At 36.2% G+C, this 57,671-nt stretch carries 54 protein-coding genes (1 of these 54 running past the window's edge); 29 read left to right on the top strand and 25 right to left on the bottom strand.

What is annotated here, in order from left to right; translation table 11 throughout:
- Positions 1-1,373, top strand: the 3' portion of a protein-coding gene (locus CDOM16190_RS10915) for an HD domain-containing protein (protein WP_349644389.1). Its footprint begins 1,114 nt before the window's first position; 1,373 of the gene's 2,487 nt are visible here — the last part of the coding sequence; its start codon lies beyond the left edge, outside the window; the stop codon is at positions 1,371-1,373.
- 2 nt (positions 1,374-1,375) lie between these two features.
- The gene (glmS, locus tag CDOM16190_RS09005; protein WP_170020279.1) at positions 1,376-3,187 is read left to right on the top strand and encodes a glutamine--fructose-6-phosphate transaminase (isomerizing); all 1,812 of its coding nucleotides are present in this window, start codon (positions 1,376-1,378) and stop codon (positions 3,185-3,187) included.
- Positions 3,188-3,227: 40 nt separating this feature from the next.
- Here the strand turns inward: glmS and CDOM16190_RS09000 are convergent, their stop codons facing one another.
- Entirely contained in the window at positions 3,228-3,713 is a 486-nt protein-coding gene (locus CDOM16190_RS09000) for a type 1 glutamine amidotransferase family protein (RefSeq protein WP_170020277.1), read from the bottom strand.
- 83 nt (positions 3,714-3,796) lie between these two features.
- Here CDOM16190_RS09000 and CDOM16190_RS08995 point away from each other — a divergent pair, with 83 nt between their 5' ends.
- Both CDOM16190_RS08995 and CDOM16190_RS08990 read left to right on the top strand, forming a co-directional pair.
- On the top strand, positions 3,797-4,162 hold the full coding sequence (locus CDOM16190_RS08995; RefSeq protein WP_170020275.1) for an HIT family protein: 366 nt from the start codon (positions 3,797-3,799) through the stop codon (positions 4,160-4,162).
- Complete coding sequence (locus CDOM16190_RS08990) at positions 4,155-5,018, top strand: cache domain-containing protein (RefSeq protein WP_170020273.1); 864 nt, start codon at positions 4,155-4,157, stop codon at positions 5,016-5,018. The genes CDOM16190_RS08995 and CDOM16190_RS08990 overlap by 8 nt, the downstream gene beginning before the upstream one ends.
- On the opposite strand, the gene CDOM16190_RS08985 is transcribed toward CDOM16190_RS08990, so the two are convergent.
- The 5 genes from CDOM16190_RS08985 to phsA are packed head-to-tail and all read right to left on the bottom strand — an operon-like array spanning position 5,019 to position 10,641.
- Complete coding sequence (locus CDOM16190_RS08985) at positions 5,019-6,143, bottom strand: sensor histidine kinase (RefSeq protein WP_170020271.1); 1,125 nt, start codon at positions 6,141-6,143, stop codon at positions 5,019-5,021.
- On the bottom strand, positions 6,133-6,795 hold the full coding sequence (locus CDOM16190_RS08980) for a response regulator transcription factor (RefSeq protein WP_170020269.1): 663 nt from the start codon (positions 6,793-6,795) through the stop codon (positions 6,133-6,135). The genes CDOM16190_RS08985 and CDOM16190_RS08980 overlap by 11 nt, the downstream gene beginning before the upstream one ends.
- Positions 6,796-6,799: 4 nt before the next feature.
- The gene (nrfD, locus tag CDOM16190_RS08975; protein WP_169973231.1) at positions 6,800-7,771 is read right to left on the bottom strand and encodes an NrfD/PsrC family molybdoenzyme membrane anchor subunit; all 972 of its coding nucleotides are present in this window, start codon (positions 7,769-7,771) and stop codon (positions 6,800-6,802) included.
- On the bottom strand, positions 7,764-8,330 hold the full coding sequence (locus CDOM16190_RS08970) for a 4Fe-4S dicluster domain-containing protein (RefSeq protein ID WP_169973229.1): 567 nt from the start codon (positions 8,328-8,330) through the stop codon (positions 7,764-7,766). The genes nrfD and CDOM16190_RS08970 overlap by 8 nt, the downstream gene beginning before the upstream one ends.
- A gap of 10 nt (positions 8,331-8,340) precedes the next feature.
- Entirely contained in the window at positions 8,341-10,641 is a 2,301-nt protein-coding gene (gene phsA / locus CDOM16190_RS08965) for a thiosulfate reductase PhsA (protein ID WP_170020267.1), read from the bottom strand.
- Positions 10,642-11,094: 453 nt separating this feature from the next.
- Between phsA and CDOM16190_RS08960 the strand changes: the two genes are divergently transcribed.
- Entirely contained in the window at positions 11,095-14,175 is a 3,081-nt protein-coding gene (locus CDOM16190_RS08960; RefSeq protein WP_170020265.1) for a cytochrome c biogenesis protein CcsA, read from the top strand.
- A gap of 1 nt (position 14,176) precedes the next feature.
- Complete coding sequence (locus CDOM16190_RS08955) at positions 14,177-14,614, top strand: fatty-acid--CoA ligase (protein ID WP_211437439.1); 438 nt, start codon at positions 14,177-14,179, stop codon at positions 14,612-14,614.
- 23 nt (positions 14,615-14,637) lie between these two features.
- Here CDOM16190_RS08955 and CDOM16190_RS08950 read toward each other — a convergent pair whose 3' ends face one another.
- From CDOM16190_RS08950 to CDOM16190_RS08935, 4 genes are read right to left on the bottom strand one after another with little or no spacing between them, the layout of a single operon-like run.
- Positions 14,638-15,123: a phosphatidylglycerophosphatase A family protein gene (locus tag CDOM16190_RS08950; RefSeq protein ID WP_170020263.1), complete on the bottom strand. Its 486-nt coding sequence runs from the start codon at positions 15,121-15,123 to the stop codon at positions 14,638-14,640.
- A gap of 13 nt (positions 15,124-15,136) precedes the next feature.
- Positions 15,137-16,318, bottom strand: a complete 1,182-nt coding sequence (locus tag CDOM16190_RS08945; protein ID WP_249934155.1) for a sulfate adenylyltransferase — start codon at positions 16,316-16,318, stop codon at positions 15,137-15,139.
- Positions 16,299-17,189: a response regulator gene (locus tag CDOM16190_RS08940; RefSeq protein WP_170020259.1), complete on the bottom strand. Its 891-nt coding sequence runs from the start codon at positions 17,187-17,189 to the stop codon at positions 16,299-16,301. Before CDOM16190_RS08940 ends, CDOM16190_RS08945 begins: the two co-directional genes overlap by 20 nt.
- Positions 17,186-18,304: a bifunctional 2-C-methyl-D-erythritol 4-phosphate cytidylyltransferase/2-C-methyl-D-erythritol 2,4-cyclodiphosphate synthase gene (locus CDOM16190_RS08935; RefSeq protein WP_249934154.1), complete on the bottom strand. Its 1,119-nt coding sequence runs from the start codon at positions 18,302-18,304 to the stop codon at positions 17,186-17,188. The genes CDOM16190_RS08940 and CDOM16190_RS08935 overlap by 4 nt, the downstream gene beginning before the upstream one ends.
- Positions 18,305-18,409: 105 nt before the next feature.
- Between CDOM16190_RS08935 and thiC the strand changes: the two genes are divergently transcribed.
- From thiC to CDOM16190_RS08920, 3 genes are all read left to right on the top strand, one after another.
- A complete protein-coding gene (gene thiC, locus CDOM16190_RS08930; protein ID WP_170020257.1) occupies positions 18,410-19,744 on the top strand; it encodes a phosphomethylpyrimidine synthase ThiC in 1,335 nt (444 codons plus the stop codon).
- A complete protein-coding gene (locus tag CDOM16190_RS08925; RefSeq protein WP_170020255.1) occupies positions 19,734-20,834 on the top strand; it encodes an Mrp/NBP35 family ATP-binding protein in 1,101 nt (366 codons plus the stop codon). The genes thiC and CDOM16190_RS08925 overlap by 11 nt, the downstream gene beginning before the upstream one ends.
- Positions 20,835-20,946: 112 nt before the next feature.
- Positions 20,947-22,146: a 2,3,4,5-tetrahydropyridine-2,6-carboxylate N-succinyltransferase gene (locus tag CDOM16190_RS08920; protein ID WP_170020253.1), complete on the top strand. Its 1,200-nt coding sequence runs from the start codon at positions 20,947-20,949 to the stop codon at positions 22,144-22,146.
- A gap of 41 nt (positions 22,147-22,187) precedes the next feature.
- On the opposite strand, the gene CDOM16190_RS08915 is transcribed toward CDOM16190_RS08920, so the two are convergent.
- The 3 genes from CDOM16190_RS08915 to CDOM16190_RS08905 are packed head-to-tail and all read right to left on the bottom strand — an operon-like array spanning position 22,188 to position 24,880.
- Complete coding sequence (locus CDOM16190_RS08915; RefSeq protein WP_170020251.1) at positions 22,188-22,985, bottom strand: alpha/beta hydrolase; 798 nt, start codon at positions 22,983-22,985, stop codon at positions 22,188-22,190.
- 1 nt (position 22,986) lies between these two features.
- Positions 22,987-23,745 (bottom strand): DUF5131 family protein, encoded by a 759-nt coding sequence (locus CDOM16190_RS08910; protein ID WP_349644390.1) that lies wholly within the window; start codon positions 23,743-23,745, stop codon positions 22,987-22,989.
- Positions 23,746-23,779: 34 nt separating this feature from the next.
- Positions 23,780-24,880 (bottom strand): GGDEF domain-containing protein, encoded by a 1,101-nt coding sequence (locus CDOM16190_RS08905; RefSeq protein WP_170020247.1) that lies wholly within the window; start codon positions 24,878-24,880, stop codon positions 23,780-23,782.
- 674 nt (positions 24,881-25,554) lie between these two features.
- On the opposite strand from CDOM16190_RS08905, the gene CDOM16190_RS08900 reads away from it, so the two are divergent.
- Entirely contained in the window at positions 25,555-27,141 is a 1,587-nt protein-coding gene (locus CDOM16190_RS08900) for an ABC-F family ATP-binding cassette domain-containing protein (protein ID WP_170020245.1), read from the top strand.
- Between the two features lie 4 nt (positions 27,142-27,145).
- On the top strand, positions 27,146-27,595 hold the full coding sequence (locus CDOM16190_RS08895) for a low molecular weight protein-tyrosine-phosphatase (RefSeq protein ID WP_170020243.1): 450 nt from the start codon (positions 27,146-27,148) through the stop codon (positions 27,593-27,595).
- Between the two features lie 66 nt (positions 27,596-27,661).
- On the opposite strand, the gene msrB is transcribed toward CDOM16190_RS08895, so the two are convergent.
- The 3 genes from msrB to tupA all read right to left on the bottom strand — a co-directional run bounded on the left by msrB (position 27,662) and on the right by tupA (position 30,347).
- On the bottom strand, positions 27,662-28,738 hold the full coding sequence (gene msrB / locus CDOM16190_RS08890) for a peptide-methionine (R)-S-oxide reductase MsrB (protein WP_170020241.1): 1,077 nt from the start codon (positions 28,736-28,738) through the stop codon (positions 27,662-27,664).
- 65 nt (positions 28,739-28,803) lie between these two features.
- A complete protein-coding gene (locus CDOM16190_RS08885) occupies positions 28,804-29,424 on the bottom strand; it encodes an IMPACT family protein (protein ID WP_170020239.1) in 621 nt (206 codons plus the stop codon).
- Between the two features lie 107 nt (positions 29,425-29,531).
- Positions 29,532-30,347 carry a tungstate ABC transporter substrate-binding protein TupA gene (gene tupA / locus CDOM16190_RS08880; protein ID WP_170020237.1) on the bottom strand — a complete coding sequence of 272 codons (816 nt, stop codon included), beginning with the start codon at positions 30,345-30,347 and terminating at the stop codon, positions 29,532-29,534.
- A gap of 82 nt (positions 30,348-30,429) precedes the next feature.
- Here tupA and tupB point away from each other — a divergent pair, with 82 nt between their 5' ends.
- The 18 genes from tupB (at position 30,430) to CDOM16190_RS08790 (ending at position 49,999) form a co-directional block, all read left to right on the top strand.
- A complete protein-coding gene (tupB, locus tag CDOM16190_RS08875) occupies positions 30,430-31,122 on the top strand; it encodes a tungstate ABC transporter permease TupB (protein ID WP_170020235.1) in 693 nt (230 codons plus the stop codon).
- The gene (tupC, locus tag CDOM16190_RS08870; RefSeq protein WP_170020233.1) at positions 31,119-32,084 is read left to right on the top strand and encodes a tungstate ABC transporter ATP-binding protein TupC; all 966 of its coding nucleotides are present in this window, start codon (positions 31,119-31,121) and stop codon (positions 32,082-32,084) included. The genes tupB and tupC overlap by 4 nt, the downstream gene beginning before the upstream one ends.
- A 66-nt stretch (positions 32,085-32,150) precedes the next feature.
- A complete protein-coding gene (locus CDOM16190_RS08865; protein ID WP_170020231.1) occupies positions 32,151-33,731 on the top strand; it encodes a cyclic peptide export ABC transporter in 1,581 nt (526 codons plus the stop codon).
- Between the two features lie 73 nt (positions 33,732-33,804).
- A complete protein-coding gene (locus CDOM16190_RS08860) occupies positions 33,805-34,578 on the top strand; it encodes a HugZ family heme oxygenase (protein WP_170020229.1) in 774 nt (257 codons plus the stop codon).
- A gap of 249 nt (positions 34,579-34,827) precedes the next feature.
- Complete coding sequence (locus CDOM16190_RS08855; protein WP_170020227.1) at positions 34,828-36,849, top strand: TonB-dependent receptor; 2,022 nt, start codon at positions 34,828-34,830, stop codon at positions 36,847-36,849.
- 234 nt (positions 36,850-37,083) lie between these two features.
- Positions 37,084-39,051, top strand: a complete 1,968-nt coding sequence (locus tag CDOM16190_RS08850) for a TonB-dependent receptor (RefSeq protein WP_349644388.1) — start codon at positions 37,084-37,086, stop codon at positions 39,049-39,051.
- Between the two features lie 137 nt (positions 39,052-39,188).
- On the top strand, positions 39,189-39,821 hold the full coding sequence (locus CDOM16190_RS08845; protein WP_170020225.1) for a MotA/TolQ/ExbB proton channel family protein: 633 nt from the start codon (positions 39,189-39,191) through the stop codon (positions 39,819-39,821).
- Positions 39,802-40,215, top strand: coding sequence for an ExbD/TolR family protein (locus CDOM16190_RS08840; RefSeq protein ID WP_170020223.1), 414 nt, complete (start codon positions 39,802-39,804; stop codon positions 40,213-40,215). The genes CDOM16190_RS08845 and CDOM16190_RS08840 overlap by 20 nt, the downstream gene beginning before the upstream one ends.
- Before the next feature lie 28 nt (positions 40,216-40,243).
- Positions 40,244-42,229, top strand: coding sequence for a TonB-dependent receptor (locus CDOM16190_RS08835; RefSeq protein WP_170020221.1), 1,986 nt, complete (start codon positions 40,244-40,246; stop codon positions 42,227-42,229).
- The gene (locus CDOM16190_RS08830; protein WP_169973185.1) at positions 42,219-43,202 is read left to right on the top strand and encodes a FecCD family ABC transporter permease; all 984 of its coding nucleotides are present in this window, start codon (positions 42,219-42,221) and stop codon (positions 43,200-43,202) included. Before CDOM16190_RS08835 ends, CDOM16190_RS08830 begins: the two co-directional genes overlap by 11 nt.
- Positions 43,202-43,975, top strand: coding sequence for an ABC transporter ATP-binding protein (locus CDOM16190_RS08825; RefSeq protein ID WP_170020219.1), 774 nt, complete (start codon positions 43,202-43,204; stop codon positions 43,973-43,975). Before CDOM16190_RS08830 ends, CDOM16190_RS08825 begins: the two co-directional genes overlap by 1 nt.
- Position 43,976: 1 nt before the next feature.
- Complete coding sequence (locus tag CDOM16190_RS08820; RefSeq protein ID WP_170020217.1) at positions 43,977-44,777, top strand: ABC transporter substrate-binding protein; 801 nt, start codon at positions 43,977-43,979, stop codon at positions 44,775-44,777.
- 19 nt (positions 44,778-44,796) lie between these two features.
- A complete protein-coding gene (locus tag CDOM16190_RS08815; RefSeq protein WP_170020215.1) occupies positions 44,797-45,495 on the top strand; it encodes an energy transducer TonB in 699 nt (232 codons plus the stop codon).
- 2 nt (positions 45,496-45,497) lie between these two features.
- Positions 45,498-46,718 (top strand): radical SAM protein, encoded by a 1,221-nt coding sequence (locus tag CDOM16190_RS08810; protein WP_170020213.1) that lies wholly within the window; start codon positions 45,498-45,500, stop codon positions 46,716-46,718.
- Complete coding sequence (locus tag CDOM16190_RS08805; protein WP_169973175.1) at positions 46,715-47,227, top strand: flavodoxin family protein; 513 nt, start codon at positions 46,715-46,717, stop codon at positions 47,225-47,227. Before CDOM16190_RS08810 ends, CDOM16190_RS08805 begins: the two co-directional genes overlap by 4 nt.
- Before the next feature lie 114 nt (positions 47,228-47,341).
- Positions 47,342-48,175 (top strand): UTP--glucose-1-phosphate uridylyltransferase GalU, encoded by an 834-nt coding sequence (gene galU, locus CDOM16190_RS08800; RefSeq protein ID WP_170000886.1) that lies wholly within the window; start codon positions 47,342-47,344, stop codon positions 48,173-48,175.
- On the top strand, positions 48,162-49,385 hold the full coding sequence (locus tag CDOM16190_RS08795) for a glucose-6-phosphate isomerase (RefSeq protein ID WP_170020211.1): 1,224 nt from the start codon (positions 48,162-48,164) through the stop codon (positions 49,383-49,385). Before galU ends, CDOM16190_RS08795 begins: the two co-directional genes overlap by 14 nt.
- Before the next feature lie 182 nt (positions 49,386-49,567).
- Positions 49,568-49,999: a Dps family protein gene (locus tag CDOM16190_RS08790; RefSeq protein ID WP_170020209.1), complete on the top strand. Its 432-nt coding sequence runs from the start codon at positions 49,568-49,570 to the stop codon at positions 49,997-49,999.
- Between the two features lie 134 nt (positions 50,000-50,133).
- Here CDOM16190_RS08790 and CDOM16190_RS08785 read toward each other — a convergent pair whose 3' ends face one another.
- The 9 genes from CDOM16190_RS08785 to CDOM16190_RS08745 form a co-directional block, all read right to left on the bottom strand.
- On the bottom strand, positions 50,134-51,291 hold the full coding sequence (locus tag CDOM16190_RS08785) for a major outer membrane protein (RefSeq protein ID WP_170020208.1): 1,158 nt from the start codon (positions 51,289-51,291) through the stop codon (positions 50,134-50,136).
- Positions 51,292-51,483: 192 nt separating this feature from the next.
- A complete protein-coding gene (locus CDOM16190_RS08780; RefSeq protein ID WP_249321612.1) occupies positions 51,484-52,047 on the bottom strand; it encodes a cytochrome c4 in 564 nt (187 codons plus the stop codon).
- Between the two features lie 85 nt (positions 52,048-52,132).
- Positions 52,133-53,320 (bottom strand): major outer membrane protein, encoded by a 1,188-nt coding sequence (locus CDOM16190_RS08775; protein ID WP_170020206.1) that lies wholly within the window; start codon positions 53,318-53,320, stop codon positions 52,133-52,135.
- A gap of 403 nt (positions 53,321-53,723) precedes the next feature.
- Positions 53,724-54,182: a hypothetical protein gene (locus tag CDOM16190_RS08770; protein ID WP_170020204.1), complete on the bottom strand. Its 459-nt coding sequence runs from the start codon at positions 54,180-54,182 to the stop codon at positions 53,724-53,726.
- Positions 54,169-54,744, bottom strand: a complete 576-nt coding sequence (locus CDOM16190_RS08765; RefSeq protein ID WP_170020202.1) for a hydrogenase-4 component G — start codon at positions 54,742-54,744, stop codon at positions 54,169-54,171. Before CDOM16190_RS08765 ends, CDOM16190_RS08770 begins: the two co-directional genes overlap by 14 nt.
- Before the next feature lie 50 nt (positions 54,745-54,794).
- Positions 54,795-56,033 (bottom strand): Zn-dependent hydrolase, encoded by a 1,239-nt coding sequence (locus CDOM16190_RS08760; protein ID WP_170020200.1) that lies wholly within the window; start codon positions 56,031-56,033, stop codon positions 54,795-54,797.
- A gap of 111 nt (positions 56,034-56,144) precedes the next feature.
- Complete coding sequence (locus CDOM16190_RS08755; RefSeq protein WP_170020198.1) at positions 56,145-56,492, bottom strand: chaperone NapD; 348 nt, start codon at positions 56,490-56,492, stop codon at positions 56,145-56,147.
- Positions 56,489-57,439 carry a WD40 repeat domain-containing protein gene (locus CDOM16190_RS08750; RefSeq protein ID WP_170020196.1) on the bottom strand — a complete coding sequence of 317 codons (951 nt, stop codon included), beginning with the start codon at positions 57,437-57,439 and terminating at the stop codon, positions 56,489-56,491. The genes CDOM16190_RS08755 and CDOM16190_RS08750 overlap by 4 nt, the downstream gene beginning before the upstream one ends.
- Positions 57,436-57,671 (bottom strand): 4Fe-4S binding protein (locus tag CDOM16190_RS08745; protein ID WP_170020194.1); only part of this gene is annotated, 236 nt, incomplete at its 5' end. The genes CDOM16190_RS08750 and CDOM16190_RS08745, both read right to left, overlap by 4 nt.

Raw genomic sequence — 57,671 nt, 5'->3', positions numbered from 1 at the left:
TTGACGTAGGGGCTATCTTTTATATAAAAAGAGCTGAAGTTTTAAAAAGCGAGCTTGAAATTTATCTAGCGAATTTCAAAAAAATTTTAGAAAGAAAAAATAGCTACTGCCTGCTTAAAGCTCTGCTTGATGCTGAAATTTTGCCAATTTTAGTTAAGCCTATGGAGCACACAAGCCATCTTGCGGTATTTGACGGATATCATAAATTTACGGTTGACGAGCATTGCTTGCTTACAGTAAAACATCTAGAAAACATCAAGGATAAATTTATAAAGAACCTATATGACGAGCTTTGCGGCGAAGGCAAAATAATGCTAAAGCTTGTGGCCTTGCTTCACGATGTTGGCAAAGGACTAACAGGCGATCACAGCGTAGTTGGCTCAAATATCTTTAGGGCTTATGCTGCCAAACTTGAGTTAAGCCAAAAAGCGGTAAATACAGGGGTTGTCTTGGTTAGATACCATACTCTTATGAGCGATGTTGCAAACCGCGAGGATATCTACTCTCAGCAGACTATTTTTAGCTTTATATCAAAGCTTGGCGATAAAAATGTCTTAAAACTTCTGTATATCATTACTTATTGCGTTATCAACGCAACTAACGATAAATTTTATACAGCTTATCTTGCTAAACTTTTACGCGAATTATATCTGATATCTCTTGAAAGCTTTGATGACGAAAATCTACTTGACGAAGCCACAAGAAGAGCAAAAAAAGAGCATAGTCTAAAGAGAAATAGTGAATTTATAGGATTGGACGAGAATTTAAAGGAAAAAATCTTTAAAATTCCGGCAAATTTATTATTTATAAAATATCAGCCCTTAGATATAGTAAATATCGCCTCTTTAGCGCAAAATACGCAAATTTTAGATATAAACACTAAAAATCATCCAAGCTTTATTATCCAAATAGTCTCAAAATTCTATCCGAATCTAGCTATACTTTTATCAAATTTAGCTCATCTTGACCTTGCTTATATGGAAATTTTTGAGCTATTTGACGATAAATTTTATATCAAACTTGATTTTAATAAAAATGTCAAAAATAGCGAGTTAGAGACCATTAGGAATCTAATAGAAATTTCGCTTAAAAGCATAGATAAAGTTAGCATTGATAAGCCACTGATTTTAAAAGATGAGCTAAATTTTGATACAAATCATTCAAAAGATTATGCTAAACTTTCGATAAACGCCAAAGATCAACGTGGACTAATGGCTTATGTGATGGGAGTTTTGGAAAACCTGGACATAAAGATCACTAGTGCGAGAATTCAAACCATAAAAAATCGCACACGCAATCTATTTTTGATAGAAAAAAGCCAAAAGCTATATGCAAACGAGAGTGAAATTTTAAATTTATTGATAAGCGAGTAAAAATGTGTGGAATAGTAGGCTACATAGGTAGCGGTGAAAAAAGAGATATTATTTTAAACGGACTAAAAGAGCTTGAATACCGCGGATACGACAGTGCCGGTATGGCGGTAATGAGCGAAAACGAGATTAATTATTTTAAAGCGGTTGGAAAACTTGAAAATTTGGCTCAAAAGACAAAGGACTTTAGCTCTATAGGCAAAGGCGTAGCCATAGGGCACACTCGCTGGGCTACCCATGGGAAACCAACAGAAATAAACGCTCATCCACATTTTGGCGAGCACTCTTTCGTAGTGCATAACGGAATTATAGAAAATTATAAAGAGATTAAAGATGAGCTTGAGGCTAAAGGCATAAAATTCTTAAGCCAAACAGATACCGAGGTCATAGTTCATCTATTTGAAGCCAATTTAAAAGAGCTTGATGACCTATTTAAGGCGTATGAAAAGACAATATCAAGACTTCAAGGAGCCTACGCGACTCTGCTTATCACAAAGCTTGCTCCTAATAAGATATTTTTTGCTAAAGACGCTGCGCCTATGGCTATAGCAAAAGGCGAAAATAACGAGCTATTTTTCGCATCTTCTGATGCCGCACTAATAGGAATAGCAAAAGAGGTGATGTATTTAGATGACAAAAACTACGGATTTATAAGCATTGATGAGATAAAAATATATAAGCATGCCCAAGCTATTTCACCTGCATTCGTACCACTTCCAAGAGACAAGAGCTATGCTCAAAAAGAGGGGTATAGATTCTTTATGGAAAAAGAAATTTACGAACAAAGCACCGTGGTTGCAGAGTGCATGATGGGGCGAATCAAAAACAAAAATATAGAGCTTGAAGGACTTAGTAACGAATATCTGGCAAATATCGATGATATAGTGCTTTGTGCATGCGGAACAAGCTATCATGCAGCACTTACAGCCAGCTATCTCTTTGAGAGATTAGTGGATTTAAGGGCTAAAGTAGAAATAGCTAGCGAATTTCGCTACCGTAAGCCAAAGCTAAATAAAAATTCTCTATTTATAGTAATAAGCCAAAGCGGAGAGACAGCAGATACCTTGGAGGCATTAAAAATCGCCAAAGACGCAGGATTAAAAACTCTAGCGATATGCAACGTCGATAACTCCTCTATAGTCCGCCTGGCTGATAATACACTACTTACTCGCGCAGGAATAGAAAAGGGTGTGGCTAGCACAAAAGCCTTTGCAACCCAACTGATACTTCTATGGATGCTTGCATTACAAAGCGCAAACGCTAGAAGAAGTATAGCAAAAGAAGATCTTGAAAGCGAAATAAACGCCCTGCTTCATGTACCTACAATACTAAATATCAGTACAAATTTACAGGAAAAAATCCGCCGCTTATCTAAACATTATCTTCATGGGCACGGATTTTTCTTTATTGGACGCGATATTTTCTATCCGCTTGCACTTGAGGGTGCTTTAAAACTAAAAGAAATTTCATATCTGCATGCAGAAGGCTATCCGTCAGGCGAAATGAAACACGGACCTATCGCGCTTGCGGACGAGAGATTATTCACTATAGCACTCATGCCAAAAAATAGCCTATACGAAAAGACAAAGAGTAATGTCGAAGAGCTTGCCGCAAGAGACGCCTACATCCTAGCAATTAGTCCGCAAGAATTTGAATTAAGCGATGATTTTATAAAAACAAGCGAACAATCTCATGTTATGAGCGAATTTTTTGAGATGATGATAATACTTCAAATTTTTGCTCTCGAAATCGCCGTTAGACTGGGCAATGATGTGGATATGCCAAGAAATCTTGCCAAAAGCGTTACCGTAGAATAAATTTAATAAAATTGAGAATTTTAGACCATAAAATTCTCAGCTAAATTAAAATTTCAGCCAACCTATCTTTTGTAACACTATTTAACTCGCAAATAGTTATAATATCGTTATCTTCGCACATATTTGCATTAACAAATTTAGCATACTCGCCAATAGCGTTTTTATACCCTGCTCTAAGGCAAGCCCCTCTGCCTTCCAAAAACCCTGCACCTCCAAAAATCAAAGCTCCTAAGTCAAGTGCTATTTTAAGTCTAGCCCTGCCTGCACTTCTAATCCAGCTTAGAAAAATTTCATCATGCCTTAAGCTAAGTACTCCTAAGCCATCAGGAATAATAATCGCATCATATCCATATAGACTCTCTCCATAAATTTGAGGAACTATCCTTAGTCCATGCTCATCTACTATTTCACTTTTAAAAGCACAGATTTTAACATCATGCTTTGTTTGTAAATTTGAAAGTAAGCTCCAAATTTCAGCCAAACTTACTAAATTTATCCTATCATACACAACTATTGCTATCTTCATGTTTATTCCTTATTACACATAGTATAGATTTAAATTGATTAAAATTCAAATTTAGATACAATCGCCTCAAAAAAGAGGTAAAAATGATATATCAAGATGAATTTATAAATATCGAGCGCGAAAATAGTGAAATACCTTGGATTAAAATTTTTACAAATACTCCTTACGTTGAACTTAGTGATTGTGATGAAGCTACTCAAAATAGACTTTTTGAAGCAATTTTAATAGCAGAAAAAACAATGATTAAATTTTATAAACCGAAAAAAATAAATATAGCAAGCTTTGCAAACTATCTTCCAAGAGTGCATTTTCATGTGATGGCAAGATTCGAAAACGATAGCTTCTTTCCAGAGTCTATGTGGGGTAAAAAACAGCGCGAAGGATCGGTTAAGCTGCCAGATTTTAATGAGTTTAAAGAAATTTTAGTAAAGAATTTAGAGAATGAATAAAAAACTAGCGATTACTTTTTCTCTAACAGGTCTAATACTATTAATATTTTTAATATTCTATTGGTTTGAATACACAAAAGAGCTAGAAACGGAGAATATAAAGAAATTTTTTGATTTTCAAACCAAAATACTAAACAAAAATATAGAAGAAGAGAAACTATCGGCAATGACAGTGGCGGTACTTTTATCAGAAAATGAGAATATCAAAAACTGCCTTTTGCAAAACGATAGGGATGGCTGTTTAAAGGCTCTGAATCAATTTACAAACATACTACAAAAAGTGCCTATATATAAAAATGTAAAATTTCATATTCATACGGCAGATATGAAAAGCTTTGTAAGAAGCTGGATACCGATGCACGATGACAATCTTTTGAGTTTTCGTTATATGCTAAAAGAGGTTAAAAAAGGAGCCGTGGCTGATATTGAGGTTGGAAGGGGAGGAGTCTTCATAAGAGCTGTTGCACCGATTATTTTATCATCTAAGAACAGTTTCTTAGGAAGCATAGAGGTTTTGCTTGATTTTGAACATCTAAGTGACTTTTTCAAAGATCAAGGAATAGATCTCTTTGTGCTATTAAAAAAGAGTCCCGGCTCCCCATACCAAAGCCAAGACAATGAAAATATGATAAATGATTTTTATCTTATAAATAAAGATTATGCGAATTTGAATATTTTACCGATTTTACAGACAATCAATTTTAACGGGCAACAGTTTCATAAATTCAACACCCACAACTTTGCAATTGAGCCTATGAATGATACTATGGGCAATAAAATAGGCTATTTTGTAATATATTTTAATTCCGATCAAAAAGAAAGAAATTTATCAAAGCTAAATATATGGCTTAAGTAGTTAGTCTAGTATATGCTTAGAATAAGGAATAAATTTATACTTAAACACACTACCTTTTTTGAGCTCGCTTGTCACGGAGTATTCTATACCGTTTTTTATACATATTCCCGCTACTATATTAAGCCCTAGTCCAAAGCCACCTTGCACGCCCTCATCTCTTACATAACGCTTCCAAATTTTATTAGAATCCTTAATGCCTTCGCCAAAATCCTCTACTTCAAGCACAATCCAATCACTCTGAAGACTTAGTTTTAAATTTATAATACTTCCTGCCGGACTATATTTAATGGCATTACTAAGGTTGTTATCTATGAGCCTTCCGGCCTCAATCTTATTCATAAACACCTTCAAATCAGGCTCTACAAAGTCATAAATTTTAATATTCTTAGACATTGCAAGCCCCCTCATATAACTAGCTCGCTCAAGGCAAAATTCGCTCAGATTTAAAATTTCAGGCGGAAATAAAATATAGCTGTGCTTAATGTAATATTCAGTATCTTCGTATGTTATTTGCATCTGTTTTAAAGCCGCTTTTATACGGTTTGTGTATTTATTATCTATTCCGAGCATCTCTAAATTTATACCGATTACACCAAGAGGAGTTTTGAGCTCATGCATGGCATCGTTAAAAAAATTATTCATATATTTTTTTGCATCTTTATATGGTTTAATGCCGCTTACAAAAGATAGATACAAGGTTACAAAAACCACAATCAAGGCAAATACAAGGGTTAAAACTGTAACAAATAAAATTCTGGCGCTATTTTGCTTCTTGGCTAAAATCAGATAGTAAAAATCCTGCTCTAACTGAAAATAGCTCTTGTAAAAGAGATAGCCTTTTTCTTGTAAGGTTACGAATTGAAAAGTGCTTGGCATAACCTCTAAATTTGATACTACTTTTTTCTCTTTGTATGTGTAAATTCCATATTTATATATCAAAGACGATGGAATAGTTTGATTACTTTCTAAACTATGGCGTATTTTACTCTCGTATTCAAGCAATTCAAACATATTTTTGGAATATTCATCTTTGGCGCTTAAATTTATAATCTCATAGCTTTGGAAAATAAATAAAACCATTATTACCAAAGTAGAAAAAAAAGGTATTTTAAGATTATTTAACATCTATTTTATAGCCAAGTCCACGAGATGAAACGATAAAATCAGGCTTTGTTTTCTGACGAATTTTAAGAACGTGCATTCTAATATCCGCAGAATCTATCTCCTTGTCACCCCAAACTTCAGCTCTTATAGTCTCAACCCCAACGAAACTATTTTTATGATAAAGCAAGCACTCTATTAGGTCAAATTCCTTCAAGCTAAGCTCTATGATTTTTTCTTTAAAATGTAGCTGTTTTTTAATAGTATCTAGTTTAGAATCATCATCTATAGTGATTAAATTCTTATCATCTTTTCCATGATACTTGCGCATTAGTTCATTGACTCTAAATTTAAGCTCAGCTAACTCGAAAGGTTTTTTTAGATATTCATTACAACCTAGCTCGTAACCAACGGATAAATTATTAATATCGACAAGAGAGGTCATGATCATTATCGGGGTTTGAAGGCCAATATCTTTTGCATATTTTATAACTTCGTGCCCGCTTATATGCGGAACCTTTATGTCAAGAATAAGCAGGTGGTAGAAGCTTTTTGATATCTTGTCGCATGCCACCTGCCCATCAGGCGCCTCGTCAACCTCATAGCCTAAGACCTGAAGATACTCCGAGACACTCTCTCTATAATTAAAATCATCCTCTAAAAGTAGGATTCTCACCCTATCAAACTCCTGTAAATACCTGCCCTGCATATACTATATAGTATCTTAGTAAAATTACTCCAAAGATTACTACGATAGAGTTGGCTACGATATATCCTACTCTATAAGCGTGATTTTTAAGAGCGGTAGCTGCTATTAATATTGGAGTTGCAAGTCCAACGCCCACAACGCCTAGCCAGAAGATTATAGCATAATGTCCCGTTGTAAGAGCTTGTTTTGCAGCAACCGCACTTACGCCGCCCTCGAAATGTAGACCCAAGAAAAGTATCGCTATCAAAGGAACCTCAAACAATACAGCTCTAAGGTCTAAAACTAGCAAATATTTTACATTATCCTTATTTATTAGGTGCTTGAAGCATAGTAGCCCCACCAAAATATTTGCCGCAACGCCTGAGCTAAAGCCTGATGTCAAAAATAGAATCGGCAATATAGGCGTATTCCAAAGAGGAAGTTTTGTAATAGCACTTAACAAGAAGCCTGTATAAACTCCCACTCCGATAGCTAGTAAAAATAAAACAGTCTCTATAGTTTTAGCCAAAGGCGCAAATGAGCGAATAATTCTTGAAACTGGCCTTAAGATACTTAAAATAGAGTGTTTTTCTATCTCTTTTTCAAATATTATAATAGCGAACAAGAAAGCAAAAGGCGTATAAATCAAAAGCAAGGCAACACCTATTGACATAACAGACAAGAAGTTATATTTTAACAAAATCCAATAAAAGCTAAGAGGCTTACCAAGGTCAAACACAAGAAGAGCCAAGCCAACACAGATGGTAATAGGAGCAACTATAGCCCCCGCTTTAACCATCGCATCCCAAATAGTATCATTTTCTTGTTTGTGATAGTTCCATTTTACTAAAAGAGCAACCATCATAGATCCCGCAGAAAGACCCGCCAAAAATAGATAGACTGCAATCGGCCACGGCCAGTAAATTTCGTTATATTGAGCAACGCTTCCCCACATATTATTCATGGCTTCCTCCTTTGCGGTTAGCAATCATGGCTAGTTTAGGTTTTGTTTTAAGCTCTGCTTTTGGATAGTAGTGAGCTTTTTGTTGTAAAATTTTACTTACTTCGCTGTTTTTATCGTTTAGATCTCCAAATGCTAACGCATCTGTAGGACAAACGGTAACACATGCAGGTTGATCACCCTGCGATACTCTTGTATCAAAACAGAATGTACATTTATCAACCTCTCCTGTTTTTGGTTCTACATATCTAGCATCATAAGGACAAGCAAGTACACAGTATTTGCAAGATACACAGATGCTGTGATCCATCAATGTAAGTCCGTCTGCAGTCTTAAAGCTAGCTCCTGTAGGACATACGTCTACGCAAGGAGCATCTTCACACATTACACAGCTATTTCTTATAAAGTCTGTTTTTAAATTTGGGAATGTTCCACTCATCTTTGCATGAACTTGAAGTCTATACACTCCGTTTGGAACGCTGTTTTCACTTCTACAAGCTACAGAACAAGCTTGACATCCAATACAAAGATTTTCATTATGAACCATAGTATATCTTTTCATCTTCTCTTCCTTATGCTTTTACTATATCAACGCCAACGTTTGTAACCATCGTGGCGCATACTGGACCAGCCGCAGGGTCAAGCAATTTGCTTTGGTTTGTCCCTACTCCATCTATTCTTTCAAGACCTGCTGAAACGTGTCCAAATCCGTGATATAAGAATAAAGTATCCTCTCTAATACCTTCTGTTACAAATATAGTTGCTTTGTCTTTTGAGAACTTGTTTTGTAAAAATACCTTATCTCCGGTTTTTACTCCATGTTTTTTAGCTGTTTTTGGATGTATCCACACAGGAGAGTCGCTCATAAGATCATTTAGGAATGGAACGTTTTGAGTATGTCCATTTGTATGAATAGGAGTTTTGCCTGTCATGATAGATAGTTCGTGTCCACCGTAAACGTCCATATCTCTAATGTTATTTTCCATACTTCCTAAGCAACCATAAGCAGGGAATTGTGCTTCAACTTTCTCACTAAATAGCTCAATTTTTCCACTATCTGTTTTAAATTTAATTTGAGAATCCATAAGACCATTTTCACCTACGAATTTCTCTGCATGAGGGAATTTCTTAACAAAATTTTTAACGCTGTCTTTTTCTCTAAATAAAATTCCAGGAACCTTCCAAGTCACATATCCATCTTTTGCAAGCTGGGCTAGCAGCTCGGCATTTCCTTTAACTTGTTGCATTCTCCACTCATCCATTGTATTATTGGCATATTTTTCATCAATTTTCATGCGTCTTGCAAGCTCTCTAAAGATATCGTAACCGTTCTTTGTATCACCAACCGGATCAATTACCTTATTTCTTATCATATATGCAGGTTTTTGACTTGATTTATCTTCGATCCCCTCATCTCTTTCAAGATAGGTGCTCTCTGGTAAAATAACGTCTGCATAGATAGAAAAGTCGTTCATATAAACGTCAGAGCTTACGATGAAGTCAAGCTTTTTAAGGCTCTCTATAGTCTTATCAGTTCCTGCAACGTTTATCATATGGTTAAATCTGATATTGAACCAACCTTTTATAGGATAAGGTTTCTCACTCATAATTGCATCAGGAATTTCCATTAAAACACCGTGACTTCTGCCTACGAATTTATTTCTTCCGTCTTCCCCAGCAGCATCAAGTCTTGGAGTTTTTGGAACTTTTATGGCCGCATCAGGATTTGTTATAGCAGGTATTAGCTCTTCGCCTACTAAAGAGTTATATTTTTTCGCGTTTTTACCACCAAATAATCCGCCCTTTTTCTCCCAGTTACCCATCATCGCATTTGCTACCATGATGGCTCTTGTTCTTATGTATTCAGCTTTAGCAGTGGTTGTTTTATGTCCAAAGTCAATGATTACTTTTGGAGCTGCTTTCCAAATTTCACCTGCGATTCTCTCAACTGTTTTAGCAGGAATTCCTGTGATCTTTTCTTGCCACTCTGGAGTTGTGTCTTTGGTGCTTTCCACAACCTTGTCAAAGCCGATTGTAAATTTCTCAATAAACTCTTTATCATAGGTTCCGTTTTTAATCCATGTATGAATAAGTGCTAATACAAACGCTAGATCGGTTCCCGGTTTTACAGGTAGCCACTCGTCAGCCTTAGCGGCTATAACGCTAAATCTTGGCTCAAGAACTAAAAGTTTAGTATCATCTCTCTCAGCCATTTTAGCAACTTTTTTAGTGTCTGATATAACGATACCTTCAAAGAGGTTGTGACCGAAATTTACGATATATTTTGCATTTCCAAAGTCTCTTTTTAATCTTCCGTCGCCATACATATGCTCACATACCATTCTGTATGTTATCGGACAACAGGATAGGTGAGAAAAGCAGTTTGGAGATCCATAAGCGCTCGCAAAAGTCGTCATTAGTTTATGAGTTTGACTTGATTTTGCAGTGAATACAAAGCTCTCAGGTCCATATTTTTCTTTAATCTCAAGCATCTTTTTAGCCACTAGATCAAGTGCCTCATCCCAGCTAGCTTCGCGCCACTTATTTTCACCGCGCTCGCCTACTCTAATAAGAGGCTTAACAAGTCTTTGAGGATCATATAGTTGGCTGTGTCCAGCACCACCTCTTGCACAAACAGAAGTAGCTGTTCCGCTTACCTTGCCATTTCCTTGAATAAAAATATTTTTTCCATCAACCACTCTAGCCTCTATAGGACAGCGGGTAGAGCACATCTCGCAAAAGCTATAAACGGCCTTATCGCTAGCTTGTAAAGCTTTAGCTCCGACAGCGCCAAGCGTACCAGGAGCATATGTCATAGCCATTATTCCGGTCGCAGTAGAAGCTTTCAAGAAATTTCGTCTTGAACTGTTCATGTTTCCTCCTTATTAAGTTTAAGCAGAATAATAAAAGTCCTACGTAAATTATACGTAAATTAGTAATATCATCTTTTAATGATAATTGATAACTATTATCTTATACAAAGCTCGATATATTAGTAATCTTGACAAAAGTAGTATAAATTTTATATATAAGAAGTAATAAATATTATATTTATAATTATAAATAAATAAAAGATTTGCTATACTTTTTGACTGAATTGCTCTATTTGAATTATTTTTTATATTTTGAGCCAAGAAATAATAACAAATATTATAAATTAGTAAAATAAGAATATTTTAAACTAAAACAAATAACTTTAAAGTATCCTTTTGCTAGATATTTATTATACTAACGATTATTCCAGTAATTAGAAATTTATTATATAGTAACAAATATTTAAAAAAATATTGCTATAATTTTGCGCAGCTAAAATTAAAAGGATTCTAATGAGAGGCATTAAATCTCTGTTTTTAAGTATGACGTCGGCTATAGTTTTGTTACTAATATTCGCTATTGCAAGCGGTATTGCCACTATAGTAGAAACCGTTTATGATACAAAAAGCGCCTGGGCTTTAATATACGGGGCTACATGGTTTGCGCTTATTCAGTTGCTTTTGGGTATAAATTTGGCATACAATATTTATAAATATAAACTTATGGATATGAAAAAACTGCCTGTTTTTATATTTCATCTAAGCTTTTTATTTATGCTGCTTGGCTCTGCTATGACTAGATATCTAGGATTTGAAGCAAATATGCATATTAGAGAAAACACAACTCAAGATAGGATGTATGAGATGGGTTCAAGGCTTGAGATGAAGACTCAAAAAGATGGAAAAGAGTATAAAGTTTCCATTCCCAAGCAGATAAATGCCGTAACCCCTCATGAATTTAACATAGATCTGGATGTAGGCGGACAAAAAGCCAATCTAAAATATAAAGCATTCTATAAAAATGCAGAATTTGAATACTATGCGGCCAATAGCGGAGATCCTCTTATAGAGATTGTGGTATCTGATAGTCAAAACCGTGAAGATGTAGGGCTCAAACCGGGAGATGTCAGAGAGCTTGGCGGGGTAAGCTTTGCCTTTAATGCCGATCCTACACTGGAAAGATTTGTTAAATTCGAGTATAAAGATGGCAATTTTACAATGACTTCAAATCATAATGTAGGCTACTTCATAATGGCAACTGACGAAAAAGGAGAATATGAGGCTAAAAAACCTACAGAATTTCTTCCTATGCAATTATATACCATAGGAGATATAAATTTCGCTCCTAAAAATATCCTTAAAAAGGCTCAAAGAAGACTTGTAAGTAAAGGCGGACAATTTGACGCTTTAGTTGCCGATTTAAGCTTTAATGGAGAGAGTAAAGAGATTATACTTTATGAAAATTACATTATGCCTGTAGTCCAAACTATAGGAGGTCAAGAATTTAGAGCATCTTGGGGGGCTAGAGAGATAATTCTTCCATTTTCTCTACATCTTAAAGATTTTGAGCTCAAGAGATATCCGGGCTCAAATTCGCCTATGAGCTACGCAAGTGAAGTTATAGTAAAAGATCCTCAGGCTGGAGATTATGATTATAGGATTTATATGAACCACGTTCTTGATCATGCAGGATATAGATTCTTTCAAAGCTCTTATGATAAAGATGAGCGTGGCACAATCTTATCTGTAAACAAAGACCCTGGTAAAATTCCAACCTATATAGGCTATTTCTTGCTTGGTCTTGGACTATTTTTTAACGTAGTAAATCCACATAGCAGATTTAGAAAATTGGCAAAATATATAAATGAAGATGCAATCAAAAATACAGCTAAAGCATGTATTCTGGCTTTCGCATGTATTTTTGTAGCTCCAAAAGCAAATGCTATGAATGTTGCTATTAAAATAGAAGAAAACCACGCAAAAGAATTATCAACCGTAGTGGTTCAGAGTGCCGATGGGCGTATGAAGCCTTTTGATACTGTAGCAAGAGAAATTTTAAATAAAGTCTACAAAAAAGACATAATAAACGAAGCAAACGCAAACCAAATTGCACTATCTATGATGATAGATGCTCCTTACTGGAGAGAGATGCCTATAATAGCGGTTCACAATAAAGAACTAAAAAAGATAATAGGAATAGACGAAAACGCAAAATATGCCAAATTTAATGATTTTTTCGAATATGACCGCAATACCACAAGAAGCTCTTATAAACTAACCAAATACGCAGAATCTGCAAGCCGTAAACGTCCTGCAGAGCGTGGAACCTTTGATAAAGACGTGCAAAAAGTAGATGAGCGCTTAAACATCCTTTATATGGTATTTGTAGGCGAAATTTTTACAATGTTTCCAAAAATAGACGATCCTAACCATACGTGGTATGCTCCTGCAAGTGCTATGATGTATTTTCCTAAAGAGGAGCGCGAGCCTATTAGCAGAATACTACAAGAATACTTCTCGGGAGTAAGCGATGCATTAAATAGTGGAAATTGGAGCGTTCCAAATAGGGTTTTAGCAGAGATTAAAACCTATCAAGAGGAGCACGGCAAGGCTGTAATGCCAAGCAAAGAGCGTATAGATATGGAAATTTTATTTAACAAATATAAGATTTTTCAATCATTAATACCTATATATCTATTTGCAGGATTTGGACTATTATGTTTTGTATTTATTAAAATGGCTAAACCAAGATTAAATATAAATTGGATGTTTAAAATCGTATATTCTGTAAACATCTTAGCGTTTTTAGCCCACACCGCAGGACTTGCATTGCGTTGGTACATCTCAGGACACGCACCTTGGAGTAATGCTTATGAATCTATGATATATATAGCTTGGGCTCTTGGCCTCTCTGGTATAGTATTTTCAAATAGAAGTCCTATTTCAATGGCTCTTACTTCAATACTCGCAGGCATAACTCTTTTTGTAGCACATCTTAGCTGGATGGATCCGCAGATCACAACGCTGGTTCCTGTTCTTCAGTCGTATTGGCTTACAATCCACGTTTCAGTTATCACTGCCAGCTATGGTTTCTTAGGGCTTTGTTCTCTTCTTGGTATGTTCGTACTTGTGCTATTTATTCTACAAGGCAAAAAAGAACATAAAGAGATGTCAAGAAATATCCTAGAAGCTACTCGAATTAATGAAATGGCTATGATTTTAGGACTTAGCCTTCTTACTCTTGGTAACTTCTTGGGCGGCGTTTGGGCGAATGAGAGCTGGGGAAGATATTGGGGCTGGGACTCCAAAGAAACTTGGGCCTTGGTTTCTATACTAATATATGCCGCAGTATTACATATAAGATTTATTCCGAAGCTAAATAACCAATATGCATTTGCGGTTACATCTATGTTTGCTTACTGGTCTATTATCATGACATATTTTGGCGTAAACTTCTACTTAAGCGGTATGCACTCATATGCCGCAGGAGATCCGGTGCCTGTGCCTGACTTCGTATGGATGAGTGTAGTGGTAATGGTTGTAGTATCAATTCTGGCATATTTTAGAAGACCTGAAAAAATGGCAAAGCTATAGAATGAGTGAAAAATCTCTATTTATTGCAATAATTTTGGTAGCAGTATTAGTCTTTGTAGGCGTTCTGCTACTACTCTTTAAATCCAAAAACAAAAATCAAGAACCACAAAAAAAGAATACAAAATCCCCAAAAGCCGATGAAGATGTCACCTTTAATCAGCTTTTAGGGATCATATCTAATCCAAAGTCAACCAAAAACGAACTATTTAGCGCCCTTAAAATTTTCACAGATCAATTTAGTATACCACCTAAAAATAATGGCCAATTACCAGATCTTGCAAAAAGTTATCTTAAATTCATACTTATAATGGCAAGCCATAAGAATGCCGATGCTAAACTAATAGCGTTCATGAGCAACGAGATTAAAAAGAAAAATCCAGAATATGCAAGAGAGATTGAAATATATGAAGAAGAGGGAAGATTAAGGCGAAAAAGGTAATATCCATCTTCACCTTTTTAAATCTATCCAATAGAAATCAGCCAATCTGTTCCTATTTCAAGCTTAATCAAAGCTCCATAGCACATAGCACTTAAAAGGCCTGCGAAAAAGCCCGCTAGCATATCATCACCCATCACTCCAAGCCCGCCTCTCACATCTCTATCGACTCTGCCGATAATAGAAGGCTTAACAATATCAAAAATCCTAAAAAACAGAACAGATAATATAAAGCTAAGCCATGAAGCAGAGCTCATTGAAATTGCAAGCCAAACACCAGCAACCTCATCTATGACTATGCTTTTATCATCGTGTACACCGGTTTTTGCCTCGTAGTCGTTTATTACGTTTATACTTGCTGCAAAAATCAAAATAGAAGCAAGAAAAAGCGTCTGATCGGATAAAAATATAAGTATAAGATAGGCAAATACTGCGGCTAGCAGACTAGCTACAGTTCCCGGAGCCTTCGGACTAAGTCCGGTATAAAAAAAAGTCAAAAAAACTTTTTGCATAATTTTCCTTTTACTAAGTAAGTGACATAGTCTGATACAGCTGCATCAGCTCTTCATAAAATTCGCGCTCTGTGTGTTTCTCCAAAAGCCCGTTACTAGGAAATAAATCGTCATATAATTTTTGAAGATTTTTGAATCGATTCGGAAAGAGCTCACTCAAAATCATTGAAGATATATCGCGTCTCATCAAGATCGCAGGAGGCAAAATTCCCTCATTTAAAAGAGATTTTAAGGTGCTCGCATGATATTTTATATGGTGATGCTGACCGTGCGGGCAAGTTTTAGTGCTTACTATTGTTCTGCACTCATTGCAATATACAAGCTCTGGCAAAATTACTATCTCAAGTTTTAAAATTTCCTTATATCGCTCAAGTACGGTATGAACCACGTTATGATCATAAAACATCCCTATTCCGGCGTGGTTTTGCCCTACTACAAGCTTATCTGCGCCAAGGCTATTTGCGGCGATACACTCAAGTGTCGGATTCATATGCGCGCTAAATAGATTTGAGTTTTCAAAAGGTACTATTACAAGACGATTTCTAGGCAGATAGTTTTGAGCAAAATACTCCATTACCCGCCTTTTAAGATCAAATTTAAGCTGCCAATCGCTACTATAGCTTTTAAGCAAAAACAGTAGCACTAAATCGGCCTTATCTATAGTCATCCTAATAAGCCTCTCATGAGCCCTATTAAACGGTTCCGCAGTCAGCATTATCGCTGTAATTTTTTGTGCGTTTGACTCCTCTTGTATCCTCTTTATCTGCTTTTTTACATCACTAAAAGTAGAGCTATAAATCTCAACCTCACCGCTAATAGCGAGTTCACCACTTTGATTGACTTCATTTTGAATCATCTCATTTGCATGAAATATATTATTTATCCTATTTTTTTGATCGAATTTAAATATGGTATCAACAATAATATGTCCTACAATTTTATTATCTTTTATAAGCTCGATCTTATCGCCACTATTTGCGCCTCTTAAACACTCCTGATTTCGCTTTCCAAATGGTGCGAATATAAAACTGTAAGGCATCGGTTCGTTGTTTAAAAATCCTGTCTCATAGACCTCATTAGCCTCTTTTTCGTTCATCAAGCGGTTAAATTTGCTAAAAATTTGGTTTCGTATAAGCTCAAGCGCGCCATATGCCTCATGGTTTATTAAAATCGTATTATTTTTTCTTGACGACATCATATCTCTTTCTCTTTTCCCAAAGCGATTTTCGTGAAATTCCAAGTTTTTTGCTAAGCTCGGTGTCAGGATAGTTCTCTTGATAATTAATGATAATATGTTTTATATAATCGTCAATTGTGAGAATTTCGTCTATCTGGAAATTTTTCTCGTCTGTCGTAATGTTTAAAATTTCAAAATTTGCAGTCTCGTTCGGATTTGTCGAGCTAATGATGAGCTTTCGCTTCATTGCAAGATTATAAATTTTGTTTTTATCTTCGCTTCTTAACATTTGAAAATTTGAAAAATACAAAAGCGATCTTGGGTTATCTTTGGCTATCGTTTCAAAATCAATATTTTGATCAAGCGGGATAAATTTAAAGGATAAATTTAGAGCCTTTGCATATTCGAATACGAAATTATCGGCATTTATTATCTTATTACATTTTATAAGCATGGGCAATTTAAATCTCCTAAAATCAAAATTTAGGTTAGAAACCGCCTTGAAGTGGTAGTTTAGATAGTCTTGATATGTCCTTATAAAGCTTTGAAGTCTCTTAAACTCTTCAAAATGCCTAATCTTTCGCACAAGCTCTTCTATCATAAACGGCTTTTGGATATAGTCGCTTACGCCCGCTTTTATCGGGTTTGAAACCGTATCATTGCTGATATAAGTGATGAGCAAAATAATGATAGAGTTTTTAAATTTATGAATGATTTTGTAAAAATCCTCGCCCGGCAATGTCGCAGAAAGCAGCACAACATCGAAGTATTCATCCTTAAGACCCTCTTTAACCGTCCTTGCTATCTCGCACTCATAGCCCAGATCTCCAAGCTTGGTTGCCATGCTCTGAGCTAAGTAAATTTCATTTTCTACTATTAAAACTCTCATATCTGTGTCCAATCATAATATCTAAGACTTGCCGTTACGCTTGCGGCTATGCCCTCGCCGCGCCCGACAAATCCCAATTTCTCCGTAGTTGTAGCCTTTACGTTTATCCTGCTTGCGCTTATATTTAGCGCCTCTGCGATATTTTGAGCCATTTTAAGCTTAAAAGCACTAAGTTTTGGAGCTTGTGCCATGATAGTTATGTCGGCATTTACAAGCTCAAATCCGACACTTTGAACAAGCCTATAAGCCTGCTTTAAAAGCTCTATCGAATCAGCCCCTTTGTATTTATCGTCGGTATCTGGAAATAGCTCGCCTATATCGCCTAAAGATGCGGCTCCCAAAATAGCGTCTATCAAAGCGTGAGTTGCTACATCGCCGTCTGAATGAGCCTTGAACTTAAATTTATGCGGAACTTTCTCTCCGCAAATTGTTACGAAATTTCCCTCTTCAAAGGCATGCACATCAAAGCCGTTGCCAAAATAAATCTCGTTTTTTGGCGCTTTTAGGCAAGGAATTTTGGCTAAATCATCTTTAAAAGTGATCTTTCTAGCACTCTCTTCGCCTAGCACATACCAAATTTTAGCTCCTGCAGCTCTCATGGCAGAGCTATCATCTGTGTAAATTTGATCGCCCTCTATAGCCTTTTTAAGCAGTGCTGTGCGCGAAAGTTGAGGAGTTTGCACGAGTTTAACTCTGTCTCTATCGATAATGTCATCTTCAAAATAAACAGTATCTGCGACCTTAAGCACAGGCACGACGCAGTCGGCGTTGTTTAGCCCTTCAATTATCTTTGAAAGCAAATTTGCACTTATACAGGGGCGAGCGATGTCACTAACTAACACAAATTCGCTACTAACTTCGCTAAGAGCGTTTCGCAAACTCTCCTGACGTGTAACCCCACCACGCACAAAGCGATAATGTGGCGCAAATTTACTCATGTAAGCTTCTTCGTTACTGGCTATGATTATCTCTTTAAACGGATAATGCGAGCTTAAATTTTTAGTCGCAAAGAGCCAGAGCGGTTCGTCTCCTATGCGCAACCACTGCTTTTTTACCGGCATTTCAAACCTGGTTGAATTCCCGGCTCCAAGCATCACAAGGGATATATCAAACAATTTTTATCCTTTTTATAAAAAGTGTTACGATATTATACACTCAAAAAGCTTTTTTTTATCTTTTTTTGAGTAGTATTATTTCTATTTTATTTAGGAGTATCCCTGATGAGAAAAGATTGGATAAAAGAGCGTTTGAACGACAAAACACCGACACAGATGTATTATGCTAAACGCGGGATAATAACAAAAGAGATGGAGTACGTAGCCAAAGTCGAAAATTTAAGCGCCGAGCTAGTGTGTAAAGAAGTAGCAAAAGGAAGCATGATCATACCTGCTAACATAAACCACACAAACTTAATCCCGATGGCAATAGGAATAGAATCCAAAACAAAAGTAAACGCCAACATCGGCAACTCAAGCCTAGCAAGCAATATCGATGGCGAGATAGAAAAGCTTGAAATTTGCCTAAAATACGGCGCAGATACCGTTATGGATCTCTCGACAGGAGGAGACCTTGACGCCATAAGAAGAGCTATCATAGCTAAATCAACTGTGCCTGTAGGAACCGTGCCTATGTATCAGATCATCCACGATGTGGGTAAAATCGAAAATTTAGACATTGACACCATGCTAAAAGTGATAGAAAAGCAAGCCCAGCAAGGCGTGAGTTACTTTACGATACATGCTGGATTTTTGCTTAAATTTATGCCATTGATCGCAAAACGCAAAATGGGTATCGTAAGCCGCGGCGGAAGCCTTATGGCAAGCTGGATGATGCACTATCACAGAGAAAATCCATTCTACGAAGCGTTTGATGAAATTTGTGATATCTGCGCCAAATACGACGTAGCACTCTCGCTTGGAGATAGCCTGCGCCCAGGATGCTTATATGACGCTACCGATGAAGCGCAACTAAGCGAGCTAAAAGTGCTTGGCGAGCTAACGCTTAGAGCATGGGAGAAAAACGTGCAGGTCATGGTTGAAGGTCCTGGTCATATACCTTTAAACGAAATTGAGTATAATATGAAAATAGAACAGGAGCTTTGTCACAATGCGCCGTTTTACGTGCTTGGACCGCTAGTTACCGATATCGGTGCGGGGTATGATCACATCACATCGGCTATCGGCGGGACACTTGCAGCGTATCACGGAGCTAGTATGCTATGCTACGTAACGCCTAAAGAGCATTTAGGCTTGCCAAACGCGGCAGACGTAAGAGACGGCATCATCGCTCATAAGATCGCAGCACACGCAGCAGACGTGGCTCGCGGACGAAAAGGCGCGATAGAGCGCGACCATGCGATGAGCGACGCTAGGTATAACTTTGACTGGAACAAACAGTTTGAACTGGCACTTGACCCTGATAAAGCGCACGAGCTACACGATGAGAGCTTGCCACAAGATGTCTTTAAAGAGGCTGAGTTTTGTTCTATGTGCGGGCCAAAATTTTGCGCCTATAAAATTTCAAGAAATATTATAAAGGAGACAGATGTTAAGTAAAGAACAAGTTATCGAGAGATTAAAAGGGGTTATTTATCCCGGATTTGACAAGGATATCGTGAGTTTTGGATTTGTCAAAAACGTAGAAATCGGAGATAAAATTTTAGTCGAAGTTGAGATCGTAAGCTCAAATCCGGACATAGCAAAAGAGCTAAAAGTCGACATCGCAAGAGTTCTTGGCTCAAATGAAGCGGTTATCAGGATAATTCAGCCAAAAATTCCCGAGGAAAAAAGCAACTCTCAAAGCGGTAAAAACATAGCTCCGCAAGTTAAAAATTTCGTCATGGTAAGCTCAGGAAAAGGCGGAGTAGGCAAATCGACAACTACTTTAAATTTAGCTATATCCATGGCAAAACTCGGCAAAAAAGTGGGAATTTTGGACGCTGACATATACGGACCAAATATCCCGAGAATGCTTGGAGAGGTAAATACTCAGCCTCAAGTTATAGGCAACAAGCTTCGTCCGATACTTAGCCACGGAGTTGAGATGATGAGCATGGGCGTGCTTATGGAGGAAGGAACGAGCCTTATATGGAGAGGGTCCATGATAATGAAAGCTATCGAGCAGCTTTTAAAAGATGTTATATGGAGCGAGCTTGATGTGCTATTTTTGGATATGCCTCCGGGAACGGGCGATGCGCAGCTGACACTTGCTCAAAGCGTACCGGTAACTGCCGGAATTTGCGTAACGACACCTCAAGTTGTCGCACTTGATGATAGCAAAAGAGCACTTGATATGTTTGAAAAACTTCATATCCCAATAGCAGGCGTGATAGAAAACATGAGCGGATTTATCTGTCCTGAAAGCGGTAAGGAGTATGATATATTTGGTAAAGGCACGACTGAAGAGATGGCAAAAGCGTATAAAACTGAGGTTTTAGCCGAAGTGCCGATCGAGCCTGCCGTGCGCGTAGGTGGCGATAGCGGAAAACCGATAAGCTTTTATGAACCAAATTCCATAACCGCAAAACGCTACGAAAAAGCCGCCGCTCGCCTTTGGGAGATAATAGAAAATATCAATAACGGTGGTGGAGCCGATAACTCATCGATCCAGCCCGTAATGGACGGCAAATCAGCCTGCAGTAAATAATAACTAATTTAAATCCCCTGTTTTTGGGGATTTAACCGACTAACACAACTTCAAATTTCATCTTAAACAATATTTCGTTAAACTTCACAAAATAAATTTACAAGGAGTAAAAATGTCAAAAGAGTTTAAAACAGCCGATGAATTTAAAGAATTTTGCGAGAAATTTAAAGCTAAAAAGGGCTATAAAGACCCAGTTGCATTTGCCATCGCTAGAGTAGATAGAGGGCAGCTTAACAGAGATAAAATCCTGCAAGCAAGCTACGCGGTAGTAAATTATAAAGAGAGCTTTTTGTCAGCCGCTGCGTTTATATGGGCGCTTGAAAAGTGCGGAGTGGAGGTTGATTTCACGGATAGCGAATTTGTAGCCGAATTTACTCCAAAAGTAGCCAAAAAAGCAAGCAAACTCTTTAGCGTCTTTGAAAACGAGCTTGAAAAACACAAAAACGTGCAAGTTTTACACATGATAAAGCATGCTTTTGAAGAGGATTTGGAAAACAACGAGGATAAATTTAAGATCGTATTTATGTTTGAAGATGCCAAGCCAAAGAGCGTTGAAATCGTATATCTGAAGCTTTATCTACTCTCTTTAAACAAAGCTCCGCTTAGAAGCCTGGTGCTTGACGGAGCGTTTGGTGTGCTACCAAACGTAGCATGGACAAGTCGAAATATCCCGATCGAGCTTGAGTGGCTTCGCAAAAACGAAATTTGGCTAAAGATGAGCGGCGGATATCCTGCGATAGTAAGCGTAGATAAGTTCCCGCGCTTCTTAAGCCACATCATACCAAGCGACAATACAAGAATCCTTGATAGCGCAAAGGTTCGCCTAGGTGCGTCCATACATCCGGGCACTACGGTAATGCCCGGCGCTGCGTATGTGAATTTTAACGCAGGCACGACGGGTTCTGTTATGATAGAAGGTCGCGTAAGTAGCTCGGTAGTAGTCGGCGAAGGAAGCGACGTGGGCGGAGGAGCTAGTATCCTTGGCGTGCTAAGTGGCACAAACGGCAATCCCGTAAGCATCGGCAAAAACTGCTTGCTTGGCGCAAATTCCGTTACGGGAATACCGCTTGGCGATAAGTGCATAGTCGATGCAGGAATCGCGATACTAGAAGGTACAAAGGTCTTTATAAACGAAGTCGAGCGAACAAAACTAAACGAGATAAATCCAAATTTCAAATTTGATCGCGAAATTTACAAGGGTCTTGAGCTTGCAAACCTAGACGGACTTCACTTCCGCCAAAACAGCCAAACAGGCCAGATCACGGCAAGCGCAAGCAAGCGCGCGATAAAACTAAACGAAGCGCTTCATTAAAATTTGTTTTTAAGCCCGCTTAAAACAAGGCGGGCTTAAGATTACTTGCTTAAAATTCCTTCCAAAATTCGCTCAAATTCCACATTGTGAAGTATATCGTTATGCCCCGCATCAATCTCATAAAATTTATCCGTAGGCTTTAAAATTTTAGATAGTTTATGAGAATTTAAAACTTCTATAAGATCGTCAAATTTGCCGTGGATTATCGATATGTTCGTATTTTTTACCTCTTTTAAGAACGAAACTGTCGGAATTTTGTATTTAACTATAAATTTTGGCACAAAAAACACTTTTGAGCTTGCCAGCTCGTCAAATTTAAAATAAGGCGCAACCAAAACAAGCTCGCGTACGTCAAATTTACTCGCGATATTTGCCGCAAGTCCGCTTCCAAGGGAGTATCCGACCAGCCTTATCTTGCCTATATCAAAATCCTCAAGAACTCGCTTCATCATCTCGTAGCTATCATTATAAAGCTCGTTTTGATTTGAAATTTCGCCGCTACTTTTGCCATAGCCCCTATAGTCAAAAACATAAAAATCATAGCCTAAATCGGTATAAAATTTACCAAAACCGCCCCAGCCTTTTAGCGAGCCTGCATTGCCGTGAAAAAACAAAACCGCTCCCTTTGGATCGTGTGCATAAAAATGAAGCCCGTTTAGCACAGCACCATCTACGCTTAAATTTATCTCTTCAAATTTAGCATTAAATTCGAATTTAAACTTCTCATCAAGCCTGCTTGGTACGAACAAAAGCCGCTCCTGAAAAAAGTAAAGAAGCGCTAAAACAAGCAGATAAACTCCAAAAAACAGAGCCAAAAACCTAAATAAAACAGCACTCATCTTAATCCTTAAAACATATCTTGTAGTTTGCCTTTTGCTCGCTTAAAATCTCCTCTAAATTCGCTGCAAGATCGGTCCAGTAAGAGTTGTCGCCAAAAAGATAAATTTGCTTATAAAGGCTTAAAAGATGTGGGAAATTTCGCCCTATAAAGGCTAAAATTTTATCTTTAAAAGCAGGATATAAATTTAGCCTATCAAACATGATCTCATCAGCTAGATCGCTGTAGTCCTGCGCAAATTTAATTGCGGGCGTGATATCAGGAAAAATAGGAGCTACAAATAAAAACGTCTTAATGCCCTGCTCTTTTAGCGTCTTTAACGCATCTAAACGCTCGCTAATCCTGCTTGCTCTTGGCTCAAAAATGGCTCGTAAATTCTCATCAAGCGTAGAAAGACTAAGTCCTACTCTTAAATTTGGCATAGTTTTAAAAAGATCGATATCTCGCAAGACTAGCTTTGACTTGGTTAGAATTTGCAAATTCACGTTTGAGCCGCTAAGAATTTTTAAAATTTTACGAGTGTTTTTAAATTTGGCTTCAAATGGATTATAGCAATCCGTAACCGAACTCATAAAAATTCGCTCGCCTTTATAACTGCTTAGAAATTTTGCCAGAGACTTTTCATCAAACTCCTTAACATCTACAAATTCGCCCCAAGCTTCAGCGTGTCCGCTCATCTTTTGCATAAATTCGGCATAACAATAAATGCAAGTGTGCGGGCAACCCACATAAGGATTAATAGTGAAGTTAAAGCCTGAAATTTTAGAAGAAGAGATAATGTTTTTTGTTTGAATTTTAGATATTTGCAGTGTTTGCTTCTTGTTTCAACATGCTCATGTCAACAGTCTCTCCTATTACGCAGTTCTTGCCACTTCTTTTGCCCATATAAAGTAGCTTATCGGCTTTTTGAATAGCCAGTATTATATCAATTTGTTGAGTCATTCTTGCATAAACAAATCCAAAAGTTATAGAAGTTCTGGTTTCAATTAAATCAAACTTAAATTTGTATCTGTGTATTTTTTCCCTTAAACGATTTAGAACAAATTCCGAGTTTTTAAAATCTGTATTCAAAAGAGCGATCAAAAACTCCTCGCCTCCCCATCTACAGGCATAATCATCTTTTCTAATATTGGATTTTATAATATTTGAAACTATTTTTAATACTTCATCCCCGGCCATATGACCAAAGTCGTCGTTAATTCTTTTAAAATCGTCCAAATCGCCAACTACTATACTCGAACCGCTATCACAATTTATTATTTTTTCACACACTGTATTTTCAAAACCACGCCTATTGTAAAGTCCCGTTAAAGGATCTTTATTTGCAGCTATCTGTAGCCGTTCTTGCTTTTCAAGAATATCTATATAAGCCATTGCATTAAGAATTTTTAATAATTTTGATAAAAATATTAAAGAAATGATAATTAAAGCAAAGTTAAATATATACATAGCTTCTGATTCAAAATTTTGAATTATAATTTGATCTTTAAAATATATATATAAAAATAAATAAGCAGTCGCCTGAGTAATAGTAATAATATGACTTAAAAACTTATTACTAAAATTTATAAAAAACGCTATGGACACAAGTGCAAGTGTGATATTTTGGAATCCATAACTCCAACCAAGACTCAAAGTACATATAAAAGAGTGCAAAAATATTTCTATTTGTGTAATAGTGAGAGTTAATTTTACATTTTGATATTTTTTTATAATATATATAGCGTATACATACAAACTAATGCTAACAATATTCATACACGCAAGGTCTATTTTGTCTATAAACAAAAATATAAACAAATATAAAGCATGAGCTACTATAAGTCCTACTAGAGCGATATAAAAACTTTGATTAATATCCGAATTATTTAACAGCCTATCTAAATTAATACTCATTCTTCCAATCTTATATTTGATTTTGCCGTATATCAAAAAATATATTGAACATTCATTATATAAATATTATTGCCACAAAAACTAGACTAGAGAACTTACTATTTGCATTAATTTTTTAACTCCATTTCCGTATAGCACATAAGCACACAACCTAAAACTATAAAACAACAATTATTTTATAAAAAACAATAATTCAACAATATATTTGTAGGATTTATCTCTATAGTAGCAAATAAAGAAATATTTATAAATAATACTATAAAAAATGTCTATTATCTATAAATATAACTTTTGACCGCTATAAAAATCCCAAGAACAGTATGTATTATAAAAAGTTAGAAATATAGCAAATTTGCAAGACTTAATTTTATATAAAAATTACACTACATCTTGCTAAAATTTATTTATACACTTTTTAATATTATAAAAATAAATGACAAAATTATACTTTATTTATATTGTCTATACTTTTTTACAACACATGAATTTTGAGGATTATAGCATAAAATATTATAATTATGTCCATACAATAATGTAACTTTATATCTATGTGTTACAAAATTTCATTATGTTACAAATTTACAAAAAAATAATTTGTAAAGTTAATTGTTGGTTTATAGCAATTTTAAACGACTTTTTGGCAAAATCCATAAAATTTAAATACAAGGAAGATAATGGTTGAGATTAAAAATTTAGTTATGAGATTTAATGCACAACTTCTATTTGAAGATGTAAATTTAAAGCTAAATCGCCAAAATAGATACGGACTCATCGGCGCAAACGGTGCGGGTAAATCAACGTTCTTAAAAATTTTATCAGGCGAGCTTGAAGCAAATTCGGGCGACATCATCATAGAAAACGGGCTTAGAGTGGGCACGCTCGGGCAAGATCAGTTCGCATTTGAAAATTTCACTATTAAAGACGCCGTTTTATACGGCAACAAACGCCTTTATGATGCGGTTAAAGAGAAAGAAAAGCTTTACATGAGTGAGGAATTTACCGACGAGATAAACGAGCGCTTAGGCGTTTTGGAGATGATAACGGCCGAAGAAGATCCAAGCTACGAGTATGAAACAAGGATAGAAAAAATCCTAAGCTCGCTTGGGTTTAGCGACTTTGATAAGCTTATGAGTGAAGTTGAAAATTCGGACAAATTTAAGGTACTTTTAGCTCAAGTGCTCTTTCCAAAGCCTGATATTTTATTTTTAGACGAGCCGACCAACAACCTTGATATCGAAAGTATCAAGTGGCTTGAAAACGAGCTAAACCGCCATGAAGGTACGATGGTTGTAATCAGCCACGACCGCCACTTTATCAACGCTGTCTGCACGCATATCTTGGATGTGGATTTTAAGAAAATTCGCGAATTTACAGGCAACTACGACGACTGGTATATCGCCTCAACTCTCGTTGCAAAGCAGCATGAGATGGAGCGCGATAAGAAGCTTAAAGAAAAAGAAGAGCTTGAGAAATTTATCGCCAGATTTAGCGCAAATGCAAGTAAAGCTCGCCAAGCTACAAGCCGTCAAAAACAACTAAGCAAACTTGATATCGAAGAGATCAAAGTCTCAAGCAGACGCGATCCGAGCATACTTTTTAGAACTAAGCGTGACATAGGAAATGAAATTTTAGAAGTTCGCAACATAAGCAAGAAATTTGACAAAACACTTTTTGAAAATTTTAGCTTTAAGCTCGAAAAGAACGACAAAGTAGCCATCATCGGTGCAAACGGTGTAGGCAAAAGCACTCTAGCCAAAATCATCATAGGAGAGGTTAAGCCCGATAGTGGCGATATCCACATAGGTGCAACCATCGAGCCAAGCTACTTCGCACAAGATACGACAAATAAAATTTCAGGCGAACTTAAGCTATACGAGTGGCTACAAGATGAGAAAAACAAAGACCTAGATGAGATCAGAAAGTGCCTTGGTAGAATGCTCTTTAGCGGTGCCGAGCAAGAAAAATCAGTAAGCTCGTTAAGCGGAGGCGAAAAACACCGCCTAATGCTTAGTAAGATCATGCTTGACCGCGGAAATTTGCTGATCTTAGATGAACCAAACAACCACCTTGACCTTGAGGCTATCATCGCTCTTGGTGAGGCGCTTTATAAATTTAACGGCAACGTAATCTGTATAAGCCACGACAGGGAGCTCATTGATGCGTTTGCAAACCGCATTATCCACCTTAAAGGAGATGGCGAGATAGTGGATTTTAAAGGCACATTTGAAGAGTATATGCAGCAGCTTGAGGCCGGAGTTTAAGTGCATGATAAAGGTTTTATTCGTATGCCACGGAAACATCTGCAGAAGCACGATGGCGGAGTCTTTATTTACGCATATAGTTACGCAGCATGGTTTAGCAAGCAAATTTGAAATAGCTTCGGCAGGGACAAGCAGTGAAGAGATAGGCAATCCAGTTCATCACGGCACGCAAGCACAGCTAAATCAAAACGGCGTAGCAGTCGTTGCTCATAGAGCTGTGCAGATGAAAAAGAGCGATATAGACTACTACGACCACATAATCGCAATGGACACGGCAAATATAAAAAATATCGAGCGTATCGCAGGGTATAAAAGCGAAAAAGTTGCAAAGCTACTTTCGTTTGCAGGCTCTAGCGATGATGTCGCCGATCCTTGGTATACGGGCGATTTTGAAACCACATTTAAAGATATCAAGATAGGACTTGAGGGATTTTTATCTACTTTAAAATTTTAGGCTAAATTGCTTGGTTTTAGCCTAAAATTCATGCACCGCCTAAAGCTAGACGATGCATGAAATTATCTATTTTGCAGCCTTAGCTTGCTCGTTAAGATACGGTATCAAGTAGCCATAGCCCTCTTTTTCCATATCCTCTTTTGGGATAAATTTAAGTGCAGCGCCGTTGATGCAGTATCTTAGACCACCCTTATCTCTTGGACCGTCGTCAAAAACATGCCCAAGGTGCGAATCAGAAAGACTGGTGCGCACTTCAACCCTTCGCATGCCGTAGCTATTATCAGCCACTTCGCCAAGCAAAGAGCCGTCTATCGGCTTGGTAAAGCTTGGCCAACCCGAGCCTGAATTGAATTTATCATAAGATGAAAAAAGCGGCTGTCCGTTAGTTATATCTACAAATATCCCTTCCCTTTTTTCATCATTTAGTTCGCTCGTAAAAGGTCTTTCAGTAGCCGAGTTTTTAACTACGTCGTAAGACAGATCGCTAAGCTCGCTTTTAAGCTGTGCATCGTTCTTATTTTGATAACTTTTTAGCTTATCCATATCCATTTTCGCTTCTTTCTTTTTACTGCTTAGCACCGCGTCTTTTGGAGGTAAGCTCTCAAATGTCACGTGGCAGTATCCGTTTGGATTTTTAGTTAGGTAGTCTTGATGATACTCCTCTGCTTTGCTGATGTTTTGTAGCGGCATAACCTCGACAACTATAGGTTTGTTATACTCTTTTTGCTTTTCTTTTATAAAAGCTAAAATTTCAGCCTCGTCCTTTGGATCGGTAAAGTAAATTCCCGTTCTGTACTGAGTTCCGCGATCATTTCCCTGCTTATTTAAGCTAGTCGGATCAATCGTATAGAAAAAATACTTAAGCAAATGCGGCAAATCGATAACATACTCATCATACTCGACATATACGGCTTCGGCTGCATTTGTGTTGCCGTAGCTTACTTGCTGATAGCTTGGATTTGGCACTTTTGAATTCGCGTAAGCGACATACGTATCTTTGACTCCGGGAAGCTGCTTAAGATAAGCCTCCGTCCCCCAGAAGCACCCTCCTGCTAAAACTATAGTTTTATTCCCCATTTCGGCTCCTTTTGCCCATGTTGATACGGCTGCGACAAGCAGAGCCGCAACGATTTTTTTAATCATTTTCTCTCCTCATTTCTAATTTTATTTTGAAATGATATATTAGATTTGTAAAGCTAGTGTTAAATTTATATAACAATTTTATTTGCAAAGAGCGGCAAGGCTAGAAATTTAAACTCTTCAATCTCAAAAACATTTGCAAATTCATAAAATTTACTCATCTCTTCTTCGTTAAATTTAGCCGTCCATATCGCACCGCTACTGTTAAATTCGCGCTTGAATTCGTTTAAATTTTGAGAGCTAAAAAAATGCTCAAAACGTGACATCAAAGCAAAAGGAGTATAAAATTTACACTCGTCTTTAAACTCAAATTTTTTAAGCTCCGCTTCATTTATCGCTAAATTTACGGCCGAGCTATAAGCTCTTACAAGCCCGCCCGTGCCAAGCTTGATCCCGCCAAAATAGCGCACTATAAATACACCTACATTTATCAAATTCGCTCCTCGCAATGCGTTTAAGCTCGGAGCTCCGCTTGTGCCTTTTGGCTCGCCGTCATCGCTTTGATTTTCTACGATTTGACCATATTTATTTAGCTCGCGGTAAGCCCAGACTATATGCACTGCTTTTGGATGCCCGGTTTTAAGTCGCTCATGGACTGATTTAAACTCGCTAAGCGGCACAAGATAGCTTAAAAATGTAGATTTTTTGATCTCGCTTTTAGCGGTGTAAATTTCAGATATAGTCTGCATAACGAATAAATTTCCTAAAATTTTTTAGTTGATTTTAGCAAATTTGTAAAATTTAAAGAAGTTAAAAAGGGTAAAGAGAGCGGAAAATCCGCTCAAATTTTGCAAAATTATTTACGAGTAGCTGCGTCAGGAGTAAATAAAGGCTTGTTCATAAGCTTAAAGTCGGCTATGAATTTTTGCCCTTTCTCACTTGTTATCCACTCGATAAATTTATTTGCGTTTTCTACGTCGGTTTTCGCGCAGTGTTTAGGATTTACGGCGATTACAGAGTAGAAATTTTTAAGATCGTCATCGCCCTCATTTACGATTACAAGAGCCGGATCGTTTTTCATGTTCGCTTCGTATTTGATATATGTGCCGCGATCGGTAAATGTAACGCCTTTTTGCTCGGCAGCCGCATTTATCGTAGCTAGCATGCCTTGACCCGTTTGAGCGTACCAAGCGTCTTTTTCAGGAATTTCGCCTGCAACTTTTTTCCAAATTCCTTTTTCTTTATTATCGGTGCCTGATTTATCGCCGCGTGAGAAAAATTTAATGCCCTCAGCCTTAATCATCTCAAAAGAGCCTTTTATGTCTTTACCCTGGAATTTAGGCGCGATTGATTTATCGGCGATTAAAACGAAGTCGTTATACATAACAGCCTTGCGCTCAACGCCAAAGCCTTTTTCAACGAATTCTTTTTCAACCTTTGGCGAATGCACGAAAAGTATGTCGGCATCGCAGTTCTCGCCAAGCTTTAGTGCGGCTCCCGTACCTACGGCAGTCCATTTTAGATCCACTCCCGTTTCAGCCTTATAAACAGGATAGATAGCATCTAGCAAGCCGGTATTATCGGTACTTGTCGTAGTAGCCATCACAAGATCGCTATCAGCGGCAAAAACAGTGCAAGCCACAACAAGTGAGCTTAGGATTAACTTTTTCATTTTTCTTCCTTTAAAATTTTAATAAAGATGTGCTATCATAGCAGATTTTAAATAAATTTAAATCAAATTCGGGAAATTAATTTTGGATTACATCTTAGAAGGGATAATATCCGCCTTCGGCTTGCTTTTAAACGGCGATGCAGAGACTTATTCGGCGATTAAGGCGACACTTTATACATCAAGCATATCGATCATGCTTGCTATCATCTGCGGATTTCCGATCGGCTTTGTTTTGGGATTTTACAACTTCTTCGGAAAGAAATTTCTAAGACTTCTAAGCGATACGGCTCTAGCAGTGCCGACTGTTGCTATCGGACTTATACTTTATGCTTTTATCTCAAGACACGGCCCATTTGGAGAATTTGGACTTTTATTTACGCTAAAAGCCGTCATGCTGGGGCAGTTTGTGCTAGCTATGCCTATTGTTGTTTCGCTAACGGCAAGCGTTATAGAAAATATGGAGCGCAAACACTATCTTACGCTAATGAGCTATCGTTTGAGCAAATTTAAGCTCATTCTAGCCGTTCTTTACGAGCTTAGATACTCGCTTCTTGTAGTATTTGCAACCGCTTACGGCAGGATCGTGGCCGAAGTGGGCGTTGCGATGATGATAGGTGGAAACATCAAGTGGTTTACCCGCACTATAACCACGGCGATATCGCTTGAAACAAACAAGGGCGAATTTTCTATGGGCATAGCGCTTGCTTTAGTGCTGATTTTTATCGCATTTGCCGTAAATTTAACCACTCACCAGCTAAAAAGACTTGACAAATGATAAAGCTTAAAGACGTGCTCGTAAAATACGAAAACAACATCGTGCTCGATATAAAAAATTTAGAGCTTCAAACAAGAGGTATAACCGCACTTATGGGCAACAACGGAAGCGGTAAAAGCACGCTTATAAGAGTTGTGTCCTTTCTTCAAAAGCCAAATTCGGGCTATGTGGAAATTTGGAAAGAGAGTAAGCCTAGCCTAGATACTCTGCGTAAAATTTCAGTGCTTTTTCCCGAACCCATGCTTCTTAAAAGAGGTGTGAGGCAAAATTTCGAGTTTGCGTTAAAAAGTAGAAATTTGCAGAGCGAATTTAGCCAAAGAGTTGGCGAAGCGCTTGAGCTTGTCGGGCTTGATAAGAGCTTTTTAGATAAGAAAAATTATGAGTTAAGCTCGGGTCAAACTCAGCGCATAGCATTTGCGCTTGTGCTTGCTTTGCGCTCAAGGCTAAATTTGCTTGACGAGCCGACAAATAGCGTAGATCTAGCCACTTCAAAGCTGTTTGGCAAAGCCGTAAAATATCAGCACGAACAGTATAAAAGCGGCTTTATAATCGCTAGCCACGATGAAAAATGGCTAAGCGCAATCGCGCAAGATAGCGTGTTTTTGCACAGAGGCAAGGTAAGCGAATTTGAGATAAAAAACATATTTGAAAATCAAAACGGCTTTTTAAATTTTGGCTCCGAAGTTAAATTTGCATTGCCGCAAGTTCTAAAAAACGCAAACAAAATCGCAATCAATCCAAACAAGATAATATTAAGCAAAGAGCCTTTTATCGGTAGTTTTAGCGGACTTTTGCACTCCGTTTCCATTATCTACGGCACATCTCTTTTGGTTAAAGTCAAAATTGGAGATTTCCTTATAAAAGCGGTCGTTAGTAGCCAAAATTTTATAGGAAATAAACTAACAACAGGCGAAAATGTATATTTTGGCTTTAGCGATGAGGCATTTTTGGATATAGAATAAATTAAAAATTTATAAATTTCTTGATATGATAATGATTTTTAAATCAAAAAAGGTTAAAAATCGAAAATGAATCCAAAAATTTCCCTTAGTTTTGCTATGAAAATAATCGCAATGATAGTTTTAGGTGCCATATCAAGCGGCTCAAGTATGCTCATACTATTTTTTATAAACAAATACCTTCTTACTCTAACGGAAAAAAACTCTCTTGTTTTAGTCGCTTTCTTCGGGCTGTTAATAGCATTTTTGGCCTCATCTATACTATCTAGAATAGCGCTTTCCACAATAGGCAATAACTTTGTTTTTGATATGCGAATGAAAATAGTAAAGCGCATCCTAGACACTCCAAATCAAAAAATAGCCGCCATAGGCAAGTCAAATTTATTAGCCTCTCTATCAAGCGATATCACAAGCCTTACAAACGGATTTACGAGAATTCCTGATATCATCCAAGGCTGTCTTGTGATATTTTTTGCAAGTTTTTATATAGCCTATCTGTCGTATGAAATTTTTATATTTTTACTAATATGGATGAGCGTTACTATCTTTATCAGCAACACTTCCATGAAAAACATCTACAAATACTACGGACTTCACAGGCAAAACGAAGATACGCTATATAAGGATTATCAAACCAGCATCGAAGGTCATAGAGAGCTAAGTTTAAATTTAGAGCGTTCAAAAAAGCTTTATAACGATAGATTTATACCAAACGCAAAAAATCTTCGTTCAAATATCATAAAAACCGAAATTTTTTCATCGTTTGCCAGCAATTGGATTAGCTCTATGATGCTTGGCGCTATCGGTGTAATTATATATGTCTGCCTTGCTTATGGAGTTACAACCCTGCAAGATGCTATCACTATAGCCATAACAATACTCTTTTTAAGAGCTCCGATTATGATGGTTGTTTCAAGTATTCCTAGTATATTTAAGTCAAAAATAGCCTATGAAAAGCTAAAAAAGCTTGATCTGAGCGAGTATGAAGCCGAATTTAACATGAGTGAAAATTTCCCGCAAACATGGGACAAACTAAGTCTAAAAAACATAAATTTTAAGTATAGTAGTGACGATGAATTTGGACTTAGCGATATAAATTTTGAGATAAATAGAGGCGAAGTTGTATTTCTAGTGGGTAAAAACGGAAGCGGTAAATCGACTCTTTTTATGATACTAGCAGGACTGCTTGAGCCAAATGGCGGCGAGATGTATGTGGATGACGTTCGTATCACAAAAGAGAATTTAAGAGCTTATGCGAACACTATAAGCGCCGTATTTAGCGACTTTTATCTATTTGACGAAGTCTTAAGCGATGATGATAAATTTATAGACGAGCTCCTCAAAAAGATGTTTTTAGATAAAAAAGTAAGCGTAAAAGATGATAAATTCAGCACTCTAAACCTCTCTCAAGGGCAAAGAAAACGCCTTGCCATGGTTGCAGCACTACTTGAAAAACGCAAATTTATCATACTTGACGAGTGGGCTGCCGATCAAGATCCGCAGTTTAGAAAGATGTTTTACAAAGAAATTTTAAACGAACTAAAACAAGACGGCTACACTGTTTTTGCCATCAGTCATGACGATGCTTATTTTGAATGTGCGGACAAAATTTACAGCATAGAAAACGGAAATTTAAGTCAAATAAAATAATTTTTGATTTTAATTATTAATTAAATTCTATTTTGTTACTATTGAGTAATTTTTTAAATTTTAAGGAGTATTAATGAAAGAAAGAGCGATCGAGCATATGAACTCAGATCACATGGAAACCGTTATTGCATTTTGCAAGAAATTCGGTTCTTTTAAAGAGGTAAGCAACGTAAAACTAACCGACATGAACGAAGACGGACTTATCATCACATGTGATCAGGGCGAGGTTTTTGCACCGTTTTTAAACAAGGTAGTTAACGGAAACTACAAAGATGAGATAATGGCTCTATATAGAAGCATCGACGTAGGCAACGGACTTGAAAAGATCCAAAAAGGCGTGGTAGAGCTTATCGACTCTCTTAAAACGGTTATCGTTTCAAGCGTGCATAGCGATATGCAGTGCGTTGGCTCATACACACCATTTGTAAGAGTTGGCGAAGATATATACATCTGCCTAAGTTCAGTAGCCGAGCACTACCACTCGATAAAGGCAAACCCTGATAAAATTTCTTTGCTTTTCATAGAAGATGAAAGCTCTGCAAAAACGATATTTGCAAGAAACCGCTTAAGCATAAAAGGTGAAGCTAAATTTGTAGAAGACGAAGCACTTAGAAACGAAATTTTTGATAAACTTGCAGAGAAAAATCCAAAAGAATCAGCTATAAAACAGCTTAGAAATATGTCTGACTTTTATATAATTAAAGTTGAGTTAAAAGACGGCAGATATGTAAAAGGGTTTGGTGCGGCATACAACTCAAAAGGACTTAAACTAAGCCAAGCCGCGGGAGAGAGTAATCCTCACAGAAAAAATCCGCACGGCCACAATCCTCACCAAAAACAACACTAAAATATTTTTTAACAAGATAATAAAGTCGTCAAATTTTGACGACTTGCTCAACATTAAATTTCATATAAAAATTAAATTTTAAAAACTATACAGCCCAAAAAACAATCTATTTTTATTTATATAATATTGATTTTAATTATCGCTTAAGTAATAAAGTTATATTATTTTACCCAATAAACCAACAGAAATATAAAATTTGTATCAAAAAATCAAAATATATAAATCTAAATTACAATAAAGGAGTTAGAAATGACCAAGGGTTCAAAGGTTGGCAAAATAGCCATAATCGTATCTTTAGCTGCAGCTATGAATTTATACGCTACAGAAGATAAAACTGCAAAGCTTGAAAAAACAATAGTAACATCAACAGGCTTTGAAACACAATTAAAAGACGAGGTAAAAAACGCTTACATCATAACTTCAGAAGAGATTAAAGATAGAGGCTATAAAAGCGTCTCCGAGGTGCTTGAAAAGGCTCCGGGAGTTTATATATCAAACGCTGGTGTGTTTGGCGATGAAGAGATAGATATGAGAGGTCAAGGCGCATATGCTAGAACTAACGTTAAAACTTTAATAAATGGTGTAAGTCTAAACGTCCTAAAAGCGGGACATGGAACGATAGCTACACCATTAAATTTAATAGCAGTTGAAGACATAGAAAAGATTGAAATCATACCAGGAGGCGGAGCGGTATTATACGGAGGTGGAACTGCAGGTGGTGTTATAAATATAATCACAAAGAAAAAACCTAGAGATTTTTATGCGAATTTATCATCTAAAATCGCTTCATATAACTATAAAGACGCAGTCATCGGCATAGGCGGACTAGCAAATGAGGATTTGTTTTTAAAATTTAGCGCAAAAGGATTTGATTCAAAGGGCTATAAAAGAGGTGAAGAGACAAGTGGATACTATTTAAATGGAGGCATAAACTATCAGATAAGCGATAAGCAAAGTATCGCCATAGCTCCTAGCTTTTACTCTCAAAAATACAAAAATCAAAGTAATGCTCTTACAAAAAAACAAGTTGATCAAGATAGACGACAGTCGAATAGACCCGAAGATCCTCAAATATATAAAAAATTTGACATTACTCTTGATTACTCTTTAAAGCTTAGCGATAATTATGAAATCAACTTTATGCCTTACTATCTATATACAAAATTTAAGCAAGAAAGTAAAGCAGAGAAAGTATTTTCGGACAAAAAAATCGGTGCAAATTTAAAAAATAGATTCACATACGACAAGGGAGAGTTGATCTTCGGATATAACTACGAAGATATCTACGATAAATTATCGCAAAAAGATGAGCTGGGTAAGGAAATTCACTCTGTATATTTCTTTGAAAAGCATAATTTTACAGATCTGCTATCTTTTAACTTTGGAGGAAGATACGAAAGAGCCTCTTATGATGTAAAAAGACCTGCTAGTCCAATACATAAGAGACCTGCATTTAATAGCAGCAAAAATACAAACTCTCACGCATTTGAGATAACTCCGAATTTTAAATACTCGGACACCGGCAATATATATTTGAAATTTGAAAAAGGCTTTGTGTCTCCATCCCCTCAAGAGCTAGTTGACAACATTAAGGTTGGTCCAAAGCAGTATGAGTATTTCTTTAACGATTTAAATCCGGAAACATTTTATGCCTATGAAATCGGCTTTAAGGATATGATTTTTGATCAATTCTTGAGTGCTGCCATATTTTATACCGATACCAAAGATATGATATTTGCAAAGTGGACTGAGCCTCACGGCAATCCTATGAATCCAAACGTCAACTGGGAGAGAAAATACATAAATCTTGATAAGGCTAAAAGATATGGATTTGAAATTTATGCAGAACAATATCTTTTAGATAACAAGTTAAAACTCACCGAGTCATTTAGTCATGTAAATGCAAAAGCTACATTTGAGAGAGAAGATACCAAAACCAAGAAGACGAAAACGGTAAAAATGGAGCTTCCTCATGTTGCGAAACAAAAATTTATATTAGGAGTTGATTATTCACCTATTAAAAATCTCAATTTATACGCTGACTTAAAATATTATTCAAAAATTTTAAATAGCGAAAACGAAAAAATGGACTCAAAAACTCTAGTCGATATTTCTGCTAAATATAATTTTACAAAGAATCTTTCAGTTGTTGGCGGTATAAAAAACTTATTTGATAAAAAATATTTCTCATACTATTCAAGCTCGGGGAAAGGAACTTACTACCCTGCTCCGGAGCGAAATTACTACGTAGAGTTTAAATATAACTACTAACAAATTTAGGCGAGTAAAACGGCTCGCCTAAACTCTCTTTATAAAATAATTAAAATATTGATTTTAATTATCTATTAATAAATTTGATGATACAATTTTTTCCGTAAATTTTACAAAAAATTTAAGACAAGAAAACCGCAACTATAAAGCGTGTATTTAACATATCTTGCGCGGTATTAAATATATAAAAATAAGAGCAGATAAAACCAGTTCAAAATAGACAAGGAGAGAAAGGTGTTTAAAAAAATCACAACCATTAGTATTATCGCGGTAGCCGCTCTTTACGGCTCTGATGCAAATACAAGACTTGATAAGACGGTTATCACGGCTACTGGCTTTGAGAGTCCTTTAAAGGATGAGGTAAGAAACGTATCGATAATAACCTCCCAAGAGATAGAAAACAGAGGCTATAAAAATTTAAAAGAAATTTTAGAAAAAGCTCCCGGAGTTAGCTTCAACGGCAAAACTGTAGATCTTAGAGGTCAAGGAAGCAAAGCAAACACATCTGTTAAGGTGCTTTTAAACGGTGTTGCGATGAATATGATAGATACTACCCCTACGACTATACCTATAGATCTCGTTCCAATAGAAGATATCGAACAAATCGAAATCATACCGGGCGGTGGAGCCGTGCTATACGGAAGCGGAACCAGCGGAGGAGTTATCAATATTATAACAAAACAAAAAGCCGTAAAACCATACGCAAACATATCTACCAAAATAGCCTCATATTCATATAAAGATCTAAATTTAGGCGTTGGCGGGAATGTAACGCAAGATCTATTTTTAAAAGCTACCGCCAAGGCGTTTGATGAAAAGGGCTATAGATATGACGAGAAAAACAAAGGTCACTACGCCTCTTTTGGATTAAATTACAAAATTTCAGATAACCAAAGCATAGTTTTTAACCCAAGCTATTTTAAGGCTAAAACTTACGGAGTGCCGACTTTATCTGCCGAAGAGATGGCTATAAACAGACGACAAGCGGGCGGGGAATCAACCCTAACCACAAGCAAGAGACTAAATTTTGACGCAGACTATGCGATTAGATTTAATGATAAATTCGATATGCACATCATGCCTTATTATCAAGACGTGAAAATTCTTCAAGACGGTTTTCATATGAAAGATAAAAAAACCGGAGCAAACGTAAAAACAAGATATAACTACGGTAGCGGCGAACTTATAACAGGCTATGATTACTTAAATAATGAAGGCTACAGGATGATAAACGTCAATGTTAAAACGCCTATGTTTTCAAGAAATCAACTGACCATATTTGATATGCAAAAGCAAACCCACTCTTTATATCTGCTTGAGAAACATAACTTCACCGACATCTTTTCTCTAAGTGCAGGAGCGAGGTTTGAAAGAGCAGATTATGATGTAATAAGAGATGTTAGCGTAGCTATGAGTAGGGGCGGAAGAACTATAAATACAAAAGACTACTTAAAAGTAGGAGACTATAAAAACAACTACGCCTATGAGATAACGCCGAATTTTAAATATTCAGATAGCGGAAGTGTTTATTTTAAATTTGAGCGCGGATATATATCTCCGGGACCAAATCAACTTATAGATAAGCTTGGACCAAACGGACCTTATGTCTTAAACAGTCTTAAATCAGAAACATATCATGGGTATGAGCTTGGACTTAAAGATCTTGTATTTGGAAATTTCTTTAGCGCGACTCTTTTTTTAACGGATACTAAAGATGAAATTTTAACAGTTTCTCTTGGAAGAAACGTTAGCGACGGATGGAATTTTAAAAATATAGACAAAACTAGAAGATATGGAACCGAAATTTATTCAGAGCAAGAATTTGGAAAATTTAAGCTAAAAGAGAGCTTTTCGTATGTAAATGCAAAGATTAAAACAGGCAAAAATTCAGGACGCAAAGTACCTTTAGTGGAAAGAAGCAAATTTGTAATAGGGGCTGAGTATGAGCCTATTAAAAACTTAAATTTTTCAACCGACTTTAAATATCTATCAAGCTCTCTTGATGCAAACTATGACAAGATAGACAGCAGGAAAATTGTTGACGTGGGTTTAAGCTATAAATTTACAAAGGGAATTTTAGTGTCTGCGGGTATAAAAAATTTATTTAATGAAAAATATAATTATACTCAAAGCAAACAAAACAACTCTTACGACCCTGCTCCTGAGCGAAATTACTACGTAGAATTTAAATACAACTACTAACAAATTTAAGCGAGCTTGCCTTGCTCGCTTAAATTTTACTATATATCTATAACATATTGATTTTAATTATCGCTTAATTAAAATAATGCTACAATCATCACTTGGATTTAATAAGCACATAATAAAAGAGGAAGCGCATGTATGAATATTTACAAACAGGCGGCATATTTATGTGGCCTATATTTTTCTTATGTATTTTAGCGGTTGCAGTATTACTTGAAAAGGCTTTTTATTTTACATTTATTGAAATAGACGCTACAAGCTCATTTAAAATGAAGCTTGGCAACCTCATACTAGAAGGTGATACGGATAAAATAAGAGAATTTTGTAAAAAATACAAAAACTCTCTAGCAAAAACAACTATTTTTGTTCTTGACAATACAGAGAATTTAAACTCCATAAACAAAACACAAATTGAATATACTATAGAAGAAGCTATTACTGTAGAGCTTGCGAATTTAGAAAGAAGAAGCTGGATATTAGGACTTTGTGCAAGCGCAAGCCCTCAGCTTGGACTACTAGGAACGGTTGTGGGCATGATAAAGGCCTTTGAAGGACTTAGCTCAAGCGTAAATGCTCCACTTGTGGCCATAGGCATATCAGAAGCGCTTTATACCACTGCAGCGGGACTTATAGTAGGAATTCCTTCGCTAATCTTTCATCTAATGATAAATAAAAAGATTGATTTTATACTAAATGATTTAAACAGACTCATAAGCCTATTTGGCAGATGCTGTGAAAGGAAGTGCTGTGAAGTTTGTCCGTCGTAGCAGGCACAAAAGCGCCAGCATTTCGATGCTAAATTTGATTGACGTCATATTTGTCTTGCTTTTGTTTTTTATGGTAACGACTACTTTTAACAAATTTGCACATATAGATATAGCGCTTCCTGAAACTAAATCGAATTTAGAGGACAATGAAAACGATGTAGTCCAATTATTTTATCTAATAGACGGCGGCTTAATACTAAAGATAAACGAAACCGAAAAAACATTAAATAGCGAAATTTTAAAAGATGAAATTTCAAATTTAAGCCCTGCTCATAAAAAAAATATAACCCTAAATGCAGATGAGGCCATAAACTATGGAAAAGTAGTTGATGTGATATCGGTTTTAAAAGATGCAAATGTACAAAATGTTGAATTGAACATCAAGAAAAAATAACATAACCAAAAAAAGGAGAAAATAAAAAATGTTTAGAAAGATAGCGTGTATTAGCATTGCTGCAGCAGTAAGTCTATTTGCAGCAGAGGCTCCAACAAAGCTTGACAAGACAGTCATCACAGCCACAGGATTTGAAAGTCCTCTAAAAGATGAAGTTAAAAATGTCTATATCATCACATCAGAAGAGATAGAAAGTCGCGGATATAAAGATGTAGAAGAGATATTAGAAAAAGCTCCTGGAGTAAATTTTATAAACTCTGGCTTTGGAAAAACGATTGATTTAAGAGGCCAAGGAAATAAGGCAAATACATCGGTTAAAGTTTTACTAAACGGCATGGCTTTAAACATGCTTGATAGCTCGCACGCTTTCGTTCCTATAAATTTCTTAGCTATTGAAGATATCGAACAAATCGAGATCATACCTGGCGGCGGTGCTGTTTTATACGGTAACGGAACAAGCGGTGGCGTAGTAAACATAATAACAAAACAAAAACCTAGAGATTTTTATGCAAACGTCTCAACCAAGCTAGCTTCATACTCTTATAAAGATCTAAATTTAGGCTTAGGCGGAATGGCTAACGAAAATTTATTCCTAAAAGGAAATTTTAAAGCACTTGATGAAAAAGGCTATAGAGATGGCGACAAACAAAGAGGATTTTACGCAAGTCTTGGTATAAATTACCAAATTTCAGACAATCAAACACTAGCGATTAATCCGAGTTATTATAAAACTAAAGTAGATACTACAGAATCTATTACTAAAGATAAACTGGAAAAAAACAGAAGACAAGCTGGCACACCTGCAGAGCAATTAACTCATAAAAAAATAGATATTAGTGCTGAGTATGCCATAGCGCTTAGCGATAAATTTAAGTTAAATTTAATGCCTTACTATCAAGAGATAAGCATGCGAGGAGCTACGAGCGATTTTACAGATAAAAAAACAGGAGTAAATTTAAAAAGTAGATATGATTACGGAAGCGGTGAATTTATAGCAGGCTACGACTATCTTCAAAACAAAGGCATAAGAGAGCGTGATAGAAAATTTATGGGTGGACACAGCTACACTCTTGTAGATCTTAAAAAGCAAACACATACGCTTTATGCATTCGAAAAGCACAACTTTACAGACGCTTTTTCACTAACAGGCGGATATAGATTTGAAAAGGCAATCTATGATATCAACAGATACGCAAAAACAACAATGCCTGCAATGCCTCCTAGATTTCCTATGCCTATGACAATAATTGATAGTATAGATACTGATAAAAATATGAACAACCACGCATTTGAGATAACTCCTAGTTTTAAATACTCAGATACAGGTAATGTCTACCTTAAATTTGAACGCGGATATATCTCACCATCGCCTACTCAACTAACAGATAAAGTAAGTGTTGGGGGAGCACCGGAATACAAACTAAATGATCTAAAATCTGAAATTTTCCATACTTACGAGCTTGGATTAAGAGATCTTATCTTAGGTCAATACTTTAGTGCCACAGCTTTTGTCACAACCACAAAAGACGAGATCGTAAACGAGATGTTAGGAGGACACTCAACATCTTGGAGATTTTATAATATAGATGAGACAAGACGCTCAGGATTTGAACTTTACTCAGAACAAAACTTATTTGACAGTCTAAAACTAAGCCAAACATTTTCATACATAGATGCCAAAATCAAAAAAGGTAAAAAAGCCGGCAAGAGAGTTCCTTATGTATCAAAAAGCAAATTTGTATTTGGTATAAACTATGAACCAATTAAAAATTTCAACATCTTAACAGATATTAAATACTACTCAAGCCAATTTAATAGTGCTTATGAGACAATAGATGCTAAAACAGTAGTTGATTTTGGATTAAAATATAAATTCAAAAACGGCTTTTCGGTTGCAGGCGGAGTCAAAAATCTATTTAATGAAAAATACAATGACTTCCAAAGCGAAGCGGCCAACGCATACGTTCCAGCAGCAGAAAGAAACTACTACGTAGAGTTTAAGTATGCTTACTAAAAACAAGATGAGTATCCTTTTTGGGATACTCACTATTATTCTTTGCATCATATCGCTAAGCATAGGCGGAGCTGATATAAGCTACAATGATATTACAAATTTAATCCTTGGTAAAGAGATAGACGAGATCAAGCAGGCTATCTTGCTAGAGCTTAGGCTTCCTAGACTTGTTATGGCGATTTTAATAGGTATGTTACTAGCAAGCTCGGGTGTCGTGGTCCAAAGCGTGTTTTTAAACCCGCTTGCAGATCCGTATATCATAGGAATAGCTGCAAGTGCGACATTTGGAGCTGTTATAGCATATCTTTTAAAACTACCAGACATATACTATGGAGTATTTGCATTTTTTAGCTCGGCGGTGCTATCTTTAGTAATATTTAAGCTATCAAAACGAGGAAAATCAATAGCCACACTTCTTATAATAGGCATAGCATTTTCATCATTTTTAGGCGCTTTTACATCATTTGCTACATATTTAATAGGCGAAGATAGCTTTAGAATCGTAGCTTGGATGATGGGGCATCTTAGCGGAGCGACATGGGAAAGAATTGCATATATAGTAGCTCCTCTTGCTCTTTCAATGACATATTTTTACATGAAAAGATTTGAGCTAAATGTCATTTTAAGTGGAGATGAAGAGGCTCAAAGCCTTGGCGTGGACGTAGAAAAAACTAAAAAATACTTGCTTATCGTCTCATCCTTAGCCGTTGGTTTTTCAGTCGCATTTACAGGGATGATAGGCTTTGTGGGGCTAATCATACCGCACACTCTAAGGATGATATTAAGAACTTCAAGCAACGTAGTATTAATTCCTGTTTCAGCCTTTGCTGGCGGATTTTTTCTGCTGGCTTGCGATACCATAGGTAAAAGCGTGCTAAATCCGGTCGAAATTCCAATCGGAGTTGTAACTGCATTTTTTGGAGCACCGTTCTTTTTGTTTTTAGCTATTAAATCAAGGCAAGGTATAGTTTAATGAGTGTAGTTGTTGAAAATTTAAATTTTACCTATGGGACAAAAGAGATATTAAAAGACATAAGCCTAAATGCAAAAAATGGCGAATTTATAGGCATTTTAGGGCCAAACGGATGCGGTAAATCAACTCTTTTAAAAAATATCCTAAGAGTGCTAGCTCCAAAAAGCGGAATAGTAAAAATAATCGACAAACCGCTTAAAGACTACTCTTTAAAAGAGCTTGCCAAAACACTTGGCTTTGTGCCTCAAAAATCGGTTCTATCTATGCCTCTTTTAGTTGAAGATATCTTACTTATGGGAAGATTTTCTCATCTTAAAAGCCAATTTTCAGGATACAGCAAAGAAGATAGACAAAAAGTCAATCAGATTATGGAGCTGCTTGACATCTCTCATTTTGCAAAGCGTATCGCACACTCTCTTAGTGGAGGAGAATTTCAGCGTGTTTTACTTGCGCGTGCACTTGTAAGTGAGCCAAAAATTTTACTCTTAGATGAGCCTACATCGGCACTTGATCTAAACTACGCCATAGAGATTATGAAAATCTGCACTAAGCTTACCAAAGAGCTAAACTTACTCTCCATAATGGTTTTACACGATCTAAATTTGGCATCTTTGTTTTGTAATGAAGTTTTGATGCTAAAAGATGGGAAAGTGAAATATAAAGGTAGTCCAAAAGAGCTTTACACAAAAGAAATTTTAAAAGAAATTTATGGACTAAACTGCGATGTTATCGAATATAAAGACAATCCATTTGTGATTGCATTAAAGGATTAATATGAAAAAACTGTTTTTAATTTTAGCGATATTGGCAAGTTTTTTAAATGCCAAAAAGTTGGTCGTCCTTGACCCTGCAGTAGTTGAGATCATATATATGCTTGAGGCAGAAGATCAAATAGCGGCTATTTCAACTCTTTCTATGTCAAAAATTTGGCCTGAAGAAAAGACTTCAAAGCTAAAAAGCGTAGGCACGTACACAAAGCCAAATTTAGAAAAGATAGTCGAACTAAAACCTGATCTTGTAATAGTTAGCTTTCACTCGGTAGATGTGCAAGATAGTCTTAAAAAATTTAATCTTCCTACGCTTACTCTAAAAGCCGATAGCGTCGATGGAATCTATAGTAATATTGAAGAGATAGGCAAAATAACCGGCAAAGAGGAAAAAGCGAAAGAGGTAATAAACAATATAAAAGCTAAATTTAAAAGCTTTGAAGATCCAAGATTAAAAGGCAAAAAAGTCGTATCATTTTTCTCTTCAACTCCTATTACCACTTTTAGCTCATCGACCCTACCAGGAGATATGCTAAAAAAACTAGGATTAGTAAATATAGCTGACGGATTAGAGGGCGCAACACCTGTGGTTTCGCCTGAGTTTATACTATCTTCAAATCCTGATTTTATAGTAATCATAGGCGGAATGGGAAATGGAAACGATATCTTAAAGACGAGTCCTGCGCTTTCAAAGACAAACGCAGCCAAAAATAATAAGATCATAACAGTTCCATCATCACTTCTACTTCGTGGAACTCCTCGCATAGGAGATGGAGTGGAGCATCTTTATAATTTATTGACAAAGTAAAACAAAGGGGCTAAAATTTATGCGCTACTTTATTATTTCTTTGATTATAAATATAGCAATACTATTTATACCGCTTCAATCAGATGAAATTCTCTCAAAAAAGATAGAGGAGCAGGTTCAAACAAAGGTTGTATTAAATTTTGTCAAAGAGGTAAAAGAGGAGCCAAAAGAGCCTACTCCGCCTATTGTGCCTGAACCCATTATAGAAGAACCTATAAAGGAGCCTGAGGTAGAAGAGGTAAAAATAGAACCCGAAATAGTAAAGGTAGAAAAGCCAAAGGAGATTAAAAAACCTAAGCCAAAAAAAGTCGTGAAAACCCATAAGAAAATTCCTGTGCAAGAAACTGTAGTAGAAGTGCCAAAGGTAGAGCCTATAGAAGTCGCTGCCGTAAAAGAAGTTACAGCTCCTACGGTAGAAAAAAAAGAAGTCATTAACAAAGAGGGATTTTGCAAGGAAAATGTAGGATTTAAGATTTTAAAAGAGTCCAGGGCGGATTATCCTAAAAAAGCTTTAATGCTTAGACTTAAAGAGACATTTTACGTGGAAGTTGATTTTAAGATAATAAATGATGAGATAAAAGTTGTCGCCGTTAGAGGAAAAAATAAAATTTTTAACGATGAGGCGGAAAGACTTACAAAAGATATGCAGATAAAGGTTCTAAAAGAACTTAGCCACTGCGTGATAACAAAACCTTATGAGTTTAAGATAAAGGATTAAGTATGTTTAAAGAACGTATAAAGGGACATCATACTGGAGGAGGCGGAAGCAAGCCTGTTCCGGCAACAGAGGAAGAGCTTTTTGAATTTTTACAAGGCACTCCTGAGCGTAAAGACGGTATTATATATTTTCATATACCGTTTTGCGATAATATCTGTTCGTTTTGCTCGATGAATAGAAGCAAACTTGAAGGAGAGCTTGATACTTATACTGAATTTTTACTAAGCGAAATTGAAAAATTCGGCAAATTTCCATATATGAAAGCCAAAAATATAGAATCTGTATATTTTGGCGGCGGAACTCCTACGGTGCTAAAGGAGAAGCATTTAGATCCGATAATAAACGCAATACATAAGAATTTTAAAATTTCTCCTACTTGCGAATTTAGCCTTGAAAGCACGTTGCACAACCTAAGTCCAAAGAAGCTCAAACTACTTGATAGTCTTGGAGTAAATCGCTTTAGTATTGGAGTTCAAACCTTTTCAGATGATGGCAGAAAGCTTCTAAATAGAGTATTTGACAAAGAAGAGGCACTTAAGAGACTAAAACAAATAAGAGATAATTTTGATAAATTCGTCTGCATAGATATTATATACAACTACCCTGGTGAAACCGTAGAAGAGGTGCTTGAAGACGCAAGAATAGTAAAAGAGCTCAAAATAGACAGCGTTAGTTTTTACTCATTAATGTTTAGTCAAGGATCTGTTCTATCTAAAGAAATTTCGCCTGACTACTACAGCCTTGAAACTGACAAAGAGCTTCATCACGCTTTTGCAAATTCTCTTCTTGATAGCGGAGATTACGAAGTTTTAGAACACACAAAGATTAATAGAAAAAACAGAGATGAGTATAAATATATTCGTCTTGGACACAAAGGAGAAGATACTCTTCCTATAGGATTTGGAGCAGGCGGCAGGCTTGGCAATTACTCGATGTTTGCGATGAATAAAGAGCGTAAAATGATCACAAAGACAAATGAAACGCAAAGAAATTTCGGAAAATTTATGAGTCTTTTCCAATATCCAAATGTAAAATTTAGCGATATGAGTCAATATATAAAGCCTACTACTCTTGAAGAGATCAAAGATTTTCTAAAACTTTGCGAAAAACACGACTATATGAAAGTTAACGATCATGGTGCAACCTTAAATATTGAAGGAGTATTTTGGGGAAATACTATGGCGGCTGAAATATCAAAAATAGCAAGAAAGGATTTTGAATGAAAAAAGTTGTAGTTTATAGCTCACTAACTGGAAATACGCGCAAAGTGGGCGAAGCCATAGCAGAAGAGATCGGATGTAAGGCGGTTAGCTTTGAAGATGAGTGCGTTAAGGATTTGGGCGAATTTGACTTCGTAGCGGTTGGCTTTTATGTAGATAAGGGCGGTCCTGACGCCCATTTTAAACGCTACATAAAAGAAAAGATTAAAAATAAAAATGTAGGTCTTTTTATAACTCTTGGAGCCGAGCCTGAAGGCGAGCACGGAGTAAAGATGCTTGAAGTCGGTAGAGAAATTTTAGAGCAAAACGGCAATAAAATTTTGCGCGAATTTATCTGCCAAGGTGCGATCGATCCAAAACTTATCGAGCAGATGCGCGAAATGGCTGCAAAAGCAGGAGATAAAGCGCTTCATCCTATCACGCCTGAGCGCGAAGCAAGATGGGCTGCTGCTGCAAGCCATCCGGATGAAACCGATATAGCTAACGCAAAAGCTGCATTTAAGGGGGTTTAATCCCTCTCCCCCACCTTCTTTGTTTGTAAAATTTAGCAAACTACACTCAAATTTAGCTATCTTAATTTCGCATTTAGTAAGCCTTGGTTAAAATATCTTTAAAAAAGGAAATTTATGATACAAACTTGCCTTTTCCCGGCTGCGGGATACGGTACTAGATTTTTACCTGCGACCAAATCCTTGCCAAAAGAGATGCTTCCGATACTTACAAAACCGCTTATTCACTATGGAGTGGACGAGGCGCTAGAAGCAGGTATGAAAAATATGGCGTTTATCACAGGTCGTGGCAAGCGAGCGCTGGAGGATTATTTTGACATCAGCTACGAGCTTGAACACCAAATTTCAGGCACAAATAAAGAGTATTTGCTAACCGAAATTCGCGATCTGATGGCAAAATGCACATTTTCATTTACTCGCCAAGAGAGCATGCGAGGGCTTGGAAATGCGATACATACAGGCAAAACTCTTATCAGAGACGAGCCTTTTGGCGTTGTTTTGGCTGATGATCTTTGTATCAACGAGCAAGGTGTAGGAGTTCTTACTCAGATGGTAAGGATATATGAGAAGTATCGCTGCTCTATCGTAGCCGTCATGGAAATACCAAGAGATAAAGTAAGCAACTACGGTATCGTAAGTGGCAGATACATAGAAGATGACCTTATAATGGTTGATGACATGGTGGAAAAACCAAGCGTCGAAGAGGCACCTACAAATTTAGCCATCATCGGAAGATATATACTAACACCTGATATATTTTCAATTTTGGAGCAAACAAAGCCCGGCAAAAACGGAGAAGTTCAAATAACTGATGCGCTAAAAGAGCAGGCTAAAAACGGCATGGTGCTGGCATATAAATTTAAAGGCAGACGCTTTGACTGCGGAAGTGTTGCAGGATTTGTAGAGGCCACAAATTTCTTTTACGAGCTTCATAAAGATGGTAAAAAATAATCTTTTCTTTGAAAAAACACCTATATCGGCTATAAAATCGTATGCGAAACGTATGAATGAGGAGTTTGAAAGTGGCGATATAGGGTATTATCATCTTCCTGAACTAGGAGGCGATATATTGACCTCTATAAACAAGCTTGAAAATAAATTTAAAGATATAAAAAATATAGTTTTAGTAGGCATAGGAGGGAGCTCTCTTGGAGTTAAGGCTCTAAAATGCCTTCTCAAGTCAAGAAAAAAGCCCGATAGCAAAGAGCTATATTTTTTAGATAACGTTGATCCATTTAGCTTTGAAAAGCTACTTGATAAACTAAAATTTAACGATACTCTATTTATCATAAGCTCAAAATCAGGCACCACGATAGAGACTATTACTCTTTTTAAATGTATTCTTGACTGCTTTAAACCTAGCAATTTAAACAAAAATTTTCTCATTATCACAGACCCTGGCTCTCCACTTGAATTTTATGCAAAAGAAAACAATATATCATTATTTAATATTCCTAAAAACGTAGGTGGTAGATTTAGTGTATTAAGTGCGATTGGACTTGTGCCTTTGACGCTTTGTGGATATGATACTAAAGCTCTTCTTAACGGGGCAATTGAATGCAAAAAGCAGTTTTTACAAGAAAACGATAATACTTTAATGTATAAAGCATATCATTATGCAACACATAAAAATGCAAAAATAAATGTAATTTTTAGCTACTCTGATAGATTTTTGGAATTTAATGATTGGTATGTTCAGCTATGGGCTGAGAGCCTTGGAAAAAAAGAAGGTTTTAAAAGATATGGACTGACACCTGTCGGGCTAATTGGCTCAAGAGATCAGCATAGCTTTTTGCAACTAATAATGGATGGAATAAAAGATAAAACCGTGACTTTTATAAAAATTTTAGATCATGACTCGACAATTACTACACCAAATATAAATTTAAACAACCTTGAAGCCTGTAATTTTGCAAATGACCTTAGCCTATCAGACTTAATAAATGCACAATGCGATGCTACCACGCACGCTCTCATTCAAGAGGGAATAAGTGTAGATCTAATAAGCATAGATAGGCTTGATGAGTGGCATGCAGGCTATCTCATATATTATTACGAGCTTTTAACATCTGCTACAGGGATAATGCTAGGAATTAACACATACGATCAACCCGGAGTAGAAGTAGGAAAAAGAATTTTAAAAACTATGCTTCAAAAATAATTTTTAAAATTTCATACTAAGATTTCTTAACAAATATTATATTAAATGTCTATTGATTAACAAATAAGCTGTATAATTTAATTAACTATATACTAAATAATAATTTTTATTATTTAGAAATAATTTTTATTTAAGATTTCTTTGCTATAATTTCACTATAAAAATTAAATAAAGGAGACAATATGTCAAATGTAATTCAACAACTAAACCAAATTCAGGCTGACGCTCATGCGTTATTTATCAAATTTCATGACTATCACTGGAATGTTAAAGGTATTCAATTTTTTAGCATTCACGAATACACAGAAAAAGCTTATAACGAATTAGCGGAACTTTTCGATGAAGTAGCAGAAAGAGCTATCCAACTAGGCGGAAAAGCTATAACAAAACCTGAAGAGTTAAACAAACTATCTCATATCAAGCCTGCAGGCAAAGACAGCTATACTCCGATAGAAGTTCTAAAGGGAATTTTAGCAGAGTATGAGCACCTTCTGGCTGAATTAAAAAAGCTTGCAGAAGTTGCAGAAGGCGATAGCACTACTGTAGCTATAGCTGAAGACAATATAGCAAAATACGAAAAAGCCATATGGATGCTTAACGCAACACTTGCGTAATTTTTCTCCGATAGGGCGGAAGCTTTCGCTCTATCATTTTTAATCTTACTACTACTTGTTTAAAATTTTTATATTTTATTTGTGTGTATTAGAAATTTATTCTGAGCGAAAAATCGCCCAGAATATTAGAATCATTAGAATGAGTATTTAGCCTCAAATCTAAAGGCATCACTTTTTGTTTTACTTGAATCAACTTTAGCTTTTGCATGTGAATACCAGCTCTCAAATACTAGCTTAGAACTATAGTCATATGAGAATCTTCCCACATACTCTTCCATTTTTGTTTTTTTATCGGCATCGTCTTTTATGTCACCTTTGATATACTCAGCAGCTATACCAAAATCACCAAATCCATAGCCGGCAGTAGCAAACCAGAAATTACCTCTTCCTTCAAGATCGGTATAATCAAAAGTCTGCTCTCCGTAACTTATAAATGAACCTTGATCTTCAAGTGTTGAGAAACCTTTTGCTTTATCTTTAACTTTCCAGCCTATATATCCCAATGAAAGATCTACGCCAAAAATACTTGCAGCTGCCTCTGTCGCATAAAAGTTTGTATCTTTATACAAGGCTGATACTTTATCATCTACATCAACATTTCCATATTGAGCTTGAAGACCCAAATTGACATCATCGCTAATATCAAAGCCAAATGAAACATCGGCAGCTATAGCATTCGCAACATCAACAAGCATTGCATACCATAGTTGGAAATTTACAGGATCGTAAGAACCTATAGCAGCTACACCATAAAGGTTGTTGCTAAAAGCAACTTGTGGTATAGCAGAGTCTGTTTCACCGCTATATTCAAGTGCATCGAATGCTATAGCCGCAAGTGTTAGACCTTTAATGTCTGTGTTTATGACTTTAATACCGGTTCCAGCCTCGTCATCTGTAAAGTATGAACCGATTATCTGCTTACCAAGAGTTACTGTTGTGTTATCTCTTTTATAGCCAAGGTAGAATTCATTAACTCTAAAAGTATCGGTTGTGTCTGTCCTGTCTCCGTTTGTTGATCCAGAACCATCAGTAGTGCTATATCTCAAACCCAAAACGCCAAAGAAGTTATCATCAAGTGCTGCCTTGAAAGTTGTAAGCATTTTAAATTGATGTCCGGCATCAGTCTCTTTATCTCCTACTGCAGGAGTAGTTTTTTCATTAGTGTATCTATATCTTGCAAATCCCGAAAGATCTACATTTTTAATAGCATCTTCAAGCGGAGTTGCACTTGCAACGCTTGAGAAAGCACCTAAAGCAACCAAAGCTGCCAAGCTAATCTTTGTTAATTTCATTTAAACTCCTTTAAAATTTAAAATATGACACATATTATCATAAAAATTCATTTTAATAACTTAAATTTGATAAAAAAATTTAAAAAAATTACCAATCATTTACTAAAAACAGGTATTTTAAAATAACATTTATTTTATATGGTATTAATACCATATAAAATATTAACATTAAATGTATAATTTTAAAAGAATTTATCTTAAATAGCTACCTTGGTTAGGAGTAGTTGCGACATCTGTATTTTCATCTTGGCTATGCTTATATTTTAAAGCATCAACACCTTTTAAAAATACAATAATATCTCCAAGTTCATTATATGTAGTTGTTGCGGCAATAGACTTCATTATATCCCTAGTGCTACCACCGTAAGAAGGATCGTTTAGATAACCAGAAAACGCAACTTCTATATCATCAGCAGATAGTTTTGTAAGTTTTTCAGATCCGTAAGAGGCTCTTTTTTCTCCGTTCTCTCCGTGACATCTAGCACAATTTTTAGTATATAATTCCTTTCCCTTTTCTAGACTATATTTTTTATTGCTATCGATACCTATATTTAAAAACCTACCGCTCCTATCTTGCTCTTTAGATTTTTCATAAACATTTATACTTATATTTTCATCTTTGGAATATTTTTCAACAAGAGCTTTTAGCTCTTTCGCAAATTCGCCTTTAGCTTCAAATATATAGCTTGGCTCATCTGCATTCAGGCCAAAAATAGAAATAAAACATGCCAAAAATGAAATTTTATACCAATTCATTAAAACCCTTTGTTTTAAATTTAAAAATCCCAAGCAAGAAATTCTTACTTGGGATTATATCATATTTTAAAATATAGACTCTAAATTAGAAATTCCATCTAGTTTCAAATCTAATTCTATCTCTCTTGCTTGTTAGGTTATTTTTTTCTTCTTTAGCTGCCGCATAGAATCCTGAGAATACAAGTTTTTTGCTATATCTGTAAGCACCGCCGGCATTCCACTCTTTTCTGTCAGCATCTTTACCAAATCCTTTGGCGTGACTAAAGCCTTCGCCATCAATATAGTTCGCATACAAAGAAACTTTATCCATCTTATATCCTAGTCCTAAGAACCAATATTTGTTTTCATCTTGGATATTGTTGTAGTATTGCTTACCGCTGTTCATTACAGAATTTAGAAGTTTTGCAGGATTGATTAATTTACCATTATCCTCTATTGTTACGAAAGATACTTTATTGGCATCATCTGATTCAAAGTTTATATAACCTAAATTTACATTAAATCCAAAAAAGTTAGCATCGCCTTTTAATGCATAGAATTTACCATCAGAATATGTGTTATCTTTTGCTGAATTTTGTACATACTGTCCTTGGAATCCTATTTTTGCGGCTCCTAAATCAAATTTTAAGCCAGCATCTGCAGCATATAGATTAGCTATATTTTCAAGACCAGCCCACCATAGTTTAAAGCTAAATGGATCGTAGTTTCCCATTGCTGCCAAACCATAAACGTTTGGAACTTCAGGAAGTGTATTTTTTAGGTTACCGTCAAAGTCTCCACCTGTCTCAATCGCATCAAATGCAACAGCAGCAAGTGTTAAACCTTGTATATCAGAATTCATAATTTTTATACCTGTGCCAGCCAAGTCGTCTGTAAAGTATGTTCCCATTACTTGTTTGCCGGCTGTTACAGTAGTATTGCCAACCTTATATCCAAGATAGAACTCTTGAACTCCAAAAGTGCTTTCCGTATCTGTTATATCGGCAGTATTAGCATATCCTGAGCTACTGTCGTCAGAACCGTATCTTAAGCTTAAAACACCGAAGAAGTTATCGTCAAGTGCGGCTTTAAAAGAGAATATAGATTTAAACTGATGTCTTCCGTTATCATCTTTTTTGCCGTTATTGTCTGTTAAATCGTTTGTATATCTATATCTTGCATATCCTGAAAGATCTACATTTTTAATAGCATCTTCAAGTGGAGTTGCACTTGCAACGCTTGAGAAAGCACCTAAAGCAACCAAAGCCGCTAAACTAATTTTAGTCAATTTCATTTAAACCCCTTTGAATTAAAATTGTTTATAGTGGCAATATTAACATAAATGAAATGCAAAATAACTTAAACTATTTTATAAAAAAGTTGTTAATTAAGTTTTGTATTATAATGTGTATTTAATCCCTAAAATAGGCTTATGTAAAGCATTTTATTACAAAATAAAATATTAATTTTTGATAATTAATTTTATAATAATGAGTTTTGAAGACTTTTTTCTTAAAAAAACAACCTAAAAAATGGTCTAAATTTACAAAAAAATTTAAAATTTTAAAAAATAAAAACAAAAAAATTACAAAAAGTAACTGAGAATAATAAAAAAGGGAGCTTTGTCTTGCCCCCTTAAAAGGAGTTCTAACTTTGATTGCTTGAAAGAATTATAAATTACTTCGGTAAATCAATGGCTAATCAAATCTGATTTGCTCTGATTTAGGCACTTCAGTTATCTTTTTCTTGTTATAACGCTTTAGTATAGGTTTTTTTAACCCTATAGAATCCAATTTTTTATATTTAGTTTCTGCTTTTACATACTCTTTTTGTAGAAGAAGCATCTTTTTTATCCTATTGTCTATAATAATTGTATAAACAAGATCTCCGTAAGAGAACTCATGACTATCGCCACAAAATACACCGCTTTCAAGCTTATTATTTGAGGTATCAATACTATTTATAGTATAGCACCAGCCTGATTCGGAATATACAAGATCGCTTATGAAGCCCTTTATCATCCGCTCTTTGGTCAAAATAGGATTTTGCTTTTCTGTTTGTTTTGGCGGAATAGTTTTTGTAAAAGAAAAAAACTGTGTGCATCCTCCAAAAAATACAGGTAAAATCAGAATCGATACAAGGCTAAGCCTGGACATTAAGTACATTGCCGCCCAATTTGGCAATCTGCTGATCTATAGCAGCCAAAGTTTTTTGGATGGTTTGCTGAGAAATTTCAGGAAGTTTATCTCCCCACATACGCTCAGCTTCTTTAAAACCATTTAATACACCATCTTTTCCGGCTTGAAGCTTTTCAAGATCTCCTCCGGAGCCATTTATCACAAAATCAGCTATTCTGTTTGCTGTATTTGTGATACCAAAAAATCCATTCTCACTCACAAGATCGCTAGCTTCATTTTGCGATAAAGAAGATATATCCTTACCAAAATAACCGATAGACTTATAGTCGATATTTTTTAAGATATTCTCTAGTCTTTGAGGGCTTTTTGCTACTTCATTGAAAAAGCCAAAATCCACTGCTGACTGTATACTGAAATTTAAGCCACTCTGTTCAAAAGCCTTATTCTGAAAATCAGAAAAATAGCTATTTGTAATCTGTATAGCACTTAAATTTGAAACCGAATCCCTAAATTTAGATGTATTTTCGTTTTGATTAAAGCCATAAAAACTGAAATTATTTGATACGGAATTTATTTGCATAACTTCTCCTTATTCTATGTTTTATTACTATATTTAATATATTTTTTAATTTATTCAGCCTCTTTTAAGATCACGCTTTTTAAAAGATTTAGCCCATTTTCTATATCGTCCCAACTAGAAAATTCTGCAGGATTATGGCTGATTCCGTCTTTTGAAGGGATAAATATCATCGCGGTAGGACAAATTTCAGCCATATGCATAGCGTCATGTCCTGCTCCGCTTGGCATTATCTCATAGCTTAAATTTAACCCCTTAGCCTCTGAAGCTATCAAATTTATAAGCCTCTCGTCAAGCTTGCATGGAGTATCAAAACCGAGTTGCTTTATCTCGCATTTTACGCCTCGTTTCTCTTCTATTTTGTTTATATGCGAGATTATCTGAGCGTAGGCATCTTCACGGGTTTGCAAATTTATACCCCTTAGATCAATAAGCAGCGTCGTCTCTCCCGGCACTACGTTCATCACGCCCGGTTTTACGGAGCAATTACCCGTAGTTGCCACTACGCTATTTTGAGAATTATCTTTTGCTATCTTTTCAACTGCTAGTATTATCTCAGCCGCCGCACAAAGTGCGTCATTTCGGTATTTCATAGCAGTAGTTCCTGAGTGCTGAGGCTGCCCGATAACTCGCACGCTAAATCTATGAGGCGCAGCGATTGCGCTTACTACGCCGATTTGAATTTTTTCATTATCAAGAAGCGGTCCTTGCTCGATATGAATTTCAAAAAAGCTTTTGTAGTTAGGTTCTAAATTTTTAGCCTCTTCGATCCTTTTTATATCTATTCCAAATTCGCTAAAAATTTCGCCTATTTCACGTCCCGTAAAGTCTTTGACATCCTTTAGATTCTCATATCCTAGCTTACCGCACATTACCTTACTGCCAAGAGTCGCGATATTAAACCTGCTTGACTCCTCACACTCAAACACGATTAACTCAAGAGAGTGTTTTGTTTTGATATTTTCATCATTTAGCGAGCGGATTACTTCAAGTCCGCCAAGCACGCCTAAAATTCCGTCAAACTGTCCGCCGTTTATAACCGTATCAAGGTGGGACCCAAAGGCAATTGCAGGTAAATTCGGCTCGCTTCCTTCGCGCCTTGCAAAGATATTGCCTATCGCATCCACTCTTACGCTAAGACCTGCTTCCTGACAGCGCTTTATAAACAGTTCGCGCGCGGTTTTATCCTGAGAAGTGTAAGCAAGTCGGCTCATTCCGTCGCCGAAACTATAATCGTTTATAGAATTAATCTCTATAAAAAGATCTTTTAATCTACTCAAATTCACGGCCATTATAAGCTCCTAAAATTTTATTTTCTAATATTTTATATAGTTTGCGTTGAATTTGAGGTTAGATTTTTTGATTTTAGTAGAGATTTGAATAAAAAGAAGGTTAAATTTAAGCTATTTAACCTTATGGTGAACGCTACCGCTATAAACTATATCACGAGCTTGCATATCATCGTTTGTAAGCACTTCGCTGAGTTTGCCGCTCTCTTTTAGCCTCTGTAAATCGCCCTCCAAGTCCTCTTGATAGCTATACACCATCGCAACTCCGGCAACTCCGTTTATACGCTCCATAGCCTTAAAAGTCTCAAGCTCGTCTTCAAAATTATCTACGCTTATAAGCGCTACTATCTTTGCGTTTTCATAAGCAATAATTTCACACTGGCTCATTTTACGAAGCGAATTTAAGATATCGTCTATCAAATTTTCATCTTTTACATGTACTATCACACTTGAAATATTCATCTAAATCTCCAAAATTTTACTTTTTTCTCGTAAGCAACACTTATAAGAGAACTATCATCTAAAAAATGTATGCCACTTATCGTGCTTTGCATAGTTTTTAGCCTTGCTAAAATTCTCTTACTGTTTACTTCAAATACGTCTATATCGCTTAAATCATCACTCATAAATGCTCCAAGCTTGCCGTCATCGCTAAGACCTACCGCATAGACTAAAAAATTTGACCTCATCATGCCGATACTACCGCCGCTATAAACTCCTGCATGTCTATCCACTCCGCCTGTAACGATAGCACCGTTTTTATACTCTATATCATACATATTATCTTTATGAAAGCCAAGCTCGTTTAGCACTTTGCGCTCTTTAGCGTCAAATATATAAACTATCCCGCTCTCACACCCCACGGCGATCTTGCTTCTATCTTCGCTAAGTTCAAAGTCAGATAGCGACGCTATGGAAAATTTTTTGCTAAAGTCGATGTTGCCCGTTTCTAAATTTAAAAAATAAATTTCATTACTAAGTGAGCCGATAATAGCTGTCTTTGGATCTAAAAATAGAGCCTTTTTGATTGATTCGTTATTTAAATTTATAGTTTTAGTCTCTACTCTTTTACCGTCAATCATCTCATAAACGTGCAAAAGTCTTTTGCCATAACTCGTCTCGCTTAGCACCATCAGCACACCGTTAAGCTCATCTATGCTAAATACTTTTGCAAACTCATCATCGGTAAAATGCGTCTTTATCTTTGGTAAAACTATAGGCTCTAAAAACTCCTCGCTTTTCATATCATAGATATTTACCTGACCGCTGTCGGTACCAAGATAAAGTTTGTCGTTTATTAGCGAGGAACTTATAACGTTAGAATGCGCTTCTATGATCTTGTAAGGCTCTTTGATATCAAGAGAAAAAGCCAAATTTAAAAGCGCTAAAAAAGCGAGTAGAATTTTCATAAAGCCTCCATTTTGATAGAATTTTTAAAACACACCTCAAGACACTGCGCACATCCCGTGCAGCGTTCATTTATAACAGGGCGAAAAACGCCAAAAAAGTCAATCGCTCTAAATTTGCATACATCTTGGCAATTATAACAAATCGTATCGTTCCACGCTAAGCAAGAAGACACATCTATGCTTACTTTTGCCTCTATTTTGGCTGGGAATTTTAGACTTAAAACCTCTTTGC

It is taken from the genome of Campylobacter sp. RM16190 (assembly GCF_012978835.1).
Classification (GTDB): Bacteria; Campylobacterota; Campylobacteria; order Campylobacterales; family Campylobacteraceae; genus Campylobacter_A.
Note: the sequence above shows the minus strand (reverse complement) of the source record. Positions and strands in the feature narration are given on the sequence as shown.

What these genes read in the sequence shown, in the direction of transcription:
- CDOM16190_RS08985 (WP_170020271.1), bottom strand. Translation starts at nt 6,143, where the DNA reads ATGTTAAATAATCTTAAAATACCTTTTTTTTCTACTTTGGTAATAATG.
- CDOM16190_RS08815 (WP_170020215.1), top strand. Translation starts at nt 44,797, where the DNA reads ATGCGCTACTTTATTATTTCTTTGATTATAAATATAGCAATACTATTT.
- CDOM16190_RS08940 (WP_170020259.1), bottom strand. Translation starts at nt 17,189, where the DNA reads ATGAGAGTTTTAATAGTAGAAAATGAAATTTACTTAGCTCAGAGCATG.
- phsA (WP_170020267.1), bottom strand. Translation starts at nt 10,641, where the DNA reads ATGAACAGTTCAAGACGAAATTTCTTGAAAGCTTCTACTGCGACCGGA.
- CDOM16190_RS08955 (WP_211437439.1), top strand. Translation starts at nt 14,177, where the DNA reads ATGAGTGAAAAATCTCTATTTATTGCAATAATTTTGGTAGCAGTATTA.
- CDOM16190_RS08900 (WP_170020245.1), top strand. Translation starts at nt 25,555, where the DNA reads ATGGTTGAGATTAAAAATTTAGTTATGAGATTTAATGCACAACTTCTA.
- CDOM16190_RS08830 (WP_169973185.1), top strand. Translation starts at nt 42,219, where the DNA reads ATGCTTACTAAAAACAAGATGAGTATCCTTTTTGGGATACTCACTATT.
- CDOM16190_RS08785 (WP_170020208.1), bottom strand. Translation starts at nt 51,291, where the DNA reads ATGAAATTAACAAAGATTAGCTTGGCAGCTTTGGTTGCTTTAGGTGCT.
- nrfD (WP_169973231.1), bottom strand. Translation starts at nt 7,771, where the DNA reads ATGAATAATATGTGGGGAAGCGTTGCTCAATATAACGAAATTTACTGG.
- tupA (WP_170020237.1), bottom strand. Translation starts at nt 30,347, where the DNA reads ATGAAAAAGTTAATCCTAAGCTCACTTGTTGTGGCTTGCACTGTTTTT.
- CDOM16190_RS08995 (WP_170020275.1), top strand. Translation starts at nt 3,797, where the DNA reads ATGATATATCAAGATGAATTTATAAATATCGAGCGCGAAAATAGTGAA.
- CDOM16190_RS08895 (WP_170020243.1), top strand. Translation starts at nt 27,146, where the DNA reads ATGATAAAGGTTTTATTCGTATGCCACGGAAACATCTGCAGAAGCACG.
- CDOM16190_RS08835 (WP_170020221.1), top strand. Translation starts at nt 40,244, where the DNA reads ATGTTTAGAAAGATAGCGTGTATTAGCATTGCTGCAGCAGTAAGTCTA.
- CDOM16190_RS08950 (WP_170020263.1), bottom strand. Translation starts at nt 15,123, where the DNA reads ATGCAAAAAGTTTTTTTGACTTTTTTTTATACCGGACTTAGTCCGAAG.
- CDOM16190_RS08770 (WP_170020204.1), bottom strand. Translation starts at nt 54,182, where the DNA reads ATGTCCAGGCTTAGCCTTGTATCGATTCTGATTTTACCTGTATTTTTT.
- galU (WP_170000886.1), top strand. Translation starts at nt 47,342, where the DNA reads ATGATACAAACTTGCCTTTTCCCGGCTGCGGGATACGGTACTAGATTT.
- CDOM16190_RS08805 (WP_169973175.1), top strand. Translation starts at nt 46,715, where the DNA reads ATGAAAAAAGTTGTAGTTTATAGCTCACTAACTGGAAATACGCGCAAA.
- CDOM16190_RS08885 (WP_170020239.1), bottom strand. Translation starts at nt 29,424, where the DNA reads ATGCAGACTATATCTGAAATTTACACCGCTAAAAGCGAGATCAAAAAA.
- CDOM16190_RS08860 (WP_170020229.1), top strand. Translation starts at nt 33,805, where the DNA reads ATGAAAGAAAGAGCGATCGAGCATATGAACTCAGATCACATGGAAACC.
- CDOM16190_RS08990 (WP_170020273.1), top strand. Translation starts at nt 4,155, where the DNA reads ATGAATAAAAAACTAGCGATTACTTTTTCTCTAACAGGTCTAATACTA.
- CDOM16190_RS08750 (WP_170020196.1), bottom strand. Translation starts at nt 57,439, where the DNA reads ATGAAAATTCTACTCGCTTTTTTAGCGCTTTTAAATTTGGCTTTTTCT.
- CDOM16190_RS08945 (WP_249934155.1), bottom strand. Translation starts at nt 16,318, where the DNA reads ATGTCGTCAAGAAAAAATAATACGATTTTAATAAACCATGAGGCATAT.
- CDOM16190_RS08855 (WP_170020227.1), top strand. Translation starts at nt 34,828, where the DNA reads ATGACCAAGGGTTCAAAGGTTGGCAAAATAGCCATAATCGTATCTTTA.
- CDOM16190_RS08795 (WP_170020211.1), top strand. Translation starts at nt 48,162, where the DNA reads ATGGTAAAAAATAATCTTTTCTTTGAAAAAACACCTATATCGGCTATA.
- CDOM16190_RS08765 (WP_170020202.1), bottom strand. Translation starts at nt 54,744, where the DNA reads ATGCAAATAAATTCCGTATCAAATAATTTCAGTTTTTATGGCTTTAAT.
- CDOM16190_RS09000 (WP_170020277.1), bottom strand. Translation starts at nt 3,713, where the DNA reads ATGAAGATAGCAATAGTTGTGTATGATAGGATAAATTTAGTAAGTTTG.
- CDOM16190_RS08780 (WP_249321612.1), bottom strand. Translation starts at nt 52,047, where the DNA reads ATGAATTGGTATAAAATTTCATTTTTGGCATGTTTTATTTCTATTTTT.
- CDOM16190_RS08760 (WP_170020200.1), bottom strand. Translation starts at nt 56,033, where the DNA reads ATGGCCGTGAATTTGAGTAGATTAAAAGATCTTTTTATAGAGATTAAT.
- CDOM16190_RS08925 (WP_170020255.1), top strand. Translation starts at nt 19,734, where the DNA reads ATGTTAAGTAAAGAACAAGTTATCGAGAGATTAAAAGGGGTTATTTAT.
- CDOM16190_RS08970 (WP_169973229.1), bottom strand. Translation starts at nt 8,330, where the DNA reads ATGAAAAGATATACTATGGTTCATAATGAAAATCTTTGTATTGGATGT.
- CDOM16190_RS08790 (WP_170020209.1), top strand. Translation starts at nt 49,568, where the DNA reads ATGTCAAATGTAATTCAACAACTAAACCAAATTCAGGCTGACGCTCAT.
- thiC (WP_170020257.1), top strand. Translation starts at nt 18,410, where the DNA reads ATGAGAAAAGATTGGATAAAAGAGCGTTTGAACGACAAAACACCGACA.
- CDOM16190_RS08905 (WP_170020247.1), bottom strand. Translation starts at nt 24,880, where the DNA reads ATGAGTATTAATTTAGATAGGCTGTTAAATAATTCGGATATTAATCAA.
- CDOM16190_RS08775 (WP_170020206.1), bottom strand. Translation starts at nt 53,320, where the DNA reads ATGAAATTGACTAAAATTAGTTTAGCGGCTTTGGTTGCTTTAGGTGCT.
- CDOM16190_RS08810 (WP_170020213.1), top strand. Translation starts at nt 45,498, where the DNA reads ATGTTTAAAGAACGTATAAAGGGACATCATACTGGAGGAGGCGGAAGC.
- CDOM16190_RS08920 (WP_170020253.1), top strand. Translation starts at nt 20,947, where the DNA reads ATGTCAAAAGAGTTTAAAACAGCCGATGAATTTAAAGAATTTTGCGAG.
- tupC (WP_170020233.1), top strand. Translation starts at nt 31,119, where the DNA reads ATGATAAAGCTTAAAGACGTGCTCGTAAAATACGAAAACAACATCGTG.
- CDOM16190_RS08825 (WP_170020219.1), top strand. Translation starts at nt 43,202, where the DNA reads ATGAGTGTAGTTGTTGAAAATTTAAATTTTACCTATGGGACAAAAGAG.
- CDOM16190_RS08845 (WP_170020225.1), top strand. Translation starts at nt 39,189, where the DNA reads ATGTATGAATATTTACAAACAGGCGGCATATTTATGTGGCCTATATTT.
- CDOM16190_RS08865 (WP_170020231.1), top strand. Translation starts at nt 32,151, where the DNA reads ATGAATCCAAAAATTTCCCTTAGTTTTGCTATGAAAATAATCGCAATG.
- msrB (WP_170020241.1), bottom strand. Translation starts at nt 28,738, where the DNA reads ATGATTAAAAAAATCGTTGCGGCTCTGCTTGTCGCAGCCGTATCAACA.
- CDOM16190_RS08820 (WP_170020217.1), top strand. Translation starts at nt 43,977, where the DNA reads ATGAAAAAACTGTTTTTAATTTTAGCGATATTGGCAAGTTTTTTAAAT.
- CDOM16190_RS08755 (WP_170020198.1), bottom strand. Translation starts at nt 56,492, where the DNA reads ATGAATATTTCAAGTGTGATAGTACATGTAAAAGATGAAAATTTGATA.
- CDOM16190_RS08960 (WP_170020265.1), top strand. Translation starts at nt 11,095, where the DNA reads ATGAGAGGCATTAAATCTCTGTTTTTAAGTATGACGTCGGCTATAGTT.
- CDOM16190_RS08915 (WP_170020251.1), bottom strand. Translation starts at nt 22,985, where the DNA reads ATGAGTGCTGTTTTATTTAGGTTTTTGGCTCTGTTTTTTGGAGTTTAT.
- glmS (WP_170020279.1), top strand. Translation starts at nt 1,376, where the DNA reads ATGTGTGGAATAGTAGGCTACATAGGTAGCGGTGAAAAAAGAGATATT.